The sequence below is a fragment of the Acidiferrimicrobium sp. IK genome (genome assembly GCF_025499425.1).
GTDB lineage: Bacteria > Actinomycetota > Acidimicrobiia > Acidimicrobiales > Palsa-688 > Acidiferrimicrobium.
In genome coordinates, this window is the sequence record NZ_JAIMCB010000006.1 from 56657 (window position 1) to 112225 (window position 55569).

Consider the following 55569-nt stretch of genomic DNA (forward strand, 5'->3'; position numbering starts at 1 on the left):
CGCCCAGATCCGGCCCCGGGTGGTCCTGACCCTCGGGAACTTCTCGACCCGGACGCTGCTGGCCACCAAGGAAGGCATCACCAAGCTGCGGGGCCGTCCCCACCCGTGGGGTCCCGACGGCACCGTGGTGCTGCCCACCTTCCACCCGGCCGCTGCGCTGCGCGGCGGCGGCGAGGTCCTGGCCCGGATGCGGGCCGACTTCGTGCGGGCCAAGGAGCTGCTCGCGGCGGCCGGGCTGTGACCGACGAGCTGGTGGTGGAGACCGACGGTCCCGCCGCCACCCAGGCGGTCGCCGCCGCGCTGGTGGCGTTCATCGCCGCCGGCGACGTGGTGATCCTCGGCGGGGACCTAGGCGCCGGCAAGACCGCGTTCACGCAGGGGCTGGCCCGGGCCGCCGGCGTCGACGAGGTCGTCACCAGCCCCACCTTCACCCTGCTGCGTCCCTACCGCACCGCGATCGGCCCCGACCTCCTCCACGCCGACGTCTACCGCTTGGAGCAGCTGCGTGAGGTCGTCGACCTCGGGCTGCCCGAGCAGCTCGAGGACGGCGCGTTCGCGGTTATCGAATGGGGGGAGCGAGCCGCCCCCGCCCTGGCCCCTGACGTGCTGGCGGTCACCATCGACTTCGGCGCCGGTGACAACGACCGGCGTCTGCGCATCCGCCCGGAAGGCCCGAGTTGGGCGGCGCGCTGGCCGCAGGTGCGCGCCGCGCTGGCCGGCGTCGGGGCGGTGGCCCGATGATCGTCCTGGCGCTCGACACCGCGACCCCGCAGGTCGGTGTGGCGTTGTGCGGTCCCGACGGGCCCCTGGCGTCTCTCCACGTGCGCGACGCCCGCCGGCACGGCGAGCTGCTCGCCCCGGCGGTCGAGACGGTCTGCCGGATGGCCGGAGTAGCGCTTCGCGAGGTCGGGATGGTCGCGGCCGACGTCGGGCCGGGCCTGTTCACCGGGCTGCGGGTCGGGTTGTCGACCGCCAAGGCGCTGGCGTCGGCCCTCGGGCTCCCCGCCGCCGGCTTCACCTCCACCGAGATCCTCGCCGCCGCCCACGCCGGCGTCGACCGGCCGGTCGCGGCGGTGGTCGACATCCGCCGCCGCGAGGTGGCGTGGGGGCTCTACGAGCCGTCCGGGGCGGCGATGAGAGAGGTGCACGGACCGCAGCGCGCCGAACCCGCCGAACTCGCCGCGCTCTTGGCTGGCATGGACTCCGGGGTGCTGGCGGTCGGCGACGGGGCGCTGCGCTACGCCGCGGACATGGGCAAGGTCGCGTTGGGCGGCCCCCTCGCCGCCCACCCGTCGGCCGAAGTGCTCGGCCAGCTGGCGCTGCAGCACCCAGAGCGCGCCGGGGCGGCCCAGACGCTCGCCCCCTGCTACCTGCGGGACGCGGACGTGCGCATCGGATGGCAGCAGGCCCCTGACCATGGTTGACCCCGACGACCCGGCCCTCGACGACCCCGACGCGCAAGGCGCCGGCCCCGTCGGCGACCCCGAAGACGTCGAGGTCCGCCTGGTCCCGCTCCGGCGCCGGCATCTCCGGTCGGTGATGCGCATCGAGGCTCAGGTGTACCCCCACCCCTGGACGCTGCCGCTGTTCATGAGCGAGCTGGCGTTGCGCTCCACCCGCACCTACGTCGGTGCCCGGGTAGAGGGGGCGGTGGTCGGCTACGCCGGGCTGATGTACACCGGCGACGAGTCGCACGTGACCACCATCGCCGTCGACCCTCGCTGGCACCGCCACAAGATCGGCAGCCGGATGCTGGCCCACCTGGTGCGCGTCAGCCGGGAACGCGACGTGAAGCACATGACCCTCGAGGTCCGCGTCGCCAACACCGGCGCCCAGGCCATGTACCGCAAGTTCGGCTTCGAGCCGGCCGGCATCCGCAAGAACTACTACGCGGAGACCAAGGAGGACGCGCTTATCATGTGGGTGCACGACATCGACACCGACGAGTACCTGGCCCGCCTGGTGCGGATCGAGGCCGGGTTCCCCGGGACGACCATCGTCGAGGACGGCCGGCAGTGACGGTGGTCCTCGCCATCGAGACGTCCTGCGACGAGACCGCCGCCGCGGTCGTCGAGGACGGCCGGGTGGTCCGCTCGTCGGTGGTCTCCAGCCAGATCGACCTGCACGCCCGTTTCGGCGGCGTGGTCCCCGAGGTCGCCGGCCGGGCCCACCTCGAGTCGCTCACCGCGGTCGTGGACGAGGCGTTGGAGCAGGCCGGCACCACCGGGGCCGGGATCGACGCGGTCGGGGTGACCATCGGCCCCGGCCTGATCGGCTCGCTGCTCGTCGGGGTCGCCGCCGCGAAGGCCTACTCGCTGGCGTGGGAGGTGCCCTTCGTCGGCGTCAACCACCTCGAAGGCCACCTCCACGCCGCGTTTCTCGAGGACCCGGACCTGGCCCTGCCGGCGGTGGTCCTGCTCGTGTCGGGCGGCCACACCATGCTCATCCACATGCAGCGCGACGGCACCTACCGGCTGCTCGGCCAGACCATCGACGACGCGGCGGGGGAGGCGTTCGACAAGGTCGCCCGCTACCTGGGTCTCGGCTACCCGGGCGGTCCGGTCATCGACCGCCTGGCCGCCGACGGCGACCCGCACGCCATCGCGTTTCCTCGCGGGCTGCGCGGCGCCGGGCTGGACTTCTCCTTCTCCGGGCTGAAGACCAGCGTGGTCACCTGGGTGCGCAAGCACCCCGACGCTCCCGTCGCCGACGTCGCCGCCTCGTTCCAAGAGGCGGTCGTCGACATCCTGGTCGAGAAGACCCGCCAGGCCGCGGCGGCCGTCGGCGCCAAGGCCATCGCCATCGGCGGCGGCGTCGCGGCCAACTCGTCGCTGCGGGCCCGCATCCAGGCCGCCGCGGAGGACGACGGCCGAGGCGCGTTCATCCCGAGCCGGGCGATGTGCACCGACAACGCGGCGATGGTCGGAGCGACCGCCTGGTACCGGCTGCGCGCCGACGGGCCCACCCCCCTCACCGCGGCCGCTGACCCGAACCTCCGGCTGGCGGTGATCGCCGGCGGGTAGCCGCCGAGGACGTAGGGTCCCCCGGATGGGAGCGCTAGACGGCAAGGTCGCGTTGGTCACTGGTTCCTCGAGCGGGATCGGCGAGGCGGTGGCCCGCCTGTTCGCGGCGGAAGGCGCCCGGGTGGCGGTGAACTCGGCTCGCTCCGTCGACGCCGGGCGGGCCGTCGCCGACTCGCTGTCCGGCGCCGTATACGTCCAAGGCGACATCGCCGACCCCGGCGACGTCGAGCGGATGCTCGACGCGGTGTCGTCGGCTTTCGGCGGCCTCGACGTGTTGGTCAACAACGCCGGGACCACCGAGAAGATCCCCCACCGCGACCTCGACGCGGCGACCGTCGAGGTGTGGAGGCGGATCTTCGAGGTCAACGTGTTCGGGACCTGGCTGCTCAGCCAGCAGGCGATGCCGCTGCTGCGCGCCGGCGCCGGAGGCGCCATCGTCAACGTGTCCTCCCTGGCCGGGCTGCGGCCCCTCGGGAGCAGCATCCCCTACGCGGCGTCGAAGGCCGCGCTCAACCACCAGACCGTGCTGCTGGCCAAGGCCGTCGGCCCCGAAGTCCGGGTCAACGCGGTGGCGCCGGGACTGATCACCACCCCGTGGACCGCGACCTGGGACGCGGAGCACGCCGGGATCGCCGCGGCGGCGCCGCTCAAGCGGGTCGGGACCGCCGAAGACGTGGCCCACGTCGTGTTGTCCCTCGCCACCGCGGCCTACGTGACCGGCCAGATCGTCGCCGTGGACGGCGGCTCGCAGCTGGTCCTTTGACCGCTGCGGGGCTGCGGTTGAACTAGCGGCCCAACATCGGTATCGTTAGCACTCGCATACCGCGAGTGCTAACGGCGCCGGAAGCCCTCCGACGTCCCCGAGTGCCAATGGAGGCCCAATGAGTCTGCAGCCGCTCGACGATCGTATCGTCGTCCGCCCGAGCGAGGCCGAGGAGACGACCGCGTCTGGTCTCGTCATCCCCGACACCGCAAAAGAGAAGCCCCAGCAGGGAGAGGTCCTTGCCGTGGGCCCCGGCCGCCGTGCCGAGAGCACCGGCGAGCTGATCCCCCTCGACATCGCCGTCGGCGACAAGGTCGTGTACTCCAAGTACGGCGGCACCGAGATCACCGTCGAGGGTGAGGACCTCCTCATCCTGACGAGCCGCGACGTCCTGGCCAAGGTAGGTAAGTAGTGCCCAAGCAGCTCAAGTTCGACGAGCACGCTCGCCGCGGACTCGAGGCGGGCGTCAACAAGCTGGCGGACGCCGTCAAGGTCACCCTCGGGCCGAAGGGCCGCAACGTGGTGATCGACAAGAAGTTCGGCGCCCCCACGATCACCAACGACGGCGTCACCATCGCCCGGGAGATCGAGCTGGAGGACGCCTTCGAGAACATGGGCGCCCAGCTGGTCAAGGAGGTGGCCACCAAGACCAACGACGTGGCCGGTGACGGCACCACCACCGCCACCGTCCTGGCCCAGGCGCTGGTGCGCGAGGGTCTGCGCAACGTGGCCGCCGGCGCCAGCCCGACCTCCCTCAAGCGGGGCATCGACAAGGCCGTCGCGGCCGCCGTCGAGGCCATCGCCGGGCAGGCCAAGGACGTCGACGACAAGAGCGAGATCGCCCAGGTCGCCTCCATCTCCGCGGCCGACAGCAACATCGGCGAGGTCATCGCGGATGCCATCGACAAGGTCGGCAAGGACGGTGTGGTCACCGTCGAGGAGTCCAACACCTTCGGTCTGGAGCTCGACTTCACCGAGGGCATGCAGTTCGACAAGGGGTACCTGTCCCCGTACTTCGTGACCGACCCCGAGCGCCAGGAGGCCGTCCTCGACGACCCGTACATCCTGATCGCCAACTCGAAGGTCTCCGCGGTCCACGATCTGGTGCCGGTGCTCGAGAAGGTCATGCAGTCGGCCAAGCCGCTGCTGATCATCGCCGAGGACGTCGAGGGCGAGGCCCTCGCCACGCTGGTCGTCAACAAGATCCGCGGCACGTTCACCTCCGTGGCGGTCAAGGCCCCCGGCTTCGGTGAGCGCCGCAAGGCCATGCTCGGCGACATCGCCATCCTCACCGGCGGTCAGGTCATCTCCGAAGAGGTCGGCCTGAAGCTGGAGAGCACCACCATCGACCTGCTCGGCCGGGCCCGCAAGGTCGTGGTCGACAAGGACAACACCACCATCGTCGAGGGTGCCGGCAGCGAAGGCGACGTCAAGGGCCGTATCGCCCAGATCAAGCGCGAGATCGACGAGACCGACTCCGACTGGGACCGCGAGAAGCTGCAGGAGCGGCTGGCCAAGCTGTCCGGCGGCGTCGCGGTGGTCAAGGTCGGCGCGGCCACCGAGGTCGAGCTCAAGGAGAAGAAGCACCGGATCGAGGACGCCCTGTCCGCGACCCGGGCGGCCATCGAGGAGGGCATCGTCCCCGGCGGTGGCACCGCGCTGATCCGCAGCCGCTCGGCGATCCAAAAGACGGTCGACTCCCTCGTCGGCGACGAGGCCACCGGTGCCCGCATCGTGCTGCGCGCCGTCGAGGAGCCCCTCAAGTGGATCGCCTTCAACGCCGGGCTCGAGGGCTCGGTCGTGATCCAGCGGGCCGAGTCGGAGTCCGGCAACGTCGGGCTCAACGCGGCCACCGGCGAGTGGGTCGACTTGGTCAAGGCCGGCGTCATCGACCCGGCCAAGGTGACCCGCTCCGCGCTGCAAAACGCGGCGTCGATCGCCGGCCTGCTCCTCACCACCGAGGCGCTGGTCGCCGACAAGCCCGAGAAGCCCAACCCGGCAGCAGCCGCGGCCGCGGCCGCAGCTGGCGGCGGGATGGGCGGCATGGGCGGCATGGGCGGGATGGGCTTCTAAGCCCGACCGTCACAAACCGCAGTACCCGAAGGCCCGGACCGCTCACGCGGTCCGGGCCTTTGTGCTGAACGGGTCCGGGGCGGGCCGGCGACCGGGCTGGCATCCCGTACTCTTAGGGCATGGAACGCCCCGCCCCCGACCCCGCCAAGCTGCTCGAAGCGTGGATGGAGTGGGAAAAAGGTGAGGCCCTCCCCGGCCGCACCATGAGCACGTTCAAGACCGGCGGGCTGCGCGACATCCTCGAGGGGCTCGTCGCCGAACGCCAGGCGCTCGTCGGCGAGGTCGCCGAAGGACCGGCCGAAGCGGAGAGCTGGACGCCGGTTGTCTGATCCGGCAGCCGCCGGATCCCCCCCGCCCGCCGCCCGCGGCGGACCCCAGCGCATCCCCCGCCCGCCGGGCTGGCGCCTCGGCGCCGGCCCCGAATGGGCCCGCCCCGACGCCCGCCGCCCCGGGCGGGTCGACGTGGCGATGATCCGCTCCGCTCTGGCCCGCCCGCTGCCCCCGACCCAGGACGACGCGACGCTGCCCGTCGAGCTGCCGAGTCAGTCGCGCCGGCCCGCCGCGGTGCTCTGCGCCCTCTACGACGACGACGGCGACGCCCACGTCGTGCTGACCCGCCGTTCTGGCCGGATGCGGACCCACACCGGCGAAGTGTCGTTCCCCGGGGGTCGGCTGGAAGAGGGGGAGGAGCCGCTGGCGGCCGCGCTCCGCGAGGCCGACGAGGAGATCGGCCTCGACCCGTCCCTAGTCGAGATCGTCGGGCAGCTGTCGCCGCTGTCCACGCTGACCAGCCGGGCCGGGATCACCCCGTTCGTGGGTGTGCTGCCGGCTCGTCCGGCACTGCGCGCCAACCCCTCCGAGGTGGAGGCGGTCCTGCTCGTCCCCGTCGTCGAGCTGTGGGACCCGGCGGTGTTCCACGAGGAGCTTTGGCCCCGCCCCGACGCCGCCCTCCACCCGGTCAACTTCTTCGACCTGGTCGGCGACACCGTGTGGGGCGCGACCGGCCGGATGCTGCGGGAGCTCCTGGACCGCCTGTGGGCCGCCGTCGGCTGACCGGGCGCCTCCGCCGGTGCGGGGCGGCGGGGCCCTGGTGCTCGCAGGCGCGACCAGGCCGGTACCCTGGGGAGGTCATGATCTGTCCCCGCTGCGGCACCGTCCAGCCCGACGACGCGCAACGCTGCGGCCGTTGCCGCGGCAGCCTGGCCAGGCCTTCGTCGGAGCCGGCGCCGGTCGCTGCGGTCGGGTCGCCGACGCGGCGCGGCGCCCTACGCCAGCGTGCCGCGGGCGTAGTGGTCGACACCCCGAGGATCAAGCAGGGCCGCCCCTCGGCGCTGACCCCGGCGCCCGGCGCCCCGGCCCCCGCCGGCCAGGTCCCCAACCGCGGCGCGCTCGGCGCTCCGGTCGGCGCCCCCACCCCGGTCCCGGCGCCGCAAGCGCCCGACGGCTACGGACACCGTCCCGGCTACCCGGCGCCGCCCGCCCAGGCCGGCTACCCGCCTCCGCCCGCCGCCCAGGGCGCTTACCCGCCGGGGGCCGTCTACCCGCCTCCGCCCGGCGCCCAGGGCGCTTACCCGCCGCCGGGCGGCTACCCGCCTCCCCCGCCCCCGGCGGGGTATCCGTCTCCCGCCGGCGCGTACCCGCCGCCTGGCTATCCCCCTCCCGGCGGACCGGCCGGCTACCCGCCGCCCCCCGGCCCCGCCGGTTACCCGCCGCCGCCGGCGCAGAGCGGGTACGCCCCGCCGGCCGCGCCGCCAGGCGGGTACCCGCCGGCGCAGGACCCGCAGCCCGAGCGGGCGGAGCGCACCGCCCCCGCCGGGGCTCCGCCCGGACCGGGCGACCCCGGATGGCCGCCCCCGCCCCGCCCGTGGCAGGAGCCGGCGCCGGCAGCCGCCCCGTGGGCCCAGCCCGCCCAGGCCAACGCCGCCCCGCCGGCGACGGGATGGGCGCCTCCGCCGGCGTGGGCGCCGGCGGGAGGACCCCCGGTCGCGCCACCACCGCCGCCGTCTTGGCGCCACGGCGGGGACCCGCAGGCCGCCCCGAACGGCGAGGACAGCCCCCAGAGCGATACCCGCTCCGACGGGGAACGGAAGTCCCACGAGCGCGAGCGGGACCGCCCCGGCGGCCAGGCCAAGGGGTGGCCGTCGGCGAGCTGGGACGGCGCGGAGGAGTAGGCGCCTCAAACGCGCCCGGTTCCGGCGGATATTTCGCTTCGGTGCGCCACGCGTCACTGACGGTGACCGCTGCCAGCCCCTAGGCTTGCACCACCCCAAAAGGACGCGCACGCAAGGGAGCTATCAGGTGGCCGAGGTCGAAATAGGACGTGGTAAGTCAGGGCGAAGGGCCTACGGGTTCGATGACATCGCCATCGTCCCCAGCCGGCGGACCCGCGATCCCGAGGACGTGGACATCAGCTGGGAGATCGACGCCTACCGCTTCGAGCTGCCCCTGATGGGCTCGGCGATGGACGGCGTCATCAGCCCCGCGACCGCCATCGAGATCGGCCGCCTCGGCGGCGTCGGCGTGCTCAACCTGGAAGGCATCTGGACCCGCTACGAGGACCCCGAGCCGCTGCTCGACGAGATCTCTCACCTCGACACCGACAAGGCCACTGCCCGGATGCAGCAGATCTACAGCGAGCCGATCAAGCCGGAGCTGGTCACCCAGCGGGTACGGGAGATCAAGGAGGCCGGCGTCGTGTCCTGCGCGTCGCTGACCCCGCAGCGCACCGAGCAGTTCGCCCAGGCCCTCCTCGACGCCGAGCTGGACCTGTTCGTCATCCAGGGCACCGTGGTGTCCGCGGAGCACGTCTCCAAGACCGTGGAGCCGCTGAACCTGAAGCGGTTCATCCGCGAGTTCGACATCCCGGTGATCGTCGGCGGGTGCGCCTCCTACCAGGCCGCGCTGCACCTGATGCGCACCGGCGCGGTCGGTGTCCTCGTCGGCGTCGGCCCCGGCCACGCCTGCACCACCCGCGGCGTGCTCGGCCTCGGGGTTCCCCAGGCGACGGCCATCGCCGACGCCCGCGCCGCTCGCGCCCAGCACCTCGACGAGACCGGCGTGTACGTGCAGGTCATCGCCGACGGCGGGATGGGCACCGGCGGAGACATCGCCAAGGCGATCGTGTGCGGCGCCGACGCGGTGATGATCGGCTCGCCGCTGGCCGCGGCCCACGAGGCGCCGGGGAAGGGCTACCACTGGGGCATGGCCACGTTCCATCCCACCCTGCCCCGCGGCGCCCGGGTGAAGACCACCACCCGCGGCTCGCTGCAGGAGATCCTGGTCGGTCCCGCGCACGAGAACGACGGCCGGCTCAACCTGTTCGGGGCGCTACGGACCTCGATGGCCACCTGCGGCTACGAGACGGTCAAGGAGTTCCAAAAGGCCGAGGTGATGGTCGCTCCCGCGCTGCAGACCGAAGGCAAGGTCCTGCAGAAAGCCCAGGGCGTCGGGATGGGCCACTAGCGGCCTGTTCGGGGGCGGCGCCTCCGCCGAGGGTCTCAGGCCGACGCGCCGAGGACCTCGAGCGACGGGCCCGCCCCCGCCTTGCAGCGGTACATCGCCCGGTCGGCCGCCCTCACCAGCACGTCGAGGTCGTCGATGCCGCCGATGCTCCACGCCACGCCCACACTGGCCCGCAAGTCGAGCTCCAGAGACCCGACGCGGGCCTTGCCGGTCAGCGCGGCGGTGAGCCCCGCCGCGATGTCTACCGCCGCTTGGGCGGAGGGGACTCCCGGGCAGGCGACCAGGAACTCGTCGCCTCCCAGCCGTCCGACCCGGTCGCAGCGGCGCACCGCCCGGTTGAGCCGGCGGGCGGCCACCACCAGCACCTCGTCGCCGATGGCATGGCCGTGCGAGTCGTTGATGTTCTTGAACCGGTCGAGGTCGATGTAGACCACCGCCAGGCCGGGCTGTTCGGGGCGGTCCTCGGCGGCCAGAGCTTCGAGGGTGGTCATCACCGAGTGGCGGTTGGCGCAGCCGGTCAGCTCGTCGGTGGAGGCTCGACGTTCGAGCTCTCGGCGCAGGCGGACCCCGTCGGTCACGTCGGCCACGCAGGCGATGGCCCCGGTCACCCCGCCGGCGTCGTCGATCAGCGGCTCGATCTTCCACTCGCCGAGCACCGCGCTCGGGTCTTCGGGTCCTTGGATGCTGACTTGCACCTCCCGCCCGGCGTTGTCGGCCAGGACCGCGGCCACCGCCGCGGCCAGCAGCTGCCGGTCCGCTCCGCTGACCCGGGCCAGCACGTCGTCGAACGTGGCGGGGCGCACCCCGACGATGTCGACCAGGCGGGAGTTGGAGAACACCACGTCGCCGTCCCGGCCGATCTGCAACACCCCCACCGGCAGGGCCTGGGTCAGCCGGTCGAGGAGCCGCTGACGGCTGCGCACCGCCTCTTGGGCGGCCATCTCCTGGGAGATGTCGATCATGTCGGTGAGCACGCACAGCCGGCCGGGGTCGAACAGCAGGTTGTTGTTGGACACCTCGACCCATTTCCAGGTGCCGTCCCCGCAGCGGTGCCGTAGCCGCACCCGGCGGGGGGCCCGCTCGTCGCCGACCATCGACAGCCAGCTGTCGACGGCCACCGGCTGGTCGTCGGGGTGGATGAACTCGATGGAGGCGTGACCCTCCAGCTCGTCGCGCCGGAAGTCGAACATGGCGCAGGTCGCGTCGTCGACCTCGGTGATGTAGGCCCGGCGGTTCTTGGTCACCCGGCCGACCAGCGGGCGCTGACCGGGCGCCTCCTCCACCGCGGACCCTGCGGGGGCGGCCGCCGGGCTGCCGATCGGCCACAGCAGCAGGACGCACACGCCGTAGCGGGCCCGCAGGTTGACGGCGCTCAGCTGGGCTTCGCCCGCCCAGCCCCGCACCCGGATGGTCCCAGTCGCGTCGCCTTGGGTGGTCACCTGCTCCCAGGCCTGGAGCATGGCCAGGCGATCCTCGGGTTCGACCATGTCGAGGGGGACCCGACCGGAGTGGCCCCGGTTGGCGCCGATGCCGATCGCCTCGGGCATCGGCCGGTAGCGGGCGTCGTCGCCGAACGCCACCACCACCGCCTCGGGGTGGCCGGCCACCGCGGCGCGCAGCGACTGCTCCCAGGCGTCCATGTGCTCTTCTGAAGCGGTCCCCATCTCGCTCATATCGGCTACATCGGCCGGTTCCGGCGGGACCTGTAGCCCCGCCTGGCGCCGGTCGGGCCGGGGCCGGCCGGGGTCAGCTGGCCTTGGCGGCGCTGCGGCGTCGGCGGAACGCCGCCACGTTGGTGCGGGTGGCGCAGCGGTCCCCGCAGAAGCGCTTCGAGCGGTTCGGGGAGGTGTCGACGAACACCCGGTCGCAGTCGGGGGCCCCGCAAATCCCGAAACGGTTGGCCCCGAGCTGGGTGACCACGAGCATCAGACCGAACACCGACTCCGCGACCAGCGCCGCGCCGACCGCGGCTTCCTCGTTCACGTGGAGGTGCCAGCTGGTGTTGTCGTGACCGGAGATGCGCGGCGAGATCGGGTAACGGCCGAGCATCCGGTTGATCGAGCCGACCAGCGCCGGCTCGTCCCCGCCGGCGCCGGCCTCGAACACCTCCCGCAGCTCGCCGCGGGCCCGGCGCAGCACCGCTACGTCGCGCGAGGCGACCCGCGCCGCGGTCGCGGTCGACGGCCCGAGGTAGGCCCGCAGCTCGGCGTCGGTCGAGATGTCCGAGTTGACCAGATCCACGGCCCGGGAGGCGTAATGCCCAAAATCCATTTGTGCAGATTACTGGGTTCGACTACCGTAACTGCCAGCAGGGTGGTGTGCTCCTTACGGGAGGGCCGTCCTGCCGCCCAGCTCACACCCTGCCACCCGGCAGCCGTTCTCCCAGGGGAGGTCCCACCGTGCACACCGTCTGGTCCGCTCAGATGCTCATCGACGATCGCCGGCGCGGCCTCCTCGACGCCGGGGACGCCTCCCGCCTGGCGCGCGCCGCCCGCCGAGGCGAGCGGCCCGCAGCCCGCTGCACGCCCCCCGCCGCCTCGGCGCTGCGCTCCGCGGTGGGCTGGTGGCTGGTCCACGCCGGGCTGCGCCTGGCGGCCGGCGCCCGGCCCGCGGTTCCCCGCCAGCCGGGCTGACCCAGGGTGGCGGGTGGCCTTCGGCGTCGGAGGCCTCCGGTACCCTGGGACGGGCCATGCCGCCCGCCGACCCGTCGTTCACCTCCGCCCTTTTCTCCTCACCGGCGCCGGCCGCGGGCGGCCTGCTCGACGGGCTCAACCCGGTGCAGGAGGAGGCGGTCACCCACCCGGGCGGCCCGCTGATGATCGTCGCCGGCGCCGGGTCCGGCAAGACCCGGGTGCTCACCCACCGCATCGCGTGGCTGATCCGCGAGCAGGGCGTGTCGCCCTTCGAGATCCTCGCCATCACCTTCACCAACAAGGCGGCCGAGGAGATGCGCCACCGGGTCAGCGACCTGGTCGGGCCCGTCGCCCGGCGGATGTGGGTGTCCACGTTCCACTCCGCGTGCGTGCGGATCCTGCGCCGCGACGCCGGCCGGCTCGGCTACCGGAGCAGCTTCAGCATCTACGACCAGGCCGACGCGGTGCGCCTCACCGGGTACGTGACGAGGGACCTGGGCCTGGACGGCAAGAAATTCCCGGCCCGGACCGTGCACGGGCTGATCTCCGCGGCCAAAAACGAGCTGGTCGACTTCGAGACCTACGCGGCGCGGGCCCGGACCATCCAGGAGCGGCGGGTGGCCGAGGTGTACAAGGAGTACCAGGCCCGGCTGCTGGCCGCGTCGGCCATGGACTTCGACGACCTGCTGCTGGTCACCGTCAACCTGCTCCACGCCTGCCCCGACGTGCTGGCCTACTACCAGCAGCGGTTCCGTCACGTCCTCGTCGACGAGTACCAAGACACCAACGCCGCCCAAAACGAGATCGTCCGGCTGATCGGCGACGGGTACCGCAACGTGTCGGTGGTCGGCGACGGCGACCAGTCGGTGTACCGGTGGCGGGGCGCGGACGTCCGCAACTTCTTGGAGTTCGAGCAGCGCTACCCCGACGCCACGGTGGTCATCTTGGAGCAGAACTACCGCTCCACCCAGACCATCCTCGACGCGGCCAACGCGGTCATCGCCAACAACCTGGCCCGAAAGCCCAAGGCGCTTTGGACCGAGCAGCTCGGCGGGGAGCTGATCACCGCCTACCACGCGGAGGACGAGCACGACGAGGGGGCGTGGGTGGCCAACGAGATCCTCCGGCTGCACTCGGAGGACCACGCGACGATCTCCCACACCTACCCGTGGGGCGACGTGGCGGTCTTCTACCGGACCAACGCGCAGAGCCGGTCGGTCGAAGAGGAGCTGGTGCGGCGCAACATCCCCTACAAGGTGGTGGGCGGCACCCGGTTCTACGACCGCCGCGAGGTCAAAGACGTCCTGGCCTACCTGCGGGCTTTGACCAACCCGGCCGACGAGGTGTCGCTCAAACGGGTCGTCAACACCCCAAAACGGGGTATCGGCGACACCAGCATCGCCCGGGTCGACCGCTGGGCCCGGGACCACGGCGTCGGGTTCTGGGAGGCGCTGGCCTCCGCGGAGGACGCCGGCGTCGGCGGCCGGGCCCTGACCGGGATCCGCCAGCTGCTCGCCCTGCTCGACGAGCTGCGAGCCATGATCCCCGCCGCGCCGGCGGTCCCCTCCGGCGACGACGACGACGACGACGACGGCGGCGATGGTGATGGCGCCGGCGACGCTGGCGATGGCGATGGCGCCGGCGACGCTGGCGGCGGCGAGAGTCCCGACGCGGCCGTCGCCGCGCCGGGCGGCGACCCGGGGTCGGTGGTGGATGCCGGCACCGGCGAGATGACGCCGGCGGGGGAGCGGTGGCGAGGTCCGGCGGGGCTCATCGAGGCGGTCCTGGAGCGCACCGGCTACCTGGCCGAGCTGCAAGCCGACCACACCGTGGAGGGCGCCGGGCGCATCGAGAACATCGAGGAGCTGATCGGCGCGGCCGGCGAGGCCGACACCCTCGAGCAGTTCCTCGAGCAGGTCAGCCTGGTCGCGGACAGCGACGAGCTGCAAGACGCCGACGAGTCCAAAGTGGTCCTGATGACGCTGCACACCGCCAAGGGCCTGGAGTACCCGGTGGTGTTCTTGATCGGCCTCGAAGACGGCGTCTTCCCGCACCTGCGCTCCCTGGGGGAGCCCGACGAGCTCGAGGAGGAGCGCCGCCTGGCCTACGTCGGTATCACCCGGGCCCGCGAGCGGCTCTACGTGACCCACGCCTGGTGCCGGTCCCTCTGGGGCCAGACCCAGTACAACCCGCCCAGCCGCTTCTTGAAGGAGATCCCCGAGGACCTGATGCGCGCCGCGGCCGGCAGCCGGCGCAGCACCCGCACCGGCGGGGGCGGCGGGTCGGGGTGGATGGCCCGGGCCAACCGGGAGGAGATCGTCGAGGCCGCGCTGCGCCGGGGCCGGACCTCGCCGGTGGCGGGCACCGGCGCCGACGGGCTGGGCCTGCGCACCGGGGAGACCGTCGTGCACGCCAAGTGGGGCGAGGGGGTGGTCACCGAGGTGCGAGGAGAGGGAGCCGACGCGGAGGCGACCGTACGCTTCCCGGGGCTGGGCGAGAAGCGGCTGCTGCTCTCCATGGCGCCGATCAAGCGGGCGTAACGCCGGCCCCGCCCCCGGACGGCCCGGCGGCTGGGCTGTCCCTATCGGCTGAGCCGTCACCGGCCGCCACCCCGACGAGGGCGGTGTCGTGGTCGTAGATCACCATGCCGAGCACGTCGGCCAGGCGGGCCAGCGTCCCGTCGAGGAGCATCAGGTCGCGCAGCACCATCGCGCCCGGCGACACCGACGCTGCGGTCTCGGCCAGCACGGCACGCTCGGCCCGGTCGAACAGCGCGGCGCTGCGGACGTAGGGGCCGGGGGTGCGCAGCTCGACGCGCTCGACCAGCGCGTCGAGCGAGCGGCGCAGCTGAGCGGACGCCTGCTCGATCACCGGGACCAAAGCGGGGCGGGCGCCGGGCCACGCGTCGAGGTCGACCGACAGGTTCCGGCCGTAGTTGCGCGCTGCGCCGGTCAACTCGAGGATCGAGTCGATCCTGTCGGAGTGATCCCCGAAGCTGGTGGGCCGCACCGGGCGGGCCGTCGCTACCAGCGCCTGGTAGGAAGCGTCGACGCTCCGGGCGCCGGAGCGCACGGCGGCCTTCGACGCCTCGTCGGGGCCGTCGGGACCGACGAGGACGGCCAAGGCGTCGGTGACCAGGTGACGCACGGCGTCGAGGGTCTGGGCGGTCGCGGTGCGCAGCACCCGGCTCGGACGCAGCGGCAGGATCAACAAGACGGTGACCATGGCGATCCCCCCGCCCACCGCGGTCTCCTTCAGGCGCAGCAACAGCAGGCTGCCGGAGTACTCGTCGAGCTGCACGTACAGCTGCGAGATCATCACCGTCAGGCCCAGCACGAAGAACGTGTAGTTGATCCGCATGAGATACAGCCCGACGAACAGCGAGACGAGGATCACCGCGATCGACACGTTGGTGTGGTGGCCGACTAGGCGCACCACCAGCGACCCGAGCCCGATGCCCACCGCCGTGCCGAGGACCCGGTAGAACGCCTTGTTGATCTGCTCGCCGACATGGTTGGTGCCCATGAACGCCAGGAAAGCGGCCAGCACCGCCCAGTAGAAGCGGCGGGGGGAGAGGACATCACCGACGGCGATCGCCGCGCTGACGGCCACGCCCACCTGGATGGCCGAGCGCAGGTACGGGGCCATGGCGACGCGGTCACCGAGGCGACGGCGGCTGGAGGTGAGCGAGGCGTCCGCGCTGACCGCGGCCGAGCCGGGCAGCCAGCCGGCGAAGAGAGCCACCGCCGGTTGGAAGGTCTGCTCGGGCTCGGGCCTGGCCACGTTCTCCCCGAGCGCCAGCCAGTCTCGCTGCGCGACGGTCAGATCGATGACCGAACCGGCGAAGCGGTGAGGGATCACCGCCGCGACCCGGTCGTCGTCGGGCTCGACGCAGGAATCCTGGGTCTCGCGCCGCAGCCGCCGTGCCCCCATCTCCGCCGCGGCCAGGTCGCCGCGGCGCAGGTCGGCCAGGATGCGGCCGACCATGGCCCGCCGGCCGGCAGGCAGATCCATGGACCGCAGGGCCACCGCGAAGCGGGCGATGTTGCTGAGGGCCAGTTCCATGTCGAACATCCGCTCGTGGAGGGCCTGGACCGCCCGGCCTCCGGGCACGGCGGCGGGGGTCAGCTGGGCGTCGATCATGAGGACCGACTCGTTGAGGCGAAGCAGCTGCCGGCGGATCTTCCTCTCCAGTCCCGCCGCCTCGGGCTGCTCGTTGATCCGCCACGCCAGGTCGAGCAGGCGACGGCTGCGCGCCACCCACGACCGCTGCGCCCGGAGGAGCGCCTTCGCGCTGTCGGGGCGGAACAGGGCGAAGCGCACGGCAAGCGAGCACAACGCCCCCACGAACAGCTCGGCTGCCAGCCACCCCGCGTCACCGACACCGATCTCGGCGTGGATGAAAAACCCCATGAAGCACCCGATGAACAGCAAAGCCCCGACGACGAACCCCCGCGGTCCGAAGCGGCGCAGATAGGTGCCGACGGTGACCGCGGCCGCGATGAGGCACAGCGACGCGAGGCGGTGACCGCCCACCGCCAGCCCGGCGGTCAGGGCCACGCCGAGGGCGACGGGCATGATGAGCGAGGTGACCAGCTGACCCCGGGCCGTGACGTCGGCCACACCGAACCCCGACATCATGCAGATGATCCCGCCGAGGAGCATGGCGATCACCAGCACCCCATGGTGCTGGGCGGCCACCAAAGCGGCCTGTTTCGCTGGGAGGCCAGCGCCGGCCCCGGCGACTTGGAGGGCGCCGGTGAGATGCACGAAGAGCCATTCCCCGCCGAGCGCGGCGGCGATGCCGACCACCGCCAGTCCCGCCGTGCGCAACCGGTTGAGGCCCGGGTCGGAGCCGACCAGAGGGTCGATGACCCGGCTCCAGCGGCTGACCCGGATCCGACGGGCCGCGCCGGGAGACGGGGAAGTCTGCTCCGGCGAGCTCAGCAGCACTGCGCTCCCTCGATCAGGGCGCGGTCAGCGGCGAGCAGCCGGCGGGAGCGAGCCACGAATTCGCGATCCCGCCGGCGCGCCTCGAAGTAGGCGTGCGGATCGGGACGCCCGGCGAGGCGCCCCGCCGCCGGGTGACGCCAACGCTCGGTGAAATCATGACGTCGCGATACCGCGACAGCACGGGCGCTTAAACCTCGGGCCCGGGCCGCTAGCATCGCCACCCCGTGAACGTCGAACGCCTGCGCGGCGTGGCCCTCAAGCGAACCAGCCGCGGTGCGGTCTGGCAGCACCCGCTGTTCAAGGCGGTCGCCCCGGCCGTCGACGCCGCCGACGCCGCGGTCCGGGCCGCCCGGGGCCTGTCGCACCTGCCGAAGTTCTCGATGCGCTCCCGGGCGATGGGGCCCACCCACCAGTTCGGCGGCCTCCACTTCGTCGCCTCCGGGCGGGCCACCGCCGCCCAGATCCGGGATATGACCGGGCTGCGCCCCGACGAGGACGTCCTCGAGATCGGCTGCAGCGTCGGGCGGATCGCGCTGGCGCTGGCCGAGTACCTCCAACCGGGCCGTTACACCGGCACCGACATCGACCGCCGGGCGATCGCCGCCTGCCTGACCAACCCGAAACTCGAGAGCTTCCGCTTCGAGGCGCAGGACGTGTTCAGCCTGGTCTACAACCCCGGCGGGCGGGCCCAGGGCCGCGACTACGTGTTCCCGTTCCCCGACGCCAGCTTCGACGTCGTGTTCCTCACGTCGGTGTTCACCCACATGCTCCCCGACGACATCGCCCAATACGCCCGGGAGATCCGCCGGATGCTCCGCCCCGGCGGTCGCCTGCTCTGCTCGGTGCTGGCCGAGGAGGGCCGGGACCTGGCCGCGCTGCCGGTGGCCCGCGACGGCTACCGGCTGCGCTCCGCGGAGTTCCCCGAAAACGCGGTCGCCTACCCCCTGGCCGAGATCGACCGGCTGATGGCCGGCGCCGGCATGGACCGCAGCGACGGGGGAGGGGCCGCGGCGTGGGCGCCGCCGGCCGACGACCACCTGCGCAGCCTGATGGAGCAGGACCTGCTGCTCTACGTCCCCCGGCGGTAGCGACCAGCCCGCCGGGCATCCCGCCGCCGGATCAGCAGGCGGGGACCGAGGTGAGCGGCGGGTGCGGCGGGAGGAGGTAGGTCGGCGCCGGCGGGGCGGTGGTCGGCGTGGTCGGGGCGGCGGTGCTCGGCGTGGTCGTCGAGGTGGTGCCGGCGATCCCGGCGAAGCTGGTGCCGGTGATGACCTCGAGGTTGTAGGGCGAGGAGGTCAAGGCATTGTCGACTTGCAGGGTCACTGCGCCGCTGATCTGGCGGGCGACTTGCTGGCCGGCGGCCAGCGAGTCCGGCGCGTAGAGCACCTCGGTGGTGGACGTCGACGGAGCCGCCTGGGCCAACACGGTGGTGTGGTAGCCGAGCTGGCTCAGCGCGGCGCCGGTCTTGGTGGCCTGCTCGCTCACCCCGCTGCCGTTGGCCACCTCGATGCTCACCGACGACGGCGTCACCGGCGTGGCCGGCTGCGGGATGGTAGTGGTCGTCGCCGGCGCCGCGCCGGCCGTGTCACCGAGGGAGTTGAACGCCGCGATCTGCTGGCCGGCTTCGGGCTGCTGGAACTGCAGGATGTCCTGGCCGCCCACCACCGCCGGGGTGGTGGCGAGGGTCGCGGTCTTGATCCCCGCCACGTCGACGGAACGGAACGTCTTGGCCAGCTCCAGCAGCGCCGAGGTGGACATCCCGGAGTCGACCTTGAGGTTCTTGGTGACCCCGCCGATGATGTCGTTGAGGGCGATCGGGTTGGTGAACTGCGACTTGGCCTTCGAGATCATCTTCTTCACGAAGAACTGCTGGCGCTGGATCCGGGCCAGGTCGCTGCTCGGCTGGGTGTGCCACGACCCGTTCAGGTAGTACTCGTAGAAGCGGGACCGGGCGAAGTCGAGGGCCAGGTTGCCGGTGAGGTTGACGCAGCCCGCGTTGGGGATGTGGAAGTCGGACTCCTCGCCGTCGCGGGCCGGGGTCGGGAAGTACACCGAGACGCCGCCGACCGCGTCGGTGATCTGCTGGAACGAGTCGAAGTTGACCTCGACGTAGTGGTCGATCGGGATCCCGACCTGGGACTCGATGGTCGACACGAGGAGGTTGGCGCCGCTGTCGAACGCCGCGTTGATCTTCTGCATCCCCATGCCCTGGACGTGCACGTACAGGTCCCGGGGGATCGACATGATCGACAGGGTCCGGGTGGCGGGCACCACCCGGACCAGCATGATGGTGTCGGAGCGCTGCCCTTGGGTGCCGTTGGGGCCGGTGGTGCCGCCGTACGCCGCGCCGTTGGCCAGGTTGCGGGTGTCGCTGCCCACCACCAGCAGCGTGAACGGCTTGCTGGTGCTGGTGTGCTTGCCTGACAGGCTCGGGATGCTGACGGTCTTGATCTGCCCGAGCCGCCAGTGGATGTAGCCGAACGCGCTGCCCGCGGCGATGATGCTGAGCGCCACCACGACGTTGACGCTGATCAGGATGCGCCGGGGCCAGCGCCGCACGACACCTACCGGCGGCAACCGCTTGTCAGCGGCGCGGCGCCGGGAGCTGGAGTGGCGGGCTGGGTACTGATCGGGCACGAGCAACCTCAAGCGGTAGGCGGCGTCCCGGGGCCCGCCCCCCGCCCAGGGCGCCGGGACCAGGCCCAACGGTAGTGGGGTGGTCGGAGAAGGTGGCGGCATCCCTTTCCGCTCGTGCATTTGAGGCCGCACCGTGGTCGTTGCCTAGTATCGACACCCGATGCTGCGTCGCTACCGGGTGGTTGTCGCCAAACCGGGCCTCGACGGCCATGATCGGGGGGCCAAGGTCATTGCCAGAGCCCTGCGTGAGGCCGGGTTCGAGGTCATCTACACCGGTCTGCACCAGACCCCGGAGCAGATCGCGGAGACCGTCGCGCAAGAAGACGCCGACGCGGTCGGCCTCTCCTTGCTCTCCGGCGCCCACATGACCCTGTTCCCGCGGGTGATGGACCTGCTCAAGGCCGCAGGCGTCGACGACGTGGTCGTGTTCGGAGGCGGGATCATCCCCGAGGCCGACATCCCCCAGCTCGAGGCCCTGGGCGTGGCCGCGATCTTCACCCCCGGTGCACCGCTGCCCACCATCACCGCGTGGCTGGAGCAGGCGCTCGACGCTCGGGAGAGCGCCGACGCGCTGTAGCCAACCCCCTTCCTTTTCCCAAACCCCCGACGCGTAGGAGCGACAAGCGTGGACCTGTACGAGTACCAGGGCAAGCAGTACTTTGCCCGTTTCGGCATCCCGGTCTCACCGGGCGGCATCGCCGACACAGTGGAGCAGGCCGTGGCGGAGGCCGAGAAGGCCGGCTACCCGGTGGTCGTCAAAGCCCAGGTGCAAGTCGGCGGGCGGGGCAAGGCCGGCGGCGTGAAGCTGGCCACCAACGAAGCCGAGGTCCGCGAGCACGCCGGCAACATCCTCGGCCTCGACATCAAGGGCCACGTCGTGCACCGCCTGTGGATCGAGCACGCGTCGGACATCGCCAAGGAGTACTACGCCAGCTTCACCCTCGACCGGGGCGCCAAGCAGTACCTGGGCATGGTGTCGGCCCAAGGCGGTGTGGAGATCGAGACCGTCGCCGAGGAGAACCCCGAGGCGCTGGCCCGGATCTACATCGACCCGGCGATCGGGTTCACCGAGGCCCAGGCCCGCCAGCTGGTCGAAGACGCCGGGCTCGACGCCGAGGCGCGCGACGGGGCGATCGGCATCCTGCTCAACTTGTACCGCGCCTACGTGGAAGGCGACGCCGACCTAGTCGAGATCAACCCGCTGATCCTCACCCCCGACGGCCGGGTCCACGCCCTCGACGCCAAGGTCACCCTCGACGACAACGCGTCGTTCCGCCACCCGGAATGGGACGACTTCCGTGACATCGACGAGTTCGACGAGCGGGAGCGCCTGGCCCGCTCCAAGGGCCTCCAGTACGTCGGCCTCGACGGCTACGTCGGGGTCATCGCCAACGGCGCCGGCCTGGCCATGAGCACCTGCGACGTGGTCAACCAGGTCGGCGGCTCGCCGGCCAACTTCCTCGACATCGGCGGAGGCGCCAACGCGGAGGTGATGGCCAACGCCCTCGAGGTGATCACCTCCGACACCAACGTCCGGTCGATCCTCATCAACATCTTCGGCGGCATCACCCGCGGCGAGGAGGTCGCCAACGGCATCAAGGCGGCCCTCGGCCGCATCGACATCTCGATCCCGATGGTCATCCGCCTCGACGGGACCAACGCCGAGGAGGGCCGGGAGATCCTGGCCACGGTGACCTCGGACAAGGTCCTGTCGTTGCCCACCATGCTCGACGCGGCCCGCAAGGCCGTCGAGCTCGCGAACGCCAAGAACTGAGAGGACCGTCGCAGTGAGCATCTTCGTCGACGAGAACACCACCGTCATCGTCCAGGGCCTGACCGGCGGCCAGGGTCGCTTCCACGGCCTGCGCAACAAGGCCTACGGCACCAAGGTCGTCGCCGGGGTCACCCCCGGCAAAGGCGGCCAGGACGTCGAGGGCATCCCCGTGTTCGACACCGTGGCCGAGGCGGTGGCCGCCACCGGCGCCAACGCCAGCTTCGTGTCGGTGCCGCCCAAGATGGCCGGCGCGGCCATCCTGGAGGCGGCCGCGGCCGGCATCCCCTTCATCGTGTGCATCACCGAGGGCATCCCCGCCCACGACGAGGCCCGGGTCTACAACACCTTGGTGGAGCAGTACCCCTCCACCCGGCTGCTCGGCCCCAACTGCCCCGGCATCATCAGCCCCGGCAAGACCAACATCGGCATCACCGCCGGCGAGATCGCCCTGCCGGGCGGCCCGGTCGGGATCGTCAGCCGCAGCGGGACCCTCACCTACCAGGCTCTCTACGAGCTCAAGCAGATGGGCGTCGGGGTCACGACCTGCGTCGGGATCGGCGGCGACCCGGTGCCGGGCACCAACTTCGTGGACTGCCTGGCGGCGTTCCAGGACGACCCCGACACTAAGGCGATCATCATGATGGGCGAGATCGGCGGCTCCGAGGAGGAGAAAGCGGCCGAGTTCATCAAGGCCAACGTGACCAAGCCGGTCGTCGCGTACATCGCCGGGGTGACCGCGCCGGAAGGCAAGAAGATGGGTCACGCCGGGGCGATCGTGTCAGGCAACAGCGGCACCGCTCAGGCCAAGATGGCCGCGTTGAGCGCGGCGGGCGTCCACGTCGTCAACAACCCGACCGAGGCCGGCGAGAAGATGGCGGAGATCGTCAAGGGCCTCTGAGCCCTCTGCGGGCCACGCCCCTGGGCGCGCCGCCCCGTCCGGCCGGATCCTCGGCTGGGCGGGGCGGCGGCGCGTCCGGGCCCCGGCCGTGCGACACCAGGGTGGACTCGGGGTCGGCCCGGCTCAGGCATTCCCCGGCTCAGGAACGGCCCGGCTCAGGGCTGGCCCGGCTCCAGGGTGGGCTCAGGGTGGGCCTGGCTCCAGGCCGGGGCCCGGCTCGAGCTCGCCGACCACCTCGCCGGCGCTGCGCCGGCGTCGGTCGAGGTCGGCTTCGACGGTCTCGGCGCCGGCCGTCGGGTCGTGGACCTGACGGCGGAACCCGGGAAGGACCCGGGCCAAGATGACCGCACCGACGACGCAGGCCACCCCGCCCGACACGATCGACGCCTCGTTGCCGAACCCGGTCGCGACCGACCCCGACTCGAGGTCACCGAGCCGGGGACCGCCGGTGACCACCGCGATCTGCAGCGCCGACAGCCGGCCCCGCAGCCGGTCGGGGACCAGCAGCTGGATGATGGTGTTGCGGAACACCGCGGAGATGATGTCCGCCCATCCGGCGATGACCAACAGCACCAGCGCGGCGGGCAGCCAGCGGACCAGCCCGAACGCGGTGATCGCGCCTCCCCACGCCACCACCGCGATGATCACCGCCCGGCCTTGCCGGCGGACGTGACCGGCCCACCCGGTGGTCAGCGCGCCGACCACCGCCCCGGCGCCCGGCGCGGCGTAGAGCAGCCCGACCGTCGTCGCTCCTCCGCCGAACACCGTGGTCCCAAGCGCAGGGAACAACGCCCGCGGCATCCCGAACACCATCGCGTTGATGTCGATCAGGTAGGCGCCCTGGATGGCCTGGCGGCCCTTCAAGAACCGGAACCCGTCGACGATCGAGCGGACCCCCGGCCGCTGCCCGCCGCCCGCCGGGCGCTGCGGGGCGATCGCCGCGGCCGCCAGCAGCGACGCCCCGAAGCTGACCACGTCGATCCAGAAGACCAGCTTGACGCCGGCCCCCGCCAGCAGCACGCCGGCCAGGGCCGGCCCGACGACGGTGCCGGTCTGGAAGATCGCCTGGAACATGGCGTTGGCCGACGTGAACTCTTCCCGCTGGACCAGGTTGGGGATGATGGCGCTGCGGGCCGGGCCGTCGAAGCCCGACAGCCCGGCGTTTATTGCCGGCGCCAGGTAGAGCGGCCAGAGAGCCGACCCCAGATCCGCGTTGACGGCCAGCGCCGCGCTGCACGCCGCCATCAGGGTCTCCACGATCAATAGCAGCTTGCGGCGGTCGACCGCGTCGACGACCGACCCGCCGATCACCGACCCGACGATTAGCGGGAACAGCTGGGCCAGGCTGACCAGCCCGACCTGCAGCGACGAGTGGGTGAGGCGGTACACCTCGTAGGGGACCGCGACCGCGGTGAGCTGGGTCCCGAGGATCGAGACCAGCTGCCCGCCGGCCAGCAACCGGAAGTCACGGGAGCGCCGCAGCGGCGTCAGGTCCAACAGCAGCCGGCGTCGGGGCACCGGGGGATCCTACGCAGAGCTAAGAGCTTCGCCTGGCGGTGGGTGGTACCGAAACCGGCTCAATGTGGCGCCCGACGTGCCGATGTAGCGAGGTGATGACCATGCGCCAGGCAACCCATGCCATGATCGCCGCGGTGCCCGATGCTGCAGTCCCCCACGAGCTGACGTTTCCCTCCGGCCTGCCCGGCTTCCCGGCCGTGCGGTCCTTCGAGTGCGCCCCTTGGGGCGGGGAGGGCAGCGACATCCTGGTCCTGTCGGCCAGCGAGCCCCGGGCGTTCCAGTTCGTGGTGGTCCCCCCAGCGGTGTTCTTCCCCGACTACCGCCCGGAGTTCAGCGCCGATCACCTGGCGTCGGTCGGCATCGAGCGGCCCGACGACGGCGCCGTGCTGGTCATCTTGACCCTCGGCGCCACCGCTGAGACCGCCACCGCCAACCTGCTCGGACCGATCCTGCTCAACCCCCGCACCGGCCAGGCCGTGCAGGCCGTGCAGCCCGCCGGCAGCTACAACACCCGGGCCCCGATCGTCCCGGCCGCCTGACCCTCCGGCCGTGACCCTTTCCGGCTAGGCCACCAGGGCGCTGGTCGGGCGGCGCAGCACCCCGCCGTTGCTCTTGAGGGTGGTGGGCAGCGTGAAGACGAACGCCAGCAGCCGGGCCACGGCGGTGAACAGCTCCTGGGGGATGAAGTCTTCGATCTCGCACGCCGCGTAGAGCGCCCGGGCGAGCGGCGGGTCCTCGACCACCGCAACGTCGTGGTCCTGGGCGTGCTGGCGGATCCGAAGCGCGGTCTCGTCCGAGCCCTTGGCCACCACCTGCGGCGCCCGGCGGCTGGCCGGGTCGTAACGCAACGCCACCGCGAAGTGGGTCGGGTTGGTGACCACCACATCCGCGGTGAGCACCGCCGCCATCATCCGGCCCCGGCTCATCTGCATCTGCTTGCTGCGCACGTTTCGCTTGATCAGCGGGTTGCCTTCCTGCGAGTAGCTCTCGTCTTTGACCTCCTGCTTGGTCATCTTCATGGCCTTGGAGATCCTCCGGCGGGCGATGCCGAAGTCGATCACCGCCAGGCCCAGCCCGATCGCAGCGACGTCGCGCACCATCGACAGGATCGACGTCGCGGTGTAGGACAGGACCGGCGACAAGGCCACCAGCTGGGCGCCGACGAGCAGGGTCCCGAGATGCGACAACAGCTTGTAGGCCAGCGCGAACAGCACACCGAGGCGCAGCACCTGCTTGGCCAGCTGCCAGCCCGACTGCGGCGAGACCAGCCGCTTGAACCCGGCGACGGGATTGACCCGCTCCCACTTCGGCTTGAGCGAGTGGGCGGAGATCTGCCCGCCGGTCTGGGCGACGGTGCCGAGGATCGCCACCCCGGTGACGATCGGCAGCATCGGCAGCAGGATCAGCACCACGTCGCTCAGGCCGCTTTGGAGCACCTTCAGCGCGGCGCCGGGGCTCGGGTTGGACATCACCCGGCTGACGGTGCCGAACAGGCCGGTCAGGCGGGTCGACGCGGAGCGGAACATGCCCGGCAAGAGCGACGTCGCGACCAGCACGATCAGCCACCCGGCCAGCTCCTGGGACTTGGCGACCTGCCCCTTCTTGCGGGCCTCTTTGCGCCGTTTGGCGGTCGGCTTCTCGGTCTTGTCGTCGTTCTTGCCCATCGTGTCTACCTCCTCAGCGCCGGGAGATGAGCTGGGTCATGTCCTCGGCGGCCCGCTCGAGGAGCCGGCCGACGCTGCCGGGGATCACCTTGATGCCGATGGCGACGAACAGGATCGACAGCAGCGCCTGGACCGGCATCCCGAGGACCCACACGTTGACCTGCGGGGCGGCGCGCGACACCAGGGCCAGGCCGATCTGGGCGGTGTATAGCACGACGATGATCGGCGCCGCGATCTCGAGCGCGGCGGTGAAGAACGTCGCCAGGTCCGACGTCAATATGCCGGCGAGCTGCCCGCTCGAGGAGAGGGTCAGGCCCGGCGCGTGGAACGACGCCACGAACCCCCGAACGAGGAGCATCTCCCCGTTGGTGATGAACAGCAGCACCATCGCCACCTGCTCGTAGAACTGCCCGAAGATCGGCGTCTGGTTCTCCGACAGCGGGTCGATCGCGGTCGGCAGGTTGAGGCCGCCGAAGAGATCGACGAGGGACCCGGCCGCGGTGACCGCAGCGAGCAGCACCTTGACCGACAGGCCGAGCGCCACCCCGGTCGCCACCTGGGTGGCGATCGCGCCGACCAGCCCGGCGGTCGAGGTCGGCAGGGCGGAGGACGCCAGGCGGGGCGCGGCGAGCAGGGCCAGGCCGCCGGCCACCCCGACCGACGCCATCGGCGGGATCACCGCGCGGTTGGCGAAGGGCGGCACCACGACCAGCCACGCCCCGGCCCGGACGAACGCGAGCAGGAACGCCAGCAGCCAGAACGGATCGACGTTCAGGCTCATCGCGGCACGCTCACTTGGTCAGCGGTCAGGAACCGAGCAGGACGTTGATCTGCCCGAAGAGCTGGTCGACGTAGCCGGTGAAGGTGGTGAGCATCAGATGACCGCCGAGCATGATGACCCCGGCGCACGCGGCCAGCTTGGGCACGAAGGTGAGGGTGACCTCTTGGATCTGGGTCACCGACTGGAACAGCGACACCAGCAGCCCGATCCCGAGGCTGAGCAGAAGGAACGGCGACGCCAGCTTGGCCGCCATCATCATGGCGCCCGACGCCAGCTGCAGGACTTGACCTTCGTTCATTTGAAGCTCACCACCAACGAGTGCGTAACCAGCACCCAGCCATTGACCATCACGAACAGGAGGAGTTTGAACGGGAGTGAAACGAGGGTTGGTGGCAGCATGGCCATCCCCAACGACATGAGCACCGACGCCACCACCAAATCGATGATCAAGAACGGTATGAACACCACGAAGCCGATGATGAAGCCGCTCTTCAGCTGCGAGAGCATGAACGCGGGGATGATCGCCTGCAGCGACGCGTCCTTCGGCGTCGCCGCGGAGTCGCCGATCGCAGCGGTGGTCATCGACAGCTCACTGGTGCCGGTCTGCTTCAACATCCACGACTTCAACGGCACCTCCGCCGAGTGGTAGGCCTGGGTCAAGCTGGCTTGCCCGTGGAGGTACGGCTGCAGGGCGTCTTTGTTCATCTGGTTGAGCGTCGGGGTCATGATGAACAGGCTGAGGATCAGCGCCAGCCCGGCCAGGACCTGGTTGGGGGGCGTCGACTGCAGGCCCAGGGCCTGGCGGGTGAGGCTGAGCACGATGATGATCCGGGTGAAGCCGGTCAGCAGGATGAGCAGCGACGGCGCGACGGCTAGCAGCGTCAGCGCCAGGATGATGATGATGCTGTCGGACGGCTTGCCGAGGCTGTTGCCCAGGTTGATGTTGATCGACGAGCCGGCTGCGGGGGCGACGGCGAGGATCATCGGCGCACGCTTCGTTCCTGGAGCTGACGGATCCACGATCCCCAGTTGGCCTGCGGTCGGGCCGCTCCCGAGGCGGGCGGGTCGTAGGAGCCGTCCTGGGTGTCGGTGAGCGTCTCGGGATCCAGCGTGTCGATGCGGGTCACCTGGTGCTGGGTGACGCCGAGGAGGTACACCGCGGTACCGGCCCGCACGATGAGCAGCGACACGCCCTTGCCCATGCTCTGACGGGCGAGCACCGACATCGGCGTCTGGCGGCGGTTAGCGCCAAGCGACAGCCGGCCCCGGCCGGCGAGGACCTTCGACGCCACGAAGATGATGGCCAGGATCACCGCCAGACCGATCAGCAGCTGGGCGAAGAGGGACCACGCAGAAACGGTGTGGGCCGTCGGCGCAGCGGGCGCCGCGAGGAGGAAGGCCACGGCTAGCCCTCGCGGTCAGGACGGCCGACCTCGGTGATGCGCACGCCGAGCTCGTCGTCGACGACCACCACCTCGCCTCGGGCCAGCAGGGTGCCGTTGACCAGGATGTCGACGGGGCTGTTGGTTGCCCGGTCCAGCTCGACGACCGAGCCGGGCCGCAGCGCGAGCAGGTCGCGAAGCAGCATCCGGGTCCGGCCCAGCTCGACGGTCACGGCCATCTCCACGTTGTGGAGCAGGTCGAAGGAGGGCAGCGGCCCCGACAGGGGGGTGTCGGGCGCCGGGGGGGCGGCCGGGGCGGGGGACCCGGCCGGGGAGGGCCCCAGGTCGGGGCCGGCTGCGGGGGTGTCGGTGGTCATCAGTTCTCCTGGGAAGGGTCGACGACGGTGCAGGCCAGGCGCCGGCCCCGGGTGGTGGGAATCACGTCGCAGTGGCGGGCGCCGTCGACGGTCAAACGCAGCGGGGCGCCCTCGCCGCAATGGAGCGGGATGACGTCGCCGGGTGCGAGGCTGAGTAGCTCGTCGGTCGACAAGCTGATGTCGGGGAAACGCACGGTCACGCTGACCGGTACGTCGAGCAGGCGGTCGTGGAGGCCGGCGTTGCCGTCCTGTTCGAGGTCGCCCTGACCGCCGTCGTCGCGCTGCACGGCGTCGAGGAGGGCGACCACCAGGCTGCTCGGAAGCCACAGCGCGGCCTCCAGCACGACCACGTCGCCGGGGGCGACGGTCAGGGGCAACAGCAGCCAGGTGTCGGACGGGTTGGGCACCTGCAGGAACGTGGTGGTCCCGACCGAGGTGAGAGCGGACAGCTGCACCGGGACGGTGGTTTCGAACACCCGGGTCAAGTTGACCAGCGCCGCTTGGGCCAGCTCGTCGACCAGCCCTTGCTCGATGTCGGTCAGCGCCCGCTCCGGGGCGGCGCCCCGACCGTCGCCGCCGAGGCGGAGCTCCACGAAGGCCATGGCGACAGGCAGCGGCAGGTTGAGGATGACCCGATGGGCCATCGGGCTGAGCACTCCGCTGGCCAAGAAGGTGGTCTCGGGCAGCTCAGAGGCGAAGGTCTCCCAGCTGTCCTGGCGGATCTCGCCGATCTCCACCCGCACCGCCATGTGCAAGGCGCTGGTCAAGGCGCTGGCGACTTGGTGGGACACCGCCTCGAACACCGGGGTGAGATGCCGGAGCCGGGACCGCTCGACTGTCTCCTGGCGCTTGAAGTTGTAGGGGCGCACCACAGGGGCGGCATTGGTCACGCGTGTCACCTGGTCTCACGTCGCTTCGAGGGCCGATCCTTGGCCTTCTTGTGAAGTACGCCGTCCTGGCGACCTGCTTGCCGACTAGATCGGCCTGCTGCCGGTCGACTTGAGCTTCTGGCGGTTCCGGTTAGACCCGAAACGCCCGTCAGCCGGCCGCGGCGGGAGCGCCGGCGGGCGTAGCGGCTGGTAGAAGCCCCGCCAGCGCCGGGCAGATCGCCGTCACCTCGGCGCGCATCTGGTCCAGCTCGGCGGGGCCGGCTACCGCGATCGCGGCTTTCAGACCGTCAACGGCCCGCTCGTCGGAGAACATCTGGACCGCCACCGCCGCGGCCCGGGCCCGCTCGACTGGTGACGCATTCGAGGCGGCGATGGCCACCAGTGGGCAGCTCGGCGCCAGGCCCGCCGCCCGCAGGCGGGCCGACCACACCATCACCCGTTCGAGGGGGAGGCGGGGCGCCAGGCTGGCCGCGGTCGCCAGCGCCATCCTGGTCAGGCGCCCGTCGGCGAGCGCGGCCTCGACCAGCTCGTCGGCGGCTTGCGCGTCGAGCTGGAGCATCTGGGCCATGAACCACGGACCCTTGGCTTCGGGGATCGCCCGCACCAGCTCGGAGAGGGGGCGCCCAGCCGCGGTGAGGAAGCCGGCGACCTCCCCGATGTGGGCGTCCATCGTGTCGTTGCCGGCCAGCGAGGCGAGGATCTCGTCCGCGGCATCGCCGGGCCGGCCGAGGCCGGCGAGGGCCTGGGCCCGCAGCGCCGAGAACTGCTCGGCGGTATGCGTGAACCCGTCCTCGTCCCGGCCGCCGGGGCCGACCCGGTCGAGGCAGGCCAGCGCGACGTCGAACTCCTCTAGCTGCAGGCGCGCCGACGCTTCGATCCCGTCGGCGGCTGCCTCCGCGCCGCCCAAGGCGCGCAGGCGGTCCACCCACTCGAGGACCTCGTGGGGACGGCCCAGCTCGAGCAGGCTGCTGGCGCCGGTCCTGAGCGCCACCCGGCGCTGGATCGGATTGGCGGAGCGCTCGGCGACCTGCGCGCACCTGGCGATCGCCTCCTCGTGGCGGCCGGCGGTGGCCAACGAGCGGGCCAGGTTGAGCAGCGGCAGGGGATCGGCGTCCGCGGCGGCCTCGGCCGCCGCGATCCGCAGGTTGCGGGCCGTCTTGTCCCGAGCCACCCAGGTCGCGTCCAGGTAGCCGGTGTGGCGGATGTGGGCGATCTCCAGCGCCGCCAGGCCGAGCGGTGTGCCGTCGACGCGCATCACCTGCTCGTGGAGCCGGCCCACCCAGTGGGCCCCGTCGCGCCGGAACAGGCGGGTGGCGTTGTGGATCGTCGCGGCGCCTACCCCCATGCCGACCAGGTTGTGGATGGGAATCGACCAGGCGTTGAACTCTGGCTTGGTCCTGACGAGCAGGTCGCGCAGCTCGGCGGCGCTGGTGCACTCGAGGGTCTCGTCCGCGTCGAGCCACACCACCCACTGCCCGCGGCATTCCGCCAGCGCGGCGTTGCGGGCCCGGGCGAAGTCGTCGTCCCAGTAGCCCTGGACAACCCGAGCGCCCATCCGCCGCGCCACCTCGACGGTGCGGTCCGTCGAGCCGGTGTCGTAGACCACAGCCTCGTCGGCTACCCCCGACATCAGCGACCGCAAGCAGTCGGGGAGGGCGTCCTCCTCGTCTTTGACGATCAGGCACGCCGATACCAGCAGCCGGCCGGCTGCCGGGACCGACAAGGACACGGCCGGCGGTCCGACGTGGACGTAAGAGTCCTCGCAGACCGCCAGGGACAGGTCGAGCGCCCGCAGGCGCGCCGCGATCTGCTCGGCCGGGCGCACGTTGCCGTCGGCGCCGACCAGGATCTCTGCGCGGGCGCGGCGGGTCGCGATGCAGGCCGGCGTCAGGGTCTCGGCCGCGGTGACCTCACCCCGGCGGGTCAGGCTGCGGTCGCGGGCCAGCTGGCGCAGCGCCTTTCGGTCCGCCCCCGCCGCGCCCGGCGTCGACTGCGGCCCGGCCTCGTTGGTCCTCGGTCCCGCGGCACCGACCGACGGATCCCTCAGCGCCTCGACGAGCGGGTCGATCCATCGAGGCGTGACTGTGCACGATGGGTGGAGGACCACGACCACGCCGTGTTGGGCCGCCCGGAGCGCGGCGGGCAGGTCGGCGGTCCACTCCAGCCGAGGGACACGGACGCCCGAGGGCGGCCCGGAGGGGGATACGCCGATGCACTGGTCGGACGGCCCGAGCGTGGGGCGCAGCGCGTCGGCGGCCTGGCGGGTCGCGGCGGCGTCGTGACCGCCGAGGATTATGACGCTTGCCGCAAGTCTGGCCATGGTGGAGCTATCGGCGCAGCAGCCGGCGCACGTGAGCAAAAGCCGAAAGGTTGCGAACTTGTCGGCCCATCCTGCTCAGGTTCCGCGAGAGACGGCCGACATTGTCTCCGTCAACCGGCCCCACGGATGGGGCCTCAACTATGGAGGAACGGATGTCTTCCCTCGTCGTCAACACCAACCTCACCGCACTCAACGCGTACAACAACCTCAACAACACCAGCAACGCCGAGTCCAAGGCCATCGGGGAGCTGTCCTCGGGTCTGGCCATCCAGACCGCAGCTGACGGGCCCGCGGCGTATGTCACCGCCCAGTCCCTCGAGTCCCAGGTCAACGGCTACACCGCTGCGATGAGCAACGCCCAAAACGGCGTGTCCCTCATCCAGACGGCCAGCGGCGCGCTGAACCAGATCGCCTCGATCCTGCAGACCATGAACTCGCTGGCGCTCAGCTCGGCGTCCGGTGCCACCACCGACTCCGCCGCGGCCAACGCCAACCAGCAGGAGTTCTCGGCCCTGCAGAACCAGATCGACCAGATCGCCAGCACCACCCAGTTCGGCAAGACCACGCTGCTCAACGGCAGCTTCAGCAACCAGGTCATCCAGGTCGGCGCCGACACCAGCAACGCCAACAACCAGCTGACCCTGAGCATCCAGGGTGTCACCACGAGCGGCCTGAGCATCGGCACCACCACGGTGTCGATCGGCAGCCAGACCGCAGCGGCGTCCGCCGTCACCGCGGTTCAGGCGGCGATCAGCACCGTGGCCAGCATCGAAGCCAACGTCGGTGCCACCCAGAACCAGCTGTCGGCCATCGTCGCCAACCTGACGGTCGGCCAGCAGAACCTGGAGTCGGCCTACTCCAGCTTGGTGAACGTGAACTTCGCCCAGGAGACCACCCAGTTCAGCACCGACCAGATCCTGATGCAGTCGGGCGTGTCGATGTTGTCCCAGGCCAACCAGGCGCCGCAGATGATGCTCAAGCTCCTCCAGTAGTAGGAGCGCCATCCCACTGAGCTAGCCATCGGGGCGGCGGGCGTCCAAGCCCGCCGCCCCGATCCATCTGCGGAGAGGAACCACAACCCCATGTCAGTCGCATCATCTGGGACCGGCCCGTCGATCATCGACTACGGCGTCGGGTCCGGCGGCCTCAACACTCAGGCCATCATCTCCGCTGAGCTGCAGCCGTTCCAAGCTCCCGAAACCCGCCTGCAGACCCAGCAGCTGACGATCAACAGCAACGTCTCGGAGTACCAGCAGATCAACACCGACCTGCTGAACCTGCAGACCCAGGCCATGGCGCTGTCGTCCCAGAGCGGGTGGAACGCTCGCCTCGCCACCTCCTCCAACCCCTCGGTCGCCACCGCCACAGCAGCGGACGGCACTCCGGCCGGATCGGTGCAGTTCACCGTGTCGCAGCTGGCGACGGCCAGCTCGCTGATCTCCTCCGGGACGGTGTCGTCGACCTCGCAGATCGTGACCTCGGCGTCGTCGGTCCTCGTCGCCGCGGGCGTCGGCCAGATCGGCGTGACGTCGATGACCGCCAGCAGCGGCCTCACCCTCGGCGCCCACACCATCGAGGTGACCCAGGCGTCGCAGGCGGCGTCGAGTACCGGGACCGTCGCCCTGGCCTCCCAGACCAGCGGCATCGCCGTCACCGGCGGCACCGGCTCGATCAACGTGACAGTCGACGGGACCGCCTACTCCCTGGCTTTGGCCCCCTCGCCGACCGGCGGTTACTCGGGCAGCGGCCTGCTGTCCGCCGTGCAGTCGGCCATCGCCTCCGCCGGCGCCAGCTCGACGCTGGCCGCGGGCTACGACTCCTCCGGCCACCTCATCCTCTCCACGGTCAACCAGGGATCCAGCCAGAGCCTCCAGATCACCGGCGGCACCGACCTGGCCGCCCTCGGCCTCTCGAGCGCCACCACTGCGTCCACTGGCGTCGACGGCGTCGTGCAGCTGGACGGGACCTCGACCACGCTGACCAACGTCGGCCCCGGCGGGTCCGTGACCCTCAACGGAGCGAGCGGCACGTCGGTGACCGCGACCCTGGTCGGCGCGTCCTCCCAGACCCAAGTCAACAGCTCGCTGCTGTCGACGGGGACGGTCACCGCCACCAACGTCTCCACCGGGAACGGGTCGCTGGCCGACGTGGTGGCCAACATCAACGCGGCCAACACCGGGGTCGCGGCGTCGTCGATCCAGACCGGCGCCAACCAGTACGTGCTGTCGCTGACATCGGCCAAGACCGGGTCCAACTCGACGATATCGGTGACCCCGGGAGCGTTCTCGGGGTCCTCGCTCGGCTCGATGAACGTCGCGTCGGTCGGCCAGAACGCCGAGATCCAGATCGGCGGCACCGGCGGCTACGTCCTCCAGTCCCAGACCGACACGTTCAGCGGGCTGCTGCCCGGATTGTCGGTCAGCGTTGCGGGCACCAGTTCCACCCCGGTGACCGTGACCGTAGGGACCGACACCTCCACCATCTCGGGCAAGGTGAAGAGCCTGGTCGACGCGGCGAACACGGTGCTCTCCGACGTGCAGACCTACGCCGGGTACAACCAGACCACCAAGACCGGCGGCCCGCTCATGGGATCGGCGGTCCTGGCGAGCGTGACCCACGAGATCCAGTCGATCTTCGCGTCGGTGAACGGCGCCTCCAGCCTGGCCAACGCCCGCAGCGCCGGGATAACCCTGAGCGGCGGCCAGCTGGCCTTCGACCAGACCGCCTTCGCGTCGGCGTTCGCGGCCAACCCGACCGCGGTTACCTCGCTGTTCACCCAGGGCGGCACCCTCCAGCCCACCCAGGCGGCCTACACCGGACAGGTCACCGTGTCCTACGCGCCGGGGACGGTGCAGGCGGGCAGCTACGACGTCGTGGTCAACCAGTCCGCCACGCAGGCCACCGCCAGCGGCTCGGTGCTGACCGGCGGCGCGGTCACCACCGGCGAGCAGCTCACCATCTCCAGCGGGAGCAACTCCGTCAACTACTCGACGTCGGCAGGCCAGTCGCTGACCTCCATCGCGGCGGGCCTCAACCAGGCGTTCGCCACCGCCGGCCTGTCGGTCTCCGCCAAGGTCAGCTCAAGCGGCCAGCAGCTCCAGCTCATCTCCGACGGCTACGGCAGCAGCTCGGGTTTCACCGTCACCAGCTCCTCCACCAGCGGCGGCACCACCGGGCTGAGCGGCACCTTCAGCGGCACCGACGTCGCCGGGACGATCAACGGTGTCGCCGCGACCGGCTCCGGCCAGTTCCTCACCGCCCCGCCCGGTACGCCGGCGATCGGAGGGCTGTCGCTTCAAGTAACCACCAGCGGCATCACCTCAGCCACCGACCTCGGGCCGTTCAAGTACACCCCGGGCGTGGCGGAATCCCTGCTGGGCCTGACCGGCGCGATGTCAGACCCGGTAAAGGGGGCCATCACCCAGACCATTCAGGGCCTCCAGCAGGAGTCGACCGGCCTCAACTCCCAGATCTCGATGTACGCCCACATCGTCAGCGAGGAGCAGACCCTCCTCACCAACCAGTACGCCGCCTTGGACGCCACCCTCTCGAAGCTCAGCAACCAGAGCTCGACGCTGGCCATGGAGCTGGCCCAGGTGGCGGCCAACACCGGCGCCACGTCGTCCTCCTCGTCGTCGGGGTCCAGCTCGAGCGGATCGCTCGGCTGAGCCCCCTTTGAACCAAGGATCAGCCATGCCCTACCCGAAGCAGGCCGCGGCGGAGTTGCGCCTGCGGTACCTGTCGGAAGCCATAGACACCGCCGCTCCCGCCGTGCGCCTCACGATGCTCGTCGACCGGCTGGAGATGGACCTGCGCGCCGCCGACGCGGGCTTCGCCGAAGGCGACTTGAAGAAGGTCAGCGACGGCCTGGTCCACGCCCAAGAGATCGTGCTGACCCTCCGCGACAGCCTCCGCATCGACCAGTGGGAGGGGGCGCCCAGGCTGCATGGCCTATACACCCACCTCTACAACGAACTGGTCGGGGCCAACCTCACCAAGGACCGGGAGCGGGCGGCCGCGGCCGCGGTGCTCCTCGGGCAGATCGCACAAGCTTGGCGCGACGCCGCGATCCTCAACCAGAAGATGCTGGAGCCTGTCGGTGGGGTGGGCTGACGCACTCGACGACATGGAGGCCCGGCTGGCGCAAGCCGAGCTGGTCCTGCGCGGCGGGGCTCCCCCGAGCGGGTTGCAGCTACCGCCGGGGCTGGGCCCCATCCCCGCCGAGCTGGTGGAGCGGGCCCGGCGGGTCCACGCGGACACCGATCGGGTAGCGGCGGAGCTGCTCGAGGCTCGCGCCCGCCTGGCGTCGGCGCTGCGCCGCCGGCCCGCCCCCGAGCAGCACCCGGCGTACATCGACACGAGGGCCTGAGCGACCAGCGGAGCAAATGCCGCGACTTCGCTGACCCGGCACCGCAAACCGCAGTCCGAGAAAGCAGCGGCGTATCGGCCGCTTCTGGCTCAGGTGCGGCACCAAACCGCCGATCCTCAGTGATGTCCCGCCAGGATGGCGGGGCTCGACACAGGCCCAGGACGGGCACCGCTACACGCTTTCTCGGGTCACCGACCCGTGCATCGCCCGTCTTCTGGAGGTCACCTCGTTGAGCAACATCATCGGACTCTTGCAGTTCGCGGCCAACGGTCTGTCGCAACAGCAGCAGGCCATCGCCGGCAACCTGGCCAACTCCGAGACGCCGGGCTACACGGCTCAGGACGTCAACTTCGAGAGCAGCCTGCAGCAGGCCCTGACCTCACCCGGCGGCGGGACCGCAACGGTCACTACCAGCCCGGACCCGGCGCCCGCCGCGACCAACGGCAACAACGTCGACACCGGCCAGCAGCTGGTCGCCGCGCAGCAAAACACGCTGCAGTACCAGACCACCGTCGAGATGCTCAACGCGCAGTTCCGGCTGATCCAAGGCGCCACCGGCGGGAGCTGGTCATGAGCCTCTTCGGTGCCCTCACCATCTCCGGCGGCGGGATCGACGCCGCCCAGACGTGGATCAACACCACGGCATCCAACGTGGCCAACGCCAATGACGTGGCACCGACCAGCCAGGGGGTGTACGCCACCGAGGCCCCGGTGTTCACACCGGTGAACGTCGGCGGCTCCGGGGCGATGGGCGTGCAGGTGTCCGGTGTCGTGCGCGGCTCGACCGCCGGCATCGTCACCCACGACCCGAGCAGCCCGCTGGCCGACGCTCAGGGCAACGTCCGCACCGCCGATGTGAGCATGAGCACCCAGCTCGTCGGTCTCATCGCCGCTCAGAACGACTACCAGGCCAACGCCCGGGTACTGGCCCAGGCCAAGACGGCCTACCAGTCGGCCCTCACGCTGGGGCAGTGACGATGATCGCGCCCATCCCCCCCATCCAACCGCTGCCGGCGGCCCCCTCGGCCGGCCCGGCCAACGCCGCCAGCGGCGCCGGTTTCGGCAACAGCATCACCAGCGCCTTGGACCAAGTCCAGCAGACCCAGAACGCAGCGTCGCAGAGCCAGGCTCTCGCCGCCGCCGGTCAGGGCAGCGTGTCAGACGCCATGATCGCCTCCACGCAGGCGTCGCTGGCCACCCAGGTCACCGTCGCGCTGACCAACAAGGCCGTCACCGCGTTCACCGACGTCATGAACCTGCAGCTCTGACATGGCCCGCTCCGCACTTCCCGACCTGGGCCAACTCCGCCAAGGGTTCCAGCGCTTCTCTCGGGGCTTCACGCCCGGGCAGAAAGCAGTCACCGTCGTCGCGTTCATCGCCGTCATCGTCGGCGGGATGTACGTCATGTCGATGACCGGCAAGCCGACCTACGTGCCGCTCTTCACCAACCTGCAGGGGAGCGACGCCGCGAGTATCACCTCCAAGCTGACCGCCGACAAGGTGGCGTACCGGCTCTCCAACGGCGGCACGACGGTGCTGGTGCCGGCCGCCTCGGTGGACAAGGAGCGCCTGGCGCTGGCCCAATCCGGGCTGCCGGCAGGAGGCACCGTCGGCCTGTCGCTGCTCGACAAGGAGGGGATCACCGCCTCCAACATGACCCAGCAGGCCGACTACCTCCAGGCCATCCAGGGTGAGCTGGAGAAGACCATCGACTCGATCCAAGGCGTCGCCTCGTCGCAGGTCAACGTGGCGCTCCCCGCCAACCAGGACTTCGCGCTGAACAACAACAACCCGACCGGCGCGTCGGTCATGGTCACCATGCAGCCCGGTCAGACGCTGAGCACGAGCAACGTCGAGGCCATCGTGCACCTGGTCGGCTCGAGCGTCCCGAACCTCGACGTGAAAAACGTTACCGTCGCGGACTCGAGCGGCGACCTGCTCGCCGGTCCGGGCATGGCCGCCAGCGGCGGCGCCGCCAACGGCCAGACGGCCTCCTACGACGGCAGCGTCCAAGCCAAAGTCGAGCAGTACCTGGCGGCGGTGCTCGGACCCAACAACGCCGATGTCCAGGTCAACGCCACCCTCAACTACAACGAGGTGCAGACCAACACCCAGAGCATCCTGCCGACCGCCAAAGGGACCAACGCCAGTTTCTGCACCCAGACCAGCCAGAGCACCTCGACCTACACCGGGACCGGAGCCCCCGCCGGCGGCACGGTGGGGACGGTGACGACGACAGGCGGTACGGCGGGCAACGGTTCGTACAACCAGTCGCAAAACACCCAGACCTGCGAGACCAACCAGCAGACCCAGACCGTCCAGCAGGCGCCGGGCACGGTGACATCCCAGTCGGTAGCGGTGCTGGTCAACTCCGCGGCGCTCCCGAAGGGCGTCAGCATGTCCGCCCTCCAAGCCGGTGTGGCCGCCGCGGCGGGGATCACCCCGGCCCGGGGCGACACCCTGGCGTTCTCGTCGATGCCGTTCAACACCGCCGCCGCGCAGCAGGCGGCCAAGGCCGCCGCAGCGACAGCCGCCGCCACCAAGAAGCAGGCCACCTCGTCGCTGATGCGGACCGCGGCGGTGATGCTGATCATCGGCCTGGTGCTGCTCATGGTGTGGCGCTCCGCCCGCAAGGCCAAGAAGCTGGCGCCGACGTCGATCCTCAGCCCGTCGGACCTGGCCGCGCTCCAGGCCCTGCAGATCGGCGATGACGCCACCACGCAGCTGCCCGCCCTGGGCGTCTCCGAGCTGGCGGCACCGCCGGCCCCCGCGGCGATCAGCGCCTTCGTCGACGGGCAGCCCGACGAGGTCGCCCAGCTGCTGCGAGGGTGGCTCGACGAGAACCGTGAGGTGCCGGCGCAGTGACCGCGGCGATCACCGGGGGCCCGACCGCCACCCTGACCGGAACCCAAAAGGCGGCGGTGGTGCTCAGCCAGGCCGACCCGACCCGGGCCCTGCGCATCTTGAAGGCGATGAGCGAGCAGGAGTCGGTGCGGGTGCTGTCTGCCATGGCCACCCTCCCTCCGCTGTCGCCCGAACAGGTCAGCCGGGTGGTCAACGAGTACCACGAGATGAGCCGGTCCCAAAGCGGCGTCGGGCTGGTCAAGCGGCTGCTCGTCGACCGTCTGGGCAGCGCCCGAGCCGGCGAGGTCCTGGCGCAGTTCGGGGCGCCGGCCAACCCCGGCCCGCTGCACTTCCTCCACCGCATCGACCCCCTCCAGATCCTGACCTTCATCGGCGAGGAGCACCCTCAGACCATCGCCGTGGTCCTGGCCCACCTTCCCGCCGAGCAGGCCGCCGCGGTCTTGAAGGCGATGGACGACACCAGGCGGGCCGACGTCGCTCGCCGGATCGCCACGATGGGGCGGGTCCACCGGGAGGCCATCGACCACATCGCCCGGACCCTCGACCAGCAGCTGTCGGCCCTGGTCCGCTCCGGCGGTGCCGCCACCGCCGAGCTGGGCGGGGTGTCGTCGATGGTCGCCATCCTCAACCAGACCGACCGCTCGTCGGAGAAGCAGCTCCTCGCCGACCTGGAGGCCGCCGACCCGGAGCTGGCGGAGGAGATCCGCAACGAGCTGTTCGTGTTCGACGACATCACCACCCTCGACGACCGCACCCTCCAGCTGGTGCTGCGCAACGTCGTGCCGAAAGACCTGGCCGTGGCGTTGAAGAACGCCCCCGCCGAGCTGCTGGCCACCTTCACCCGGAACATGTCGGAGCGAGCCGCGCAGGACCTGCGCGACGAGATCGAGGTGATGCGCCCGACCCGCCTGTCGCAGGTCGAAGCCGCCCAGTCGGCGGTGGTGCGCATCGTCCGGGAGCTCGAAGCGAGCGGCGAGATCGTCATTGCGAGGGGCGACGATGACCTGGTCTGAGGTACCCACCGCTGGTAGCCGCAGGCCCCGGGTGCTGCGCGGACCCGACAGCGCGTCGAGCGGTCCTGGCGTCGCCCTGTCCCCCTGGAAACCGCACGAGACCTTCGGCCCCGAGGAGCAAGTCGACCGCCTGGCTCAAGCCCATCAGGCGGGCTGGGACGCTGGCTACCAGGCGGCCCGAGCCGAGGCGGACGCCGCGGCGAACGCCCGCGAGGCCGCCGAGCGCCGAGCGCTGCGCGACGCCCTCACCGACGCGGCCCGCTCCGTAGCCGCGGCCCGCAACGCGGCGGTCGAGACCATCGCAGCGGAGGTCGCAGGCCTGGCGGTCGAGCTGGCCCAGGCCCTCGTCGGGAGGGAGCTGTACCTGAGCGAAGCGGCCGACAAGGAGGCCCTGGCCCGCGCCCTGCGGCTGGCGCCGAGCGGTGAGGACCTGGTCATCCGCCTCCATCCGGGCCACGGCCTGGACCAGTCCACGGTCGCCGAGATGGCGCCGGGCGTGAGCGCCCGGATCGTCGACGACCCCACCGTCGAAGCGGGCGGCTGCGTCCTCGAAGCCGGCGCCTGCCGGATCGACAGCCAGATCGGCGCCGCCGTCGAGCGGGCCCGCGCCCTGTTGGCCGCCGGCGGCAACGCCACGGGCGTCGCGGCATGACCGTCGTGGCGAACGCGCTTCGCTCCCAGCTCCTCGCCGCGGTGGCGCCGCAGCGCACCGGCAGGGTCACCCACCTCGTCGGCATGCGCATCGAGGTCGAGGGCGTCGACGCGGCGGTAGGCGACGCGGTGCGGATCTGGTCCGGCGCCGACCCCCTCGACGCCGAGGTGGTCGCCATCGACGGCAAGCGCCTGGCGTGCATGCCCTTCGGCAGCCTCACCGGCCTGCGCTACGGCGACCCGGTCGAGTCCTACGGAGGCCCGCTGCCCCTCCACGTCGGGCCGGGCCTCCTCGGCCGGGTCCTCGACGGCCTCGGCCGCCCGATCGACGCAGGAACGATCCCCGAGCTGACCGAGGAGGTCGCCGTCGACGGCGCCCCGCCCCATCCCCTCACCAGGGACCCGGTCGACCAGCAGCTGTCGCTCGGCGTGCGGGCCCTCGACACGCTGGTCCCGTGCGGTCGGGGTCAGCGCCTCGGCATCTTCGCCGGGTCCGGGGTCGGCAAATCCAGCCTCCTGTCGATGATCGCCCGCGGCACCGACGCCACCGTGTCGGTGCTGGCCCTGGTCGGGGAGCGAGGCCGGGAGGTCAACGAGTTCCTCCACCGCGACCTCGGGCCGGAGGGTCTGGCCCGATCGGTGGTGGTGGTCGCCACCTCCGACGAACCGGCGCTGGTCCGCATCCGGGCCGCGTTCACCGCGACGCGCATCGCCGAGTGGTTCCGGGACCAGGGCCAAGACGTCGTGTTGATGATGGACTCCCTCACCCGCTTCGCCATGGCGCAACGGGAGGTCGGCTTGGCCGCCGGCGAGCCGCCCGCCACCAGGGGTTACACCCCGTCGGTCTTCACGTTGCTGCCGCGCCTGCTAGAGCGGGCCGGAACCACCGACAACGGCAGCATCACCGGCCTCTACACCGTCCTCGTCGACGGCGACGACATGAACGAGCCGGTCGCCGACGCGACCCGCTCGATCCTCGACGGTCACATCGTGCTGTCCCGGCGGCTGGCCACCAGCGGCCACTTCCCGAGCATCGACGTCCTCGAGTCGGTGTCGCGAGTCGAGCCGGCGATCACCACCCCCGGTCGCCGGGGCGCGGCCCGCGAACTGCGGCGGCTTATGGCCGCCTACCGCGACGCCAAGGACCTCATCGAGATCGGCGCCTACCTCCCCGGCTCCAACCCCCTGGTCGACCGGGCCGTCGCCATGCAGCCCGCCATCGAGGGCTTCCTCTGCCAGGACGTCGCGACCACGGTCGGCGCCGAGCAGTCGTGGCAGGAGCTGGGCTCGCTGGTCGGAGGCGGCGCGTGAGCCGCCCTCAACGCCGCCTCGACGCCGTCCTGAGCGCCAGGAGAGCCCAAGAAGACGTCGCTCGGCTCCGGCTGGCGACCGCCAACCGGGAGCTGCAGCACGGCCGGCAGGTCCTCGACTCGGCGAGCGAACGCTACCGGTCGCAGCCCACCCTGACCGGACCGTGCGATGTGCCCGACCTGCTCGCCGCCCACCAGGCCGCCGAACAACTGGCGGCGACCGTCGCCCACGCCCGCGGCGCGCTGAGCGACGCAGAGAGAAGCGCGCACCTGCGCCGAGGGGAATGGTCCGAGGCCGCGCAGCGCGTCGCCGCCTTGGAGCGCCTCGTCGAGCGGCGCCAGCGGGAGTGGCAGGCCGAGGTGCAGCGCAGAGAAGACCAGGCCGTCGACGACATCGTCACGTCGCGATGGGCGCCGGCCGGCAGCGCAGGGGACAGGAGCAGACGGTGAGCTACGTAGACGCCCAGGCCATGATCGCCCGCTTCCAGTCGGTCGGCGCCACCCTCGCCTCCCTCGGCCAGCAGACCGAGCAGTCGGGTCCCGCCGGGTTCGAGGCGACCCTGGCGCAAGTCGGCGCCGAGCTGAACGGGAACCCGACCGGCACCGCGGCCGCGCCGGCCGCCTCCTCATCGGGCGGGTACCTGCCGACCTCCTCGCTGCTCGGGCTGTCATCGGCCCAGCCGCCGGCGTCGTCCTCCTCGCTCGTCGCCGCCGACGCTTTCTGGGGCGGCGACAGCAGCTCGACTGGCTCCGTAGCCGGTTCCCCGCAAGGCGCGGCGGGCGGGGGAGCGGGCGCCGCGGTGGTCACCGACGCCGCCAAGTACATCGGCGTGCCCTACGTGTGGGGCGGGACCAGCCCGGCCGGCTTCGACTGCTCCGGGCTGGTCCAGTACGTCTACGGCCAGCTCGGTGTGTCGCTGCCTCGCACCAGCGAGCAGCAGGCCACCGCCGGCTCGCCCGTCGCCAGCCTGGCCGACGCTCAGCCAGGCGACTTGGTGTTCTTCGCAGGATCCGACGGGACCGCCGCCAGCCCCGGCCACGTCGGCATCTACATCGGTAACGGGCAGATGATCGACGCCCCCCACACCGGCACCACCGTCCAGGTCCAGCCGGTGGGCACGCCCAGCGCGATCCGCCGGGTCCTCCCGGACGCGGCGGCTACCTCCGTGGGGGCTTCGGGCCTCGAGCCGGCGTCGGCCGCCGGGATCCCGCCCGGCCTGGGCGTCCCGGCCGGGCTGGTCCCCCTGTTCAGCCGCATCGGGCAGTCCACCGGCGTGGCGCCGGCGCTGCTCGCAGCGGTGGCCAAGCAGGAATCCGGGTTCCAGACCGACGCGGTCAGCGGCGCCGGCGCCCAAGGCCTGATGCAGCTGATGCCCTCCACCGCGGCCGGTCTCGGCGTCAACGCCTTGGACCCGGCTCAGGCCATCACCGGCGCCGCCACGCTCCTGAAGGGTTACCTCAAGCAGTTCGGGTCGGTGCCACTCGCCCTTGCGGCGTACAACGCCGGGCCCGGCGCGGTGACCAGCTACGGCGGGGTTCCCCCTTACGCCGAGACCCAGCATTACGTCTCCAACATCACGTCGATGCTGGGGCAGGCGGCCGCGTGATGCCCGCGCTCTCATCGGTGTCGACGATGGTGGATCCTGCCGTGCCCGCCCCACCGGGCCAGGCCCGAGGCGCCGACGTCACGGGCGGCTCCTTCCAGGAGGCCCTCGCCGCGCAGCGCCAGGCCGCATCGCCGCGCGACGCGTCCTCACCGGCGCGGGCCGCGACACCCGACGGCGGCAACCAACCCGGCGCCGGTCAGCACGCCACCATTTCTCCCGCCGGGGCTGGGGTGGCGCCTACCGGGGACGGCAAAGACCCCCGCCGCCACCAGAAGGACAAGCCGTCAAGCGCCGCCGCCCAGCCGCCGGGCAACGGCACGCCGGTCAGCGGCGGGCCTGGCAGCGTCCCCCCGGCGCCAACCCCCCCGGCGCCAACCCCCCCGGCGGCCGCTCCGGCGGTCCCGACCGCCGCGGCCGGGTCAGGAGCGGCGACAGCGGCCGCGGTGATGGCCGCCTCGGTCGCCTCCGCGCCGGCCGTCGGTGTCCCGGCTTCGCCGACCGGCGTGTTGGCGGCCCCGGGCGCGGTGCAAGCCGCCAGCGGTGCCGTCTCGCCGTCCGCGCCGGGCGGGCCCGCCGGGACTGGTCAGTCGGCCGGTGCCCCCTCCGCGGCGACACTTCAGACCCCCGGGTTGTCGGCGGCGAGCCCGACCGGCCCGACCCCTGCCCCGACCCCAGGCCCGGCGGCGGGTGGCCCCGGGATGGCCGCAGCGCCCGGCGGGGCCGGCGCAGCTGCGACGCCCGCCCCGGGCGTCGACGCGTCCGGGCAACCGGCGGCCATCGCCGCGGCCGCTGGGTCAACCTCCGCCGCAACTCCCGCAGCGGCGGGAACCGCCACCAACGCGACCGCGGCCGCGGGCGGCACCCCGGACGCCAGCCGAGGCGCCGGGAACGCCGGGACCGCCGGCACCGCCGAGCCGGCCGCGGTCACCGGCTCGTCTTCCCAGCCCGGCAGGCGCGCCGCGCTGGACCCGACGCAGACGTCAACGCCGCACGCCGCGCAGCCCGAGGCGACCAGCCCGGCGCCGTCCCCGGGCCCGGCGCCCCAGCCCACCCCGACCAACCCCCTCAACCCGTCACCCGCGGCGAGCGCGCCGCCCGCCCCGGCCGCCCCGCCCACCCCGTCGGGCGCGGCCCCGGCGGCCGTCGCCGCCGAGCGGGCTACCTCGCAGCCCGGCCCGTCCCCGCAGTTCGTCGGTGCGCTCGGCTCCCTCACCTCCTCGAAGGGCACCCACCAGATCACCATGGACCTGGTCCCCGAAGGCGTGGGTGCAGTGCGCGCCGTGGTGACCGTAGACCCCGAGCGGGTTTTGGTCCGGTTGACCACCGATTCGCCTGAGGCCCACGCCGCCATGGAGCGATCCCTTCCGCTGCTTCGCCACCAACTGGGCTCCGACGGCGCCAACGTCACCGTCACGCTGGGTCAAGGGTCGGGGTCGGGCAGCGGTCACTGGGACCAAACCGCGCGGTCGGGGAGCGACGCCACCGCCCGCGACGCCACCCCCGACCCCGTCGAGATCACCTCGCCGACCTTCGTAACCACCGACGCCCGCCGACTGGTGGACGTGCAGCTGTGAGCCCCGACCCAAGGAGACATTCGTGACCATCCCCGGTGCCAGCATCACCTCCGCTCCGCTGTCGGTGTCGGCCATGGCGACCGCCCAAACCCCGACCTCGGGGATCTCGTCGCTGACCAACTCGTCCCCGACGTCGGGTCTCAACCAGCTCGACAACACCCAAACGTTCCTGCAGCTGCTCGTCGCCCAGCTGAAGAACCAAGACCCGACCAACCCGTCAGATCCCACCCAGTTCATGACCGAGATCGCCCAGATGACCGCCGTGCAGTCCCAGACCAGCCTGGCGGCCGAGGAGCAGACCGTGGCCGCCGACAGCATGCTCGGACGCACCGTCAACGCGCTCAACGGGGCCGGAGCACCGGTGACCGGCGTCGTCGACGGCGTGCTCCTGTCTTCCTCCGGGGCGCCCGAGCTGCAGATCGGCAGCGGGAGCAGCGCCCAGGACGTGTCGGTCACGGCGGTGACCAAGGTGTCGTGATCCCGCGCCCCAGGCGCTACTCACGCTAACGCTCCACCCCAACCGCCTCGCCTCCGAACCCAACGACCTCGCCTCCGAAAGGATCCACAACCGATGGAACAGTCACTCCTCGCCGCCACCTCGGGCATCCAGTCCAGCCAGACCTACCTCGACGTGATCGGCAACAACATCGCCAACTCGAACACCACCGCCTACGAGAGCCAGAACGTCTACTTCACCGACCTGCTGAGCCAGCAGCTGACCGGCGCCACCGCACCGTCGACGGTCGCCGGTGGCGTCAACCCGCTGACCGTCGGCGCCGGCGTCCGGGTCGGGGCCATCGCCGGCAGCCAGTCACAGGGGGCTCCGCAGGCCACCGGGATCCCCTCCAACGTCGCCATCCAGGGCAGCGGCTACCTGGTGGTGGTCCAAAACGGCCAGCAGCTCTACACCCGTGCCGGCGACCTGTCCCTCGACGCCAACGGCAACCTGGTCACCCCGACCGGAGGCATGGTCCAAGGCTGGGAGGCGACGGGCGGTGCCATCACCAACACCGGCGCGACCGGCACGGTCAGCATCCCGCCCAAGCTCACCAACACCGCAGGGGCGACCCTCGCCAGCTACTCGATCGGCTCCGACGGGGTCATCACCGGGTCGTTCTCCGACGGCAGCACCCAACCGATCGCCCAGCTGGCGTTGGCCACGGTGACCAACCCCAACGGCCTCTCCTCCGTCGGCGCGTCGATGTACTCGCTCAGCGCCAACTCCGGCGCGGCGACCGTAGGCGTGCCCGGGACCGGCGGCCGGGGCACCTTCCTCGGCGGCAGCCTGGAGTCCTCCAACGTCGACCTGGCCACCGAGCTCACCAACCTGATCGTGGCGCAAGAGTCCTACCAGGCCAACACCAAGGTGGTCAGCTCCACCTCCGCCACCCTTCAGAGCCTGATGCAGATGCAGTAGCTCCGCCCCGGCGAAGCCACGACCGCGGCCCGCACCCCCGAACGGGGGCGCGGGCCGTTTCGCGCTGCTCAGGTCTGCTCCGGTCGTGCCGATACCAGCCACGTAGGAAAGACGATCCCGGGCTGGCGCCCGGGTGACACCGGGCCACGGACGGTCCACCCCGCCCGTACTCCCGAGGTGCCATGCGCAACAAAACCGGACTCATCGGCGTCCCGGCCATCGTCATCGCGACCGTCGTCATGCTGGTCGTCCCGGTGCCGGCCTTCATCATCGACATCCTGATCAGCCTCAACATCAGCGCGGCGATCGTCATCATGTTGATGACGATGCACGTGAAACGAGCGCTGGACTTCTCGGTCTTCCCGGCTGTGCTTCTCGTCGCCACGTTGTTCCGCCTGGCCCTCAACGTGTCGGTCACCCGCCTGGTCCTGCTCCACGGAAGCGCCGGAGCGGTGGTCGCCAGCTTCGGCAAGTTCGTCGTCGGCGGCCAGCTGGTGGTGGGCCTGGTCGTGTTCTTGATCCTCATCGTCATCCAGTTCGTGGTGGTCACAAGCGGCGCGGGCCGGGTAGCCGAAGTCGCCGCCCGCTTCACCCTCGACGCCATGCCCGGCAAGCAGATGGCGATCGACGCCGACTTGAACGCCGGCCTGATCGACCAGGCGACAGCCAAGCGGCGCCGGCAGGAGACCGCCGACGAAGCGGACTTCTACGGGGCGATGGACGGCGCGTCCAAGTTCGTTCGCGGCGACGCCATCGCCGCGGTGGTCATCACCGTCATCAACCTGGTCGGCGGGCTCGGCGTCGGCGTATTGGGCAAGCACCAGTCGGTCACCACCGCGGTGCACACCTACAGCCTGCTCAGCATCGGCGACGGGCTGGCATCCCAGATCCCGGCCCTCCTGCTGTCGATCTCCACCGGCCTGATCGTCACCCGGGCCGCGACCGACGAGTCGGACTTCGGTACCGACGTCATCGGGCAGCTGCGCCGCCAGCACGGGGCCATCAAGATCGCCGGGGTGGTCATGGCCGGCATGGCCATCGTGCCCGGCCTGCCCCACGTCGCGTTCTTGATCGTCGGCGCGGTGCTCTACTTCTTCGGGCGCCGGGTGAGCGCCGCCGCCGACGCGACCGCGGTCGCCGCCGCCCAGGAAGACGCCGTCGTCCCGGCGTCGCCCGATACGCCCCAAGCCCTCGCCCTCGAGATGCGGGTGGAGCCCCTCGAGCTGGAACTGTCTGTGAGCCTGATCGACCTGGTCGACGGAGCGAAAGGCGGTGACCTGCTCGACCGGGTCAAGGGCCTGCGCCGGAAGCTGGCCATCGACAAGGGGCTGATCATCCCGCCGGTACGGACCCGGGACAACATCGCTTTGGACAACGACACCTACACCGTGCGGGTCCACGGCGTGGAGGTGGCCCGCGGCACCGCCCCTCCAGGCAAGTACCTGGCGATCGGCGACGGCCTGGACATGCTCCCCGGCATCGCCGACGTCGAGCCGGTGTTCGGGCTGCCGGCAAAGTGGGTGGCGCCGGAGGTCCGCCAGCAGGCGCTGATCGCCGGTTCCACCGTCATCGACAGGTCGTCGGTGATCACCACCCACCTCGGGGAGATCGCCGCCCGCTACGCCAGCCAGCTTCTCTCCAGCCAGCAGGTGAAGATCCTGGTCGACTCGGTGAAAGCGACCGACCCGGCGGTCATCGACGAGATGGCCGCAGCCCAGGTGACCCTCACCGACCTCCACCGGGTGATGGCCGGCCTGCTCGACGAAGGGGTGGCGATCCGAGACCTGGTGCGCATCATCGAGGCGGTGACCGAACGGGCCCGACAGACCAAGGACCCCGAGTCGCTGCTGGAGGCGGCCAGAGCGGCTCTCGGGTCGGCGATCGCGTCTCAGTTCTCCAAAGAGGGGCTGCTACCGGTGATCATGCTCGACGCCGGGCTCGAGCGGAGCCTGGTCGAATCGGTGTCCCCCGGGGAGGGGTCGACCGTCCTCAACGTCGATCCCCGGCTGGCCGAAGGCCTGGTGCGGGAGATCCAGGCGTTGGCGACCCAGGCGGAGCAGACCGGCCGAGAGCCGGTGCTGGTGTGCCCTTCCAGGCTCCGTCCGGCTCTGCGCCGCCTGCTGGCGGTCGCCGCGCCCCGCCTAGGGGTGTTGTCGGTCAACGAGCTGAGCAGCCATGTGAGAGTCGAGCGGATAGGAGTGGTAAATGTCGCAGCCCAGGCCGTTTGAGGGTATTGACGCCGAGCAGCTGGTCGTCGAGATCCGCCGCGAGCTGGGACCCGACGCCAGGATCGTCCGAGGCGAGACGGTCCGCAGCGGGGGAGTCCTCGGCTTCTTCGCCAAGGAGAAGTACCGGCTCTTCGCCGAACCAGCAGCCGGAGGGCCGCCGCCGGAAAGCGGCCCGCAAAGCCGCGGCGGCGCCGGCACGCGCCGCCCCGCTGCGCTGCTACCCGCTCCCGTCGCCTCGACCGGAACCCTCGACGTGTTCGCCGCGCTCGCGGAGCACACCGCCGACCTAAACGACGTCCTCGCCGATGGCGTCGGGACGGCGCCGGGCGCGGCGCCCGCCGCGGCCGATGCTGCGGCGTCCTCCCGCCATCGCGGCCGGCGAAGCCCGCTGCGGCGGCCGGCTGCCATCTCGGTGGCGGCCGGACCGGCGCACGCCTTCGGGACCGCCCCGTTCGAGACCGGCGCCTTCACCGGCGGTGAGTTCTCACCGGACGCGCCCGCTACGCCTGCGCCGCCGGCCGGCTCCTCGCGCCTGCCGACGGCCCCCGACACCGCGGACGACTTCGGCGCAGTGCTGCGGGAGGTGACCCGGATCCTCGACGCTCAACCCGACGCGGCCGCGACGGTGATCACCGCCTCCACGTCCGGCCAGACCGAGCCTGCTGCCGCGGCGCCCGCAGCTCAGGCCACCCCCGAGCCCGCGGCTGCCGAGCCGGCCGCCGCCAAGCACGCCGCCCCCAAACCCGCGGTGCGCAAGGCGGCCGCCCCCAAGCCCGCCGCCCCCAAGACCGCGGTGCGCAAGCCGGCGGCCTCGAAGCCCGCGGTGCGCAAGCCGGCGGCCTCGAAGGCTTCCACCGCCCAGCCCGGCACCGCGCGGGCGGCGGTTCCCGCCACCCGCGAGGCCGCCACCCGCAGGCGGGCCGCCTCCAGGGCCGCCACGCCGGCGGCGGCCCCCCCGGCCCGGCGCACGCCTGTCGACCGGCGCGGCCCGGCGCCGCGCAACCTTCGAAGCCTCCTGCGCTCGACCGGCCTGAGCGACGCCGACGCGGCCGCCGCCGCCGCGCTGGTGCGCGGCGGTCACGACCTCTCGGTGGCGCTGACCCATACGTTCGCGGCGCTGGCCCCAACCCCGCCGCAGCTGCGGGCCACGCCCGGGCGACCCCTCGTCGTGGTCGGCGGGGCGGGCCCGGCCCTGCAGGCCGCCGGCGAGCTCGCGCTCGACAACGGGCTCGACCCCGACGATGTCACAGTCGTCACAGCCGCCAGCCTCCCGGAGACCAGCCGGGCGATCACCGTTGTCGACCTGCCTGTCGCGCCCCGGCCACTAGGGGAGCGGGCCCTAGCCGTGAGCGACCTGCGCCCCGCCACCGTCGTCGGTGTGGTCGACTCCGTCACCAAGGTCGACGACGTCGCGGCGTGGGCGGAAGCTCTCGGCGGCCTCGACGCCTTGGTGCTGGTCAACGTCGAGGGGACCCTCAGCCCTGCCGCCGTCCTCCAGACCGGTATCCCCGTCGCCCGCCTCGGCGCCCACCACGCCAACCCGGCCCGGTGGGCGGCCACGGTGACCGATCTGGTCGAGGGCAGGTAATGAAGCGGCCCGACCTCGTCGTGGCGGGCGCGGTCGTGCTGTGCCTGCCGATGCTGCCGGCGCTGCTGGCCGGCTCGATGCCCACCATCACGGCACTGGAGCGGTTCCTCATCGCCCTCATCGTGTCGTGGGTGGCCGGGATCATCATCAGCGCGGTGTACGGCCGCTACAGCCGGGAAGCCCGGCGCGCCGAGCTGCTCGCCCAGATCCGGCGGGTCCAGGGGATCGACACCCCCGGCGCCGAGCAGACCGACGGCTCCTCCCTCGAGACCGCCCGCCCGGATCGGATCATCCCCCCCTCTTAAAGGGGTGTGCGACAAGAAACCGGAAGGCGGCTCAAGGCGCGCCCCGTGGTGACGAAAGAAGAAGTGGCAATGGATGCCGCGCTTCGCCCCACAAGGACGTGCCCCCATGATTCTGCTCACCCGATTCCCAAAAGGTGACCGTCTCGCGCTGAACCCCGACCTGATCGAGCGGGCGGAGGCGCTCCCCGACACGGTCGTCACGATGACCGACAGCACCCGCTACGTCGTCGAGGAGTCCGTCGAAGAGCTGATCGAGATCATCAAGGAGTACCGGGCCAGCATCCTGGCCATGGCCCAACGCTACGGAGTGGCGTCCGCCGGGCCGCCCCCCGGCTCGCTCCGGCTGGTGCGCGAAGCCAGCGACGCGCCGGAGGTGGCGCCGGCTGCGCCAGGGAGGCCCCGGCCGTGAAGAAACTCGACCGCTTCACGGCCATGTGCATCGGCGGCGCGCTCGTCGCGGTGGTGCTGTCCATGATCATGGACGGGGCCAGCCCGGCGGCGTTGCTCAAGCCCGCCCCCTTGATCCTCGTGTTCGGCGGCACCATCGCGGTCGGCGCCGCCGGCTTGATGAAAAAAGACGTCAAGAGCATCAAGCAGATCTTCAAGCTGGCCCTCGGCGTGCCCGAAACCGACCCCGCAGAGGACATCGCTCGGCTGGTCAACCTGGCCGACGTCGCCCGCCGCGACGGCCTTCTCGCCCTGGAGCAGGCAGCCGGCGAGATCGACGACCCGTTCCTGGCCAAGGGCATCCAGATGACCGTGGACGGCGTCGACTCCGACGAGATCGAGGAGATCCTCGAAACCGAGATCGCGGCGATGAAGGAACGGCACAAGGCCGGCGCCAAGTTCTTCGCTGACATGGGCGGTTACGCCCCGACGCTCGGCATCATCGGCACCGTCATCGGGCTAATCCACGTGCTCGGCAACCTCTCCAACCCCAACGCCCTCGGGCCGGCGATCGGCTCGGCTTTCACCGCGACGCTGTGGGGCGTCATGAGCGCCAACCTGTTCTGGCTGCCGATCTCCAACAAGCTGAAGCGGGCGTCGGAGCTCGAGGTGTCCAGCAAGCGCATGATCCTCGCTGGTCTCCTCGCCGTGCAGGCCGGCAGCACGCCGCGCATGGTCGCCACCCGCCTCCAGGCCTACCGGGCGGCCAGCGAGCGGGCGGATGAGGCGGCGTAGCCATGAGCAAGAAGAAGCACGGAGCGGCCCACGACGACGACGAGGGTCACGCCGGCGGAGAGGAGCGCTGGTTGCTGACCTACGCCGACATGATCACCCTGCTGCTGGCGCTGTTCATCCTGCTGTTCTCGGTCAGCACCATCAACCAGAAGAAGTTCGAGGCCCTGGCCCTCGGGCTCAAAGCGACGTTCAACCCTAACCCCGGGGTCCTTCCCAACAGCAACGGGCTGCTCCAAAACAGCAGCCTGGTCAAGACCGCCGGCACCACTACCGGCAAACCGGCACCGCAGACCGCCACCACCCCGACCACCACCCCCACCATCAAAACGCCGCCGTCCGCGCCCAGCGCCAGCCAAGAGGCGCTGGCCGCCTTGGAGCAGCAGGTCGCCGCAGCGCTGAGAAGCAAGGGACTGGCCGGGTCGGTGTCGGAGTCCCTCGGCAACGGCGAGCTGACCGTTCAGCTCCTAGACGACAAGGTCTTCTTCGCCAGCGACTCCGCCGACCTCGGTTCGGTCGGCGACCAGGTCATCGACACGGTGGCGCAGGTGCTGGCCCCCACCGCCAACCTGATCGACGTCAACGGCTACACCGACAACCAGGCGATCACCGGCGGTCCCTACACCTCCAACGAGGAGCTGTCCGCAGTGCGCGCCGTCAACGTCGTCCTCCGGCTGAGCCGGACCGACGGGCTGGCGGCCAGCCGCCTGGCCGCCACCGGATTCGGCGACTCCCGTCCCTCCGCCCCCAACGACACCCCAGCGCACATGGCGCTCAACCGCCGGATCGACATCGTCGTGCTCGCCGGCACAGGAGCTTGAAGATGACTGCCACCACCATCGCGCCCGCCCAAGCCGCCGGGACCGAGACCGCACCCAAGAAGAGCAAGAAGAAGCTCATCATCTTGCTGGTCGTCGTGCTCCTCGCCGGCGGCTACGTGGCCAAGGGGATCCTCCTCAAGCCGCACTACCTACCCGGCCAGAAGGTCCCGGCCGGCAAGATCCTCGACCTCAGCCAGCTGACCGTCAACCTCTCCGACGGGCACCTGGTGCAGGCCACCATCTCCTTGCAGCTGAGCAAGGTGGCCAACTCCAAGGCGGTCGGCGCCGACCTGCAGCGCTTCGAGGACGCCATCAACACCGTGTTCGGAAGCGACAACTACGCCACCCTCCTGTCCCCGCAAGGACGCGACGCGGCCAAAGCCGCCATCTTGAAGGACTGCCAGAAGATCACCGGCACCGTCGACGGCGCCGCGCAGCAGGTCCTCGACATCTACTTCGTCGGTTTCGTGATCCAGTAGGGCAGGTGCAGCGTTGCGCACGAGCCGCTCACCTTCGGCGCCGGCCGGTCGATAAGTCACGCATGGACCTCGACGCCATCTTGGGGTGCATCCTCCTCGAGCAGGAAGCCCTCGACGAGCTGTCGTTCAAGCTCGAGGAGCAGCGCCTGATCCTCCTCGCCGGGCAGCACCGATACCTGGGACGGGCTACCACCGAGATCGACGACGTCGCAGCCAACCTGGCCGCGCTCGGCCGTCAGCGGGCCGCGACCCTTGCCGACGCCGCCGGGGCCCTCGGTATCGACCCGAGCGCCACCCTCCGCGACATCGCCGAAGCTCTGCCCACCCCCGAGGCCCAAGCCCGGGTGTCCACCGCCCGCGACGCCATGCGCGCCACCGTCGCCCAGATCAACCGCACGGTCGAAGAGAACCGCCGGCTGCTCGCCGGGGGACTGGCCGCTACCATCGACGCCCTGGCGATGCTCGGCACGGCGCCGTCCTACGACGCGTCAGGGACCGGCAGCCAAGGCGGCGAGCGGTCTGTCCTTCTCGACGCCCGGGCGTAAGGAGCCACATGGGCAACCTCGCTCTCAGTATCGCGGCGTCGGGCGTCACCGCCCAGCAGACCGCCATGGACACCGTCGCCCAGAACCTGGCGAACTCCAACACCCCCGGCTACGTGCAGGAAACCCCGACGCTCACCGCAGCGGCGGGGCTGTCCCCGCTCGGCGTCGGGCTCGGCGTGACCCCCCTGGCCTCCGGCCAGGCCTACGACGGGCTGCTGCAGACCAGCGCCCAGCAGGCGTCCGCGGCCCTGGCCCAAAGCGGGGCTCTCCAACAGGTCCTCCAGGGCATCCAAACCGGGTTTCCGGTCTCGACGACCACCGGCCTCAACGCCGACCTGTCGGCGTTCTGGCAGTCCTGGGACACCGTCGCGCAGAAACCCTCCGACAGCGGCGCCCGCTCCCAGGTGATCAACCTGGCCTCCAACCTCATCTCGGACCTGCACACCTCCTCGGCTGCCATCGCGACCAGCCAGGGCAACGCCCAGCAGCAACTCTCCGCGCTGGTCAGCGCCGACAACTCGGTGCTGACCCAACTCGCGCAGCTCAACACCGCCATCATCACCACCAAGGCAGCGGGGAGCTCGGCCAATTCGCTGATCGACCAGCAGAGCCAGCTGATGAACCAGCTGTCGCAGGACCTGGGAGCGGTGTCGTCGCTGCAGCCGAACGGGACCATCAACGTGAGCATCGGCGGGGTCAACGTCGTGGCGGGGGTGACCGCGTCCCAGCTGCAGCTGACCGGCACCGCCGGCTCGCTCGGCGTGCAGACCACCACCGGGACCGCGGTGACGATGACGTCGGGGTCCGCGGCGGGGACCCTCGCGGCGATCAACCAGTACCTCCCCGACTACCAAAGCCAGCTCGACGGCGTCGCCAACGACCTCGCAACCACGGTCAACACGCAGCTGGCCGCCGGATACACCGCCTCCGGGGCGCCCGGCGGTCCCCTCTTCACCATCGGCTCGGGCGCGGCGAGCATCGGCCTCGTGGCGGCGGTCGCCGCCGACCCCTCGCTGCTGGCCGCGTCGGGGACCGCGACGCTTCCCGACGCCGCGAACAACGGGGCCAACGCCCAGTCAATGGCCAACCTCTACGACGCGTCCAGCGGCCCTGACACCGCCTACCGCAGCTTCGTGCAGACCATGGGCACCCAGATCTCGGCGCTCAACAGCCAGGTGCAGACCCAGACGTCGGTCGCCAACGCCGCCCAGGCCAACCTCCAAGCGGTGAGCGGCGTCAACGTGAACAGCCAGATGGTGATGATGCTCAACTACCAGCAGTCCTACCAGGCGTCGGCGAAGGTGATCAGCGCCGTCGACCAGATGATGCAGTCCCTGCTCCAGGCCACCTGAGCCGCACGGAACCTGAGCTGCACGGACCCTGAGGAGCCGCTTCCATGTCAAGCGTTACAGCCACCCCCGTCACCTACACCCCGTCGGTCATCGCCCAGCAGATGATCTCCAACGTCAACAGCGACGAGGCGTACCAGGCCGGCCTGCAGGAGCAGCTGGCGACCGGGGTCAGCATCAACTCCGCGTCGGACAACCCGGCCGGCGCCGCGCAGGTGCTGGCCCTCGGCGCCAGCATCGCCCGCAGCGCCCAGTACCAGACCAACGCCAGCGACGGGGTGGGCTGGCTGTCGACGGGCACCTCGACGCTCAACTCGATCATCAACACGCTGCAAAGCGTGCAGCAGGCCGCCCAGGGCGCGTCAGGCGTGGCCCTCACCGGGGGCACCAACGCGTTGCAGGCCATCGTCGGTCAGGTCAACTCGGCGGCCAACGAGATCTTGCAGCTGGCCAACACCACCTACGACGGGCAGGCCATCTTCGCCGGGACCGGCAACCCCGGCCAGGCCTACGACTCCACGGGAACCTACGTCGGTGGCGGCTCCGCCCCGAGGCGAACCGTCGGACCCGGCACGCAGATCACCATCGGGGTCACCGGGCCGGCGGTGTTCGGGTCGGGACCGACCGGCCTGCTCGGCGCCGGCGGCGTCCTCGCCAAGCTGGCCCAGGACCTCTCGACCGGTACTCCCGCCTCGCTGACTCAGGCCACCACCACCGACCTCCAGGCGCTCGGCGCCGCCCTGGACCAAGTCACCACCCAGGCCGCCACCCTCGGCGAGCAGTACCAGCAGGCCCAGGCGTTCTCCGCCCAAGCCACGCTGGCCAACACCGCCCTCCAGACCCAGCTGTCCTCAACCGACAGCACCGACATCGCCAAGGTCACCACCGAGCTCAACCAGGCCCAGAACAACTTCCAGTCCGGGCTGTGGGCCATCTCCAAGCTCAACCAGACGTCCCTCGTCCAGTACCTGGGGTGAGCGCGCCGCGGCGGGGACTCTCTAAGCTCCCGTCTCGGTAGCCGCCACGGAGGGAGCACCATGCTTGTCCTGACCCGCAGTGCCAACCAGAGCATCGTGATCGGGCACGACATCGTGCTCACGGTCCTCGAGGTGCGGGGGGAT

The 55569-nt window shown here is 71.4% G+C and carries 59 protein-coding genes (2 of these 59 only partly in view); 46 read left to right on the top strand and 13 right to left on the bottom strand.

Going from position 1 to position 55569, the window contains the following annotated elements; genetic code table 11:
- The 12 genes from K6U06_RS11475 to K6U06_RS11530 all read left to right on the top strand — a co-directional run.
- Positions 1–241, top strand: partial view of a uracil-DNA glycosylase gene (locus tag K6U06_RS11475; protein WP_262322072.1) — the 3' portion only. 356 nt of this gene lie to the left of the window's left edge; the window shows 241 of its 597 coding nt (coding positions 357–597); its start codon lies off the left edge, out of view; it ends in the stop codon at positions 239–241.
- Complete coding sequence (tsaE, locus tag K6U06_RS11480; RefSeq protein ID WP_262322073.1) at positions 238–741, top strand: tRNA (adenosine(37)-N6)-threonylcarbamoyltransferase complex ATPase subunit type 1 TsaE; 504 nt, start codon at positions 238–240, stop codon at positions 739–741. Before K6U06_RS11475 ends, tsaE begins: the two co-directional genes overlap by 4 nt.
- Entirely contained in the window at positions 738–1424 is a 687-nt protein-coding gene (gene tsaB, locus K6U06_RS11485; protein WP_262322074.1) for a tRNA (adenosine(37)-N6)-threonylcarbamoyltransferase complex dimerization subunit type 1 TsaB, read from the top strand. The genes tsaE and tsaB overlap by 4 nt, the downstream gene beginning before the upstream one ends.
- The gene (gene rimI, locus K6U06_RS11490; protein WP_262322075.1) at positions 1417–2019 is read left to right on the top strand and encodes a ribosomal protein S18-alanine N-acetyltransferase; all 603 of its coding nucleotides are present in this window, start codon (positions 1417–1419) and stop codon (positions 2017–2019) included. The genes tsaB and rimI overlap by 8 nt, the downstream gene beginning before the upstream one ends.
- The gene (tsaD, locus tag K6U06_RS11495; protein WP_262322076.1) at positions 2016–3023 is read left to right on the top strand and encodes a tRNA (adenosine(37)-N6)-threonylcarbamoyltransferase complex transferase subunit TsaD; all 1008 of its coding nucleotides are present in this window, start codon (positions 2016–2018) and stop codon (positions 3021–3023) included. The genes rimI and tsaD overlap by 4 nt, the downstream gene beginning before the upstream one ends.
- A gap of 25 nt (positions 3024–3048) precedes the next feature.
- Positions 3049–3786 carry an SDR family NAD(P)-dependent oxidoreductase gene (locus K6U06_RS11500; RefSeq protein WP_262322077.1) on the top strand — a complete coding sequence of 246 codons (738 nt, stop codon included), beginning with the start codon at positions 3049–3051 and terminating at the stop codon, positions 3784–3786.
- Between the two features lie 118 nt (positions 3787–3904).
- On the top strand, positions 3905–4198 hold the full coding sequence (gene groES, locus K6U06_RS11505; protein WP_262322078.1) for a co-chaperone GroES: 294 nt from the start codon (positions 3905–3907) through the stop codon (positions 4196–4198).
- Positions 4198–5859: a chaperonin GroEL gene (gene groL / locus K6U06_RS11510; protein WP_262322079.1), complete on the top strand. Its 1662-nt coding sequence runs from the start codon at positions 4198–4200 to the stop codon at positions 5857–5859. Before groES ends, groL begins: the two co-directional genes overlap by 1 nt.
- Before the next feature lie 119 nt (positions 5860–5978).
- The gene (locus K6U06_RS11515; RefSeq protein ID WP_262322080.1) at positions 5979–6188 is read left to right on the top strand and encodes a hypothetical protein; all 210 of its coding nucleotides are present in this window, start codon (positions 5979–5981) and stop codon (positions 6186–6188) included.
- Complete coding sequence (locus K6U06_RS11520) at positions 6181–6912, top strand: NUDIX hydrolase (RefSeq protein WP_262322081.1); 732 nt, start codon at positions 6181–6183, stop codon at positions 6910–6912. Before K6U06_RS11515 ends, K6U06_RS11520 begins: the two co-directional genes overlap by 8 nt.
- Positions 6913–6989: 77 nt before the next feature.
- Positions 6990–8030, top strand: a complete 1041-nt coding sequence (locus K6U06_RS11525; protein ID WP_262322082.1) for a hypothetical protein — start codon at positions 6990–6992, stop codon at positions 8028–8030.
- 127 nt (positions 8031–8157) lie between these two features.
- Positions 8158–9321 carry a GuaB3 family IMP dehydrogenase-related protein gene (locus K6U06_RS11530; protein ID WP_262322083.1) on the top strand — a complete coding sequence of 388 codons (1164 nt, stop codon included), beginning with the start codon at positions 8158–8160 and terminating at the stop codon, positions 9319–9321.
- A gap of 35 nt (positions 9322–9356) precedes the next feature.
- Here K6U06_RS11530 and K6U06_RS11535 read toward each other — a convergent pair whose 3' ends face one another.
- Together K6U06_RS11535 and K6U06_RS11540 are read right to left on the bottom strand one after the other, a co-directional pair.
- Positions 9357–10985, bottom strand: a complete 1629-nt coding sequence (locus tag K6U06_RS11535; RefSeq protein ID WP_262322084.1) for a sensor domain-containing diguanylate cyclase — start codon at positions 10983–10985, stop codon at positions 9357–9359.
- Positions 10986–11067: 82 nt separating this feature from the next.
- The gene (locus K6U06_RS11540) at positions 11068–11592 is read right to left on the bottom strand and encodes a CGNR zinc finger domain-containing protein (protein WP_262322085.1); all 525 of its coding nucleotides are present in this window, start codon (positions 11590–11592) and stop codon (positions 11068–11070) included.
- A gap of 128 nt (positions 11593–11720) precedes the next feature.
- Here K6U06_RS11540 and K6U06_RS11545 point away from each other — a divergent pair, with 128 nt between their 5' ends.
- Together K6U06_RS11545 and K6U06_RS11550 are read left to right on the top strand one after the other, a co-directional pair.
- Complete coding sequence (locus K6U06_RS11545; protein ID WP_262322086.1) at positions 11721–11954, top strand: hypothetical protein; 234 nt, start codon at positions 11721–11723, stop codon at positions 11952–11954.
- Between the two features lie 56 nt (positions 11955–12010).
- Positions 12011–14494: a UvrD-helicase domain-containing protein gene (locus K6U06_RS11550; RefSeq protein WP_262322087.1), complete on the top strand. Its 2484-nt coding sequence runs from the start codon at positions 12011–12013 to the stop codon at positions 14492–14494.
- On the opposite strand, the gene K6U06_RS11555 is transcribed toward K6U06_RS11550, so the two are convergent.
- The gene (locus tag K6U06_RS11555; RefSeq protein ID WP_262322088.1) at positions 14481–16907 is read right to left on the bottom strand and encodes an FUSC family protein; all 2427 of its coding nucleotides are present in this window, start codon (positions 16905–16907) and stop codon (positions 14481–14483) included. The genes K6U06_RS11550 and K6U06_RS11555 overlap by 14 nt on opposite strands.
- A gap of 224 nt (positions 16908–17131) precedes the next feature.
- Here K6U06_RS11555 and K6U06_RS11560 point away from each other — a divergent pair, with 224 nt between their 5' ends.
- Positions 17132–17995 carry a class I SAM-dependent methyltransferase gene (locus tag K6U06_RS11560; protein ID WP_262322089.1) on the top strand — a complete coding sequence of 288 codons (864 nt, stop codon included), beginning with the start codon at positions 17132–17134 and terminating at the stop codon, positions 17993–17995.
- A gap of 31 nt (positions 17996–18026) precedes the next feature.
- On the opposite strand, the gene K6U06_RS11565 is transcribed toward K6U06_RS11560, so the two are convergent.
- Positions 18027–19544, bottom strand: a complete 1518-nt coding sequence (locus K6U06_RS11565; RefSeq protein ID WP_262322090.1) for an LCP family protein — start codon at positions 19542–19544, stop codon at positions 18027–18029.
- A 160-nt stretch (positions 19545–19704) separates the two neighbouring features.
- Between K6U06_RS11565 and K6U06_RS11570 the strand changes: the two genes are divergently transcribed.
- Genes K6U06_RS11570 through sucD form a run of 3 tightly spaced genes read left to right on the top strand, consistent with a single transcriptional unit; the run spans position 19705 to position 22216 of the window.
- Positions 19705–20121, top strand: coding sequence for a cobalamin B12-binding domain-containing protein (locus tag K6U06_RS11570; RefSeq protein WP_262322091.1), 417 nt, complete (start codon positions 19705–19707; stop codon positions 20119–20121).
- Between the two features lie 48 nt (positions 20122–20169).
- Positions 20170–21318 (top strand): ADP-forming succinate--CoA ligase subunit beta, encoded by a 1149-nt coding sequence (gene sucC / locus K6U06_RS11575; RefSeq protein WP_262322092.1) that lies wholly within the window; start codon positions 20170–20172, stop codon positions 21316–21318.
- Positions 21319–21331: 13 nt separating this feature from the next.
- A complete protein-coding gene (gene sucD / locus K6U06_RS11580; RefSeq protein WP_262322093.1) occupies positions 21332–22216 on the top strand; it encodes a succinate--CoA ligase subunit alpha in 885 nt (294 codons plus the stop codon).
- Between the two features lie 183 nt (positions 22217–22399).
- On the opposite strand, the gene K6U06_RS11585 is transcribed toward sucD, so the two are convergent.
- Positions 22400–23734, bottom strand: a complete 1335-nt coding sequence (locus K6U06_RS11585; RefSeq protein WP_262322094.1) for an MFS transporter — start codon at positions 23732–23734, stop codon at positions 22400–22402.
- 101 nt (positions 23735–23835) lie between these two features.
- Between K6U06_RS11585 and K6U06_RS11590 the strand changes: the two genes are divergently transcribed.
- Positions 23836–24273, top strand: a complete 438-nt coding sequence (locus K6U06_RS11590) for a flagellar assembly protein FliW (protein ID WP_262322095.1) — start codon at positions 23836–23838, stop codon at positions 24271–24273.
- A gap of 24 nt (positions 24274–24297) precedes the next feature.
- Here the strand turns inward: K6U06_RS11590 and K6U06_RS11595 are convergent, their stop codons facing one another.
- The 8 genes from K6U06_RS11595 to K6U06_RS11630 form a co-directional block, all read right to left on the bottom strand.
- Positions 24298–25398 (bottom strand): flagellar biosynthesis protein FlhB, encoded by a 1101-nt coding sequence (locus K6U06_RS11595; RefSeq protein WP_262322096.1) that lies wholly within the window; start codon positions 25396–25398, stop codon positions 24298–24300.
- Positions 25399–25411: 13 nt separating this feature from the next.
- A complete protein-coding gene (locus K6U06_RS11600) occupies positions 25412–26179 on the bottom strand; it encodes a flagellar biosynthetic protein FliR (RefSeq protein WP_262322097.1) in 768 nt (255 codons plus the stop codon).
- A 25-nt stretch (positions 26180–26204) separates the two neighbouring features.
- On the bottom strand, positions 26205–26477 hold the full coding sequence (locus K6U06_RS11605; protein WP_262322098.1) for a flagellar biosynthetic protein FliQ: 273 nt from the start codon (positions 26475–26477) through the stop codon (positions 26205–26207).
- Positions 26474–27163 carry a flagellar type III secretion system pore protein FliP gene (gene fliP, locus K6U06_RS11610; protein WP_262322099.1) on the bottom strand — a complete coding sequence of 230 codons (690 nt, stop codon included), beginning with the start codon at positions 27161–27163 and terminating at the stop codon, positions 26474–26476. Before fliP ends, K6U06_RS11605 begins: the two co-directional genes overlap by 4 nt.
- Positions 27160–27582 (bottom strand): FliO/MopB family protein, encoded by a 423-nt coding sequence (locus K6U06_RS11615; protein ID WP_262322100.1) that lies wholly within the window; start codon positions 27580–27582, stop codon positions 27160–27162. The genes fliP and K6U06_RS11615 overlap by 4 nt, the downstream gene beginning before the upstream one ends.
- Before the next feature lie 2 nt (positions 27583–27584).
- The gene (gene fliN / locus K6U06_RS11620; RefSeq protein ID WP_262322101.1) at positions 27585–27938 is read right to left on the bottom strand and encodes a flagellar motor switch protein FliN; all 354 of its coding nucleotides are present in this window, start codon (positions 27936–27938) and stop codon (positions 27585–27587) included.
- A complete protein-coding gene (locus tag K6U06_RS11625) occupies positions 27938–28828 on the bottom strand; it encodes a FliM/FliN family flagellar motor switch protein (RefSeq protein ID WP_262322102.1) in 891 nt (296 codons plus the stop codon). Before K6U06_RS11625 ends, fliN begins: the two co-directional genes overlap by 1 nt.
- 148 nt (positions 28829–28976) lie before the next feature.
- A complete protein-coding gene (locus K6U06_RS11630; RefSeq protein ID WP_262322103.1) occupies positions 28977–31148 on the bottom strand; it encodes a glycosyltransferase family 2 protein in 2172 nt (723 codons plus the stop codon).
- Between the two features lie 152 nt (positions 31149–31300).
- Here K6U06_RS11630 and K6U06_RS11635 point away from each other — a divergent pair, with 152 nt between their 5' ends.
- From K6U06_RS11635 to csrA, 27 genes are all read left to right on the top strand, one after another.
- The gene (locus K6U06_RS11635; protein ID WP_262322104.1) at positions 31301–32140 is read left to right on the top strand and encodes a flagellin; all 840 of its coding nucleotides are present in this window, start codon (positions 31301–31303) and stop codon (positions 32138–32140) included.
- Between the two features lie 90 nt (positions 32141–32230).
- The gene (gene fliD, locus K6U06_RS11640) at positions 32231–34816 is read left to right on the top strand and encodes a flagellar filament capping protein FliD (RefSeq protein ID WP_262322105.1); all 2586 of its coding nucleotides are present in this window, start codon (positions 32231–32233) and stop codon (positions 34814–34816) included.
- 25 nt (positions 34817–34841) lie between these two features.
- Complete coding sequence (gene fliS, locus K6U06_RS11645) at positions 34842–35261, top strand: flagellar export chaperone FliS (protein ID WP_262322106.1); 420 nt, start codon at positions 34842–34844, stop codon at positions 35259–35261.
- Positions 35248–35517, top strand: coding sequence for a hypothetical protein (locus K6U06_RS11650; RefSeq protein WP_262322107.1), 270 nt, complete (start codon positions 35248–35250; stop codon positions 35515–35517). The genes fliS and K6U06_RS11650 overlap by 14 nt, the downstream gene beginning before the upstream one ends.
- Before the next feature lie 229 nt (positions 35518–35746).
- Positions 35747–36091, top strand: a complete 345-nt coding sequence (locus K6U06_RS11655) for a flagellar basal body rod protein FlgB (RefSeq protein ID WP_262322108.1) — start codon at positions 35747–35749, stop codon at positions 36089–36091.
- Positions 36088–36492, top strand: coding sequence for a flagellar basal body rod protein FlgC (locus K6U06_RS11660; RefSeq protein ID WP_262322109.1), 405 nt, complete (start codon positions 36088–36090; stop codon positions 36490–36492). Before K6U06_RS11655 ends, K6U06_RS11660 begins: the two co-directional genes overlap by 4 nt.
- Positions 36493–36494: 2 nt before the next feature.
- Positions 36495–36785: a flagellar hook-basal body complex protein FliE gene (locus K6U06_RS11665; RefSeq protein ID WP_262322287.1), complete on the top strand. Its 291-nt coding sequence runs from the start codon at positions 36495–36497 to the stop codon at positions 36783–36785.
- 1 nt (position 36786) lies between these two features.
- The gene (gene fliF / locus K6U06_RS11670; RefSeq protein WP_262322110.1) at positions 36787–38382 is read left to right on the top strand and encodes a flagellar basal-body MS-ring/collar protein FliF; all 1596 of its coding nucleotides are present in this window, start codon (positions 36787–36789) and stop codon (positions 38380–38382) included.
- Positions 38379–39395 carry a flagellar motor switch protein FliG gene (gene fliG, locus K6U06_RS11675; RefSeq protein ID WP_262322111.1) on the top strand — a complete coding sequence of 339 codons (1017 nt, stop codon included), beginning with the start codon at positions 38379–38381 and terminating at the stop codon, positions 39393–39395. Before fliF ends, fliG begins: the two co-directional genes overlap by 4 nt.
- The gene (locus K6U06_RS11680) at positions 39382–40047 is read left to right on the top strand and encodes a flagellar assembly protein FliH (protein ID WP_262322112.1); all 666 of its coding nucleotides are present in this window, start codon (positions 39382–39384) and stop codon (positions 40045–40047) included. Before fliG ends, K6U06_RS11680 begins: the two co-directional genes overlap by 14 nt.
- On the top strand, positions 40044–41357 hold the full coding sequence (locus K6U06_RS11685; RefSeq protein WP_262322113.1) for a FliI/YscN family ATPase: 1314 nt from the start codon (positions 40044–40046) through the stop codon (positions 41355–41357). The genes K6U06_RS11680 and K6U06_RS11685 overlap by 4 nt, the downstream gene beginning before the upstream one ends.
- Complete coding sequence (gene fliJ / locus K6U06_RS11690) at positions 41354–41806, top strand: flagellar export protein FliJ (protein ID WP_262322114.1); 453 nt, start codon at positions 41354–41356, stop codon at positions 41804–41806. The genes K6U06_RS11685 and fliJ overlap by 4 nt, the downstream gene beginning before the upstream one ends.
- Positions 41803–42963 (top strand): NlpC/P60 family protein, encoded by a 1161-nt coding sequence (locus K6U06_RS24530; RefSeq protein ID WP_316044713.1) that lies wholly within the window; start codon positions 41803–41805, stop codon positions 42961–42963. The genes fliJ and K6U06_RS24530 overlap by 4 nt, the downstream gene beginning before the upstream one ends.
- Positions 42963–44537 (top strand): flagellar hook-length control protein FliK, encoded by a 1575-nt coding sequence (locus K6U06_RS11705; RefSeq protein WP_262322115.1) that lies wholly within the window; start codon positions 42963–42965, stop codon positions 44535–44537. Before K6U06_RS24530 ends, K6U06_RS11705 begins: the two co-directional genes overlap by 1 nt.
- A gap of 22 nt (positions 44538–44559) precedes the next feature.
- On the top strand, positions 44560–45015 hold the full coding sequence (locus K6U06_RS11710) for a flagellar hook capping FlgD N-terminal domain-containing protein (RefSeq protein WP_262322116.1): 456 nt from the start codon (positions 44560–44562) through the stop codon (positions 45013–45015).
- Between the two features lie 93 nt (positions 45016–45108).
- Positions 45109–45954 (top strand): flagellar hook-basal body protein, encoded by an 846-nt coding sequence (locus K6U06_RS11715; RefSeq protein WP_262322117.1) that lies wholly within the window; start codon positions 45109–45111, stop codon positions 45952–45954.
- A 182-nt stretch (positions 45955–46136) separates the two neighbouring features.
- Positions 46137–48182, top strand: coding sequence for a flagellar biosynthesis protein FlhA (locus K6U06_RS11720; RefSeq protein WP_262322118.1), 2046 nt, complete (start codon positions 46137–46139; stop codon positions 48180–48182).
- Positions 48160–49770, top strand: a complete 1611-nt coding sequence (locus K6U06_RS11725) for a hypothetical protein (RefSeq protein WP_262322119.1) — start codon at positions 48160–48162, stop codon at positions 49768–49770. The genes K6U06_RS11720 and K6U06_RS11725 overlap by 23 nt, the downstream gene beginning before the upstream one ends.
- Positions 49770–50075, top strand: a complete 306-nt coding sequence (locus tag K6U06_RS11730) for a hypothetical protein (RefSeq protein WP_262322120.1) — start codon at positions 49770–49772, stop codon at positions 50073–50075. Before K6U06_RS11725 ends, K6U06_RS11730 begins: the two co-directional genes overlap by 1 nt.
- Positions 50076–50181: 106 nt before the next feature.
- Entirely contained in the window at positions 50182–50484 is a 303-nt protein-coding gene (locus K6U06_RS11735; protein ID WP_262322121.1) for a flagellar FlbD family protein, read from the top strand.
- On the top strand, positions 50481–51257 hold the full coding sequence (locus K6U06_RS11740) for a motility protein A (protein WP_262322122.1): 777 nt from the start codon (positions 50481–50483) through the stop codon (positions 51255–51257). Before K6U06_RS11735 ends, K6U06_RS11740 begins: the two co-directional genes overlap by 4 nt.
- A gap of 2 nt (positions 51258–51259) precedes the next feature.
- The gene (locus tag K6U06_RS11745) at positions 51260–52075 is read left to right on the top strand and encodes a flagellar motor protein MotB (RefSeq protein WP_262322123.1); all 816 of its coding nucleotides are present in this window, start codon (positions 51260–51262) and stop codon (positions 52073–52075) included.
- 2 nt (positions 52076–52077) lie between these two features.
- Positions 52078–52554, top strand: coding sequence for a flagellar basal body-associated protein FliL (gene fliL, locus K6U06_RS11750; protein ID WP_262322124.1), 477 nt, complete (start codon positions 52078–52080; stop codon positions 52552–52554).
- Between the two features lie 62 nt (positions 52555–52616).
- Positions 52617–53099: a flagellar protein FlgN gene (locus K6U06_RS11755; protein WP_262322125.1), complete on the top strand. Its 483-nt coding sequence runs from the start codon at positions 52617–52619 to the stop codon at positions 53097–53099.
- Positions 53100–53107: 8 nt separating this feature from the next.
- A complete protein-coding gene (flgK, locus tag K6U06_RS11760) occupies positions 53108–54451 on the top strand; it encodes a flagellar hook-associated protein FlgK (protein ID WP_262322126.1) in 1344 nt (447 codons plus the stop codon).
- 44 nt (positions 54452–54495) lie between these two features.
- Positions 54496–55425 carry a flagellin gene (locus K6U06_RS11765; RefSeq protein WP_262322127.1) on the top strand — a complete coding sequence of 310 codons (930 nt, stop codon included), beginning with the start codon at positions 54496–54498 and terminating at the stop codon, positions 55423–55425.
- 60 nt (positions 55426–55485) lie between these two features.
- On the top strand, positions 55486–55569 hold the start of the coding sequence (gene csrA / locus K6U06_RS11770; RefSeq protein WP_262322128.1) for a carbon storage regulator CsrA. It continues 171 nt past the right edge of the window; 84 of the gene's 255 nt are visible here — the first part of the coding sequence; the start codon lies at positions 55486–55488; the stop codon falls past the right edge of the window.

What these genes read in the sequence shown, in the direction of transcription:
- tsaB (WP_262322074.1), top strand. Translation starts at nt 738, where the DNA reads ATGATCGTCCTGGCGCTCGACACCGCGACCCCGCAGGTCGGTGTGGCG.
- rimI (WP_262322075.1), top strand. Translation starts at nt 1,417, where the DNA reads ATGGTTGACCCCGACGACCCGGCCCTCGACGACCCCGACGCGCAAGGC.
- K6U06_RS11500 (WP_262322077.1), top strand. Translation starts at nt 3,049, where the DNA reads ATGGGAGCGCTAGACGGCAAGGTCGCGTTGGTCACTGGTTCCTCGAGC.
- groES (WP_262322078.1), top strand. Translation starts at nt 3,905, where the DNA reads ATGAGTCTGCAGCCGCTCGACGATCGTATCGTCGTCCGCCCGAGCGAG.
- K6U06_RS11515 (WP_262322080.1), top strand. Translation starts at nt 5,979, where the DNA reads ATGGAACGCCCCGCCCCCGACCCCGCCAAGCTGCTCGAAGCGTGGATG.
- K6U06_RS11525 (WP_262322082.1), top strand. Translation starts at nt 6,990, where the DNA reads ATGATCTGTCCCCGCTGCGGCACCGTCCAGCCCGACGACGCGCAACGC.
- K6U06_RS11535 (WP_262322084.1), bottom strand. Translation starts at nt 10,985, where the DNA reads ATGGGGACCGCTTCAGAAGAGCACATGGACGCCTGGGAGCAGTCGCTG.
- K6U06_RS11540 (WP_262322085.1), bottom strand. Translation starts at nt 11,592, where the DNA reads ATGGATTTTGGGCATTACGCCTCCCGGGCCGTGGATCTGGTCAACTCG.
- K6U06_RS11550 (WP_262322087.1), top strand. Translation starts at nt 12,011, where the DNA reads ATGCCGCCCGCCGACCCGTCGTTCACCTCCGCCCTTTTCTCCTCACCG.
- K6U06_RS11570 (WP_262322091.1), top strand. Translation starts at nt 19,705, where the DNA reads ATGCTGCGTCGCTACCGGGTGGTTGTCGCCAAACCGGGCCTCGACGGC.
- K6U06_RS11590 (WP_262322095.1), top strand. Translation starts at nt 23,836, where the DNA reads ATGCGCCAGGCAACCCATGCCATGATCGCCGCGGTGCCCGATGCTGCA.
- K6U06_RS11595 (WP_262322096.1), bottom strand. Translation starts at nt 25,398, where the DNA reads ATGGGCAAGAACGACGACAAGACCGAGAAGCCGACCGCCAAACGGCGC.
- K6U06_RS11600 (WP_262322097.1), bottom strand. Translation starts at nt 26,179, where the DNA reads ATGAGCCTGAACGTCGATCCGTTCTGGCTGCTGGCGTTCCTGCTCGCG.
- K6U06_RS11605 (WP_262322098.1), bottom strand. Translation starts at nt 26,477, where the DNA reads ATGAACGAAGGTCAAGTCCTGCAGCTGGCGTCGGGCGCCATGATGATG.
- fliP (WP_262322099.1), bottom strand. Translation starts at nt 27,163, where the DNA reads ATGATCCTCGCCGTCGCCCCCGCAGCCGGCTCGTCGATCAACATCAAC.
- fliN (WP_262322101.1), bottom strand. Translation starts at nt 27,938, where the DNA reads ATGACCACCGACACCCCCGCAGCCGGCCCCGACCTGGGGCCCTCCCCG.
- K6U06_RS11630 (WP_262322103.1), bottom strand. Translation starts at nt 31,148, where the DNA reads ATGGCCAGACTTGCGGCAAGCGTCATAATCCTCGGCGGTCACGACGCC.
- K6U06_RS11635 (WP_262322104.1), top strand. Translation starts at nt 31,301, where the DNA reads ATGTCTTCCCTCGTCGTCAACACCAACCTCACCGCACTCAACGCGTAC.
- fliD (WP_262322105.1), top strand. Translation starts at nt 32,231, where the DNA reads ATGTCAGTCGCATCATCTGGGACCGGCCCGTCGATCATCGACTACGGC.
- fliS (WP_262322106.1), top strand. Translation starts at nt 34,842, where the DNA reads ATGCCCTACCCGAAGCAGGCCGCGGCGGAGTTGCGCCTGCGGTACCTG.
- K6U06_RS11660 (WP_262322109.1), top strand. Translation starts at nt 36,088, where the DNA reads ATGAGCCTCTTCGGTGCCCTCACCATCTCCGGCGGCGGGATCGACGCC.
- K6U06_RS11665 (WP_262322287.1), top strand. Translation starts at nt 36,495, where the DNA reads ATGATCGCGCCCATCCCCCCCATCCAACCGCTGCCGGCGGCCCCCTCG.
- fliF (WP_262322110.1), top strand. Translation starts at nt 36,787, where the DNA reads ATGGCCCGCTCCGCACTTCCCGACCTGGGCCAACTCCGCCAAGGGTTC.
- K6U06_RS11680 (WP_262322112.1), top strand. Translation starts at nt 39,382, where the DNA reads ATGACCTGGTCTGAGGTACCCACCGCTGGTAGCCGCAGGCCCCGGGTG.
- K6U06_RS11685 (WP_262322113.1), top strand. Translation starts at nt 40,044, where the DNA reads ATGACCGTCGTGGCGAACGCGCTTCGCTCCCAGCTCCTCGCCGCGGTG.
- K6U06_RS11705 (WP_262322115.1), top strand. Translation starts at nt 42,963, where the DNA reads ATGCCCGCGCTCTCATCGGTGTCGACGATGGTGGATCCTGCCGTGCCC.
- K6U06_RS11715 (WP_262322117.1), top strand. Translation starts at nt 45,109, where the DNA reads ATGGAACAGTCACTCCTCGCCGCCACCTCGGGCATCCAGTCCAGCCAG.
- K6U06_RS11720 (WP_262322118.1), top strand. Translation starts at nt 46,137, where the DNA reads ATGCGCAACAAAACCGGACTCATCGGCGTCCCGGCCATCGTCATCGCG.
- K6U06_RS11725 (WP_262322119.1), top strand. Translation starts at nt 48,160, where the DNA reads ATGTCGCAGCCCAGGCCGTTTGAGGGTATTGACGCCGAGCAGCTGGTC.
- K6U06_RS11730 (WP_262322120.1), top strand. Translation starts at nt 49,770, where the DNA reads ATGAAGCGGCCCGACCTCGTCGTGGCGGGCGCGGTCGTGCTGTGCCTG.
- K6U06_RS11735 (WP_262322121.1), top strand. Translation starts at nt 50,182, where the DNA reads ATGATTCTGCTCACCCGATTCCCAAAAGGTGACCGTCTCGCGCTGAAC.
- K6U06_RS11745 (WP_262322123.1), top strand. Translation starts at nt 51,260, where the DNA reads ATGAGCAAGAAGAAGCACGGAGCGGCCCACGACGACGACGAGGGTCAC.
- fliL (WP_262322124.1), top strand. Translation starts at nt 52,078, where the DNA reads ATGACTGCCACCACCATCGCGCCCGCCCAAGCCGCCGGGACCGAGACC.
- K6U06_RS11755 (WP_262322125.1), top strand. Translation starts at nt 52,617, where the DNA reads ATGGACCTCGACGCCATCTTGGGGTGCATCCTCCTCGAGCAGGAAGCC.
- flgK (WP_262322126.1), top strand. Translation starts at nt 53,108, where the DNA reads ATGGGCAACCTCGCTCTCAGTATCGCGGCGTCGGGCGTCACCGCCCAG.
- K6U06_RS11765 (WP_262322127.1), top strand. Translation starts at nt 54,496, where the DNA reads ATGTCAAGCGTTACAGCCACCCCCGTCACCTACACCCCGTCGGTCATC.